The organism is Paenibacillus sp. CFBP13512 (assembly GCF_005233705.1).
GTDB lineage: Bacteria > Bacillota > Bacilli > Paenibacillales > Paenibacillaceae > Saccharibacillus > Saccharibacillus nuruki.
Window position 1 is genome coordinate 1 of the sequence record NZ_QGAD01000008.1, and the last position, 57,671, is coordinate 57,671.

Annotated in this window: 55 protein-coding genes, 2 tRNA genes and 2 other annotated features (1 of these 59 running past the window's edge); of the genes, 5 read left to right on the forward strand and 52 right to left on the reverse strand. The window is 40.0% G+C overall.

Annotated features, from left to right (window positions below; genetic code table 11):
• Positions 1–255 precede the first annotated feature (255 nt).
• The 39 genes from pheA to PaeCFBP13512_RS13010 all read right to left on the reverse strand — a co-directional run bounded on the left by pheA (position 256) and on the right by PaeCFBP13512_RS13010 (position 41,884).
• Positions 256–1,134 carry a prephenate dehydratase gene (pheA, locus tag PaeCFBP13512_RS12820; protein ID WP_137223541.1) on the reverse strand — a complete coding sequence of 293 codons (879 nt, stop codon included), beginning with the start codon at positions 1,132–1,134 and terminating at the stop codon, positions 256–258.
• Positions 1,131–2,126, reverse strand: a complete 996-nt coding sequence (gene thrB / locus PaeCFBP13512_RS12825; RefSeq protein WP_069325498.1) for a homoserine kinase — start codon at positions 2,124–2,126, stop codon at positions 1,131–1,133. Before thrB ends, pheA begins: the two co-directional genes overlap by 4 nt.
• A gap of 42 nt (positions 2,127–2,168) precedes the next feature.
• Entirely contained in the window at positions 2,169–3,458 is a 1,290-nt protein-coding gene (locus PaeCFBP13512_RS12830; RefSeq protein ID WP_137223545.1) for a homoserine dehydrogenase, read from the reverse strand.
• A gap of 111 nt (positions 3,459–3,569) precedes the next feature.
• Complete coding sequence (locus PaeCFBP13512_RS12835) at positions 3,570–4,007, reverse strand: ACT domain-containing protein (RefSeq protein ID WP_069325500.1); 438 nt, start codon at positions 4,005–4,007, stop codon at positions 3,570–3,572.
• A gap of 170 nt (positions 4,008–4,177) precedes the next feature.
• Positions 4,178–5,488: a GTPase ObgE gene (gene obgE, locus PaeCFBP13512_RS12840; protein ID WP_069325501.1), complete on the reverse strand. Its 1,311-nt coding sequence runs from the start codon at positions 5,486–5,488 to the stop codon at positions 4,178–4,180.
• A gap of 10 nt (positions 5,489–5,498) precedes the next feature.
• The gene (locus tag PaeCFBP13512_RS12845; RefSeq protein WP_241669371.1) at positions 5,499–6,350 is read right to left on the reverse strand and encodes a Spo0B domain-containing protein; all 852 of its coding nucleotides are present in this window, start codon (positions 6,348–6,350) and stop codon (positions 5,499–5,501) included.
• A gap of 179 nt (positions 6,351–6,529) precedes the next feature.
• Complete coding sequence (rpmA, locus tag PaeCFBP13512_RS12850; protein ID WP_069325503.1) at positions 6,530–6,841, reverse strand: 50S ribosomal protein L27; 312 nt, start codon at positions 6,839–6,841, stop codon at positions 6,530–6,532.
• A gap of 16 nt (positions 6,842–6,857) precedes the next feature.
• Positions 6,858–7,193: a ribosomal-processing cysteine protease Prp gene (locus PaeCFBP13512_RS12855; RefSeq protein WP_137223546.1), complete on the reverse strand. Its 336-nt coding sequence runs from the start codon at positions 7,191–7,193 to the stop codon at positions 6,858–6,860.
• A gap of 13 nt (positions 7,194–7,206) precedes the next feature.
• Complete coding sequence (gene rplU, locus PaeCFBP13512_RS12860; RefSeq protein ID WP_069325505.1) at positions 7,207–7,518, reverse strand: 50S ribosomal protein L21; 312 nt, start codon at positions 7,516–7,518, stop codon at positions 7,207–7,209.
• Positions 7,519–7,532: 14 nt separating this feature from the next.
• Positions 7,533–7,617, reverse strand: a sequence feature (ribosomal protein L21 leader region).
• 56 nt (positions 7,618–7,673) lie between these two features.
• Positions 7,674–8,921, reverse strand: a complete 1,248-nt coding sequence (locus PaeCFBP13512_RS12865; RefSeq protein WP_137223548.1) for an Rne/Rng family ribonuclease — start codon at positions 8,919–8,921, stop codon at positions 7,674–7,676.
• A 147-nt stretch (positions 8,922–9,068) separates the two neighbouring features.
• The gene (locus tag PaeCFBP13512_RS12870) at positions 9,069–10,214 is read right to left on the reverse strand and encodes an FtsW/RodA/SpoVE family cell cycle protein (RefSeq protein WP_137223550.1); all 1,146 of its coding nucleotides are present in this window, start codon (positions 10,212–10,214) and stop codon (positions 9,069–9,071) included.
• A gap of 6 nt (positions 10,215–10,220) precedes the next feature.
• A complete protein-coding gene (minD, locus tag PaeCFBP13512_RS12875; protein ID WP_069325508.1) occupies positions 10,221–11,015 on the reverse strand; it encodes a septum site-determining protein MinD in 795 nt (264 codons plus the stop codon).
• Positions 11,016–11,018: 3 nt separating this feature from the next.
• Positions 11,019–11,693 (reverse strand): septum site-determining protein MinC, encoded by a 675-nt coding sequence (minC, locus tag PaeCFBP13512_RS12880; RefSeq protein WP_069325509.1) that lies wholly within the window; start codon positions 11,691–11,693, stop codon positions 11,019–11,021.
• Positions 11,694–11,804: 111 nt separating this feature from the next.
• The gene (gene mreD / locus PaeCFBP13512_RS12885) at positions 11,805–12,335 is read right to left on the reverse strand and encodes a rod shape-determining protein MreD (RefSeq protein WP_069325510.1); all 531 of its coding nucleotides are present in this window, start codon (positions 12,333–12,335) and stop codon (positions 11,805–11,807) included.
• Positions 12,335–13,207 (reverse strand): rod shape-determining protein MreC, encoded by an 873-nt coding sequence (gene mreC, locus PaeCFBP13512_RS12890; protein WP_175425091.1) that lies wholly within the window; start codon positions 13,205–13,207, stop codon positions 12,335–12,337. Before mreC ends, mreD begins: the two co-directional genes overlap by 1 nt.
• Positions 13,208–13,267: 60 nt before the next feature.
• Positions 13,268–14,302 carry a rod shape-determining protein gene (locus PaeCFBP13512_RS12895; RefSeq protein ID WP_069325512.1) on the reverse strand — a complete coding sequence of 345 codons (1,035 nt, stop codon included), beginning with the start codon at positions 14,300–14,302 and terminating at the stop codon, positions 13,268–13,270.
• A 40-nt stretch (positions 14,303–14,342) separates the two neighbouring features.
• Positions 14,343–15,032, reverse strand: coding sequence for a RadC family protein (radC, locus tag PaeCFBP13512_RS12900; RefSeq protein ID WP_137223552.1), 690 nt, complete (start codon positions 15,030–15,032; stop codon positions 14,343–14,345).
• A 28-nt stretch (positions 15,033–15,060) separates the two neighbouring features.
• Positions 15,061–15,663, reverse strand: a complete 603-nt coding sequence (locus tag PaeCFBP13512_RS12905; RefSeq protein ID WP_137223554.1) for a Maf family protein — start codon at positions 15,661–15,663, stop codon at positions 15,061–15,063.
• 40 nt (positions 15,664–15,703) lie between these two features.
• On the reverse strand, positions 15,704–15,946 hold the full coding sequence (locus tag PaeCFBP13512_RS12910; protein ID WP_069325515.1) for a DUF4321 domain-containing protein: 243 nt from the start codon (positions 15,944–15,946) through the stop codon (positions 15,704–15,706).
• A 171-nt stretch (positions 15,947–16,117) separates the two neighbouring features.
• Positions 16,118–17,503, reverse strand: a complete 1,386-nt coding sequence (murC, locus tag PaeCFBP13512_RS12915) for a UDP-N-acetylmuramate--L-alanine ligase (protein ID WP_137223556.1) — start codon at positions 17,501–17,503, stop codon at positions 16,118–16,120.
• 5 nt (positions 17,504–17,508) lie between these two features.
• Positions 17,509–18,885: a bifunctional folylpolyglutamate synthase/dihydrofolate synthase gene (locus PaeCFBP13512_RS12920; protein ID WP_137223558.1), complete on the reverse strand. Its 1,377-nt coding sequence runs from the start codon at positions 18,883–18,885 to the stop codon at positions 17,509–17,511.
• Positions 18,886–18,895: 10 nt separating this feature from the next.
• Positions 18,896–21,565, reverse strand: a complete 2,670-nt coding sequence (locus tag PaeCFBP13512_RS12925; RefSeq protein WP_137223560.1) for a valine--tRNA ligase — start codon at positions 21,563–21,565, stop codon at positions 18,896–18,898.
• A gap of 62 nt (positions 21,566–21,627) precedes the next feature.
• Positions 21,628–21,888, reverse strand: a binding site (T-box leader).
• Between the two features lie 82 nt (positions 21,889–21,970).
• On the reverse strand, positions 21,971–22,927 hold the full coding sequence (locus tag PaeCFBP13512_RS12930; protein WP_137223562.1) for an RluA family pseudouridine synthase: 957 nt from the start codon (positions 22,925–22,927) through the stop codon (positions 21,971–21,973).
• Positions 22,924–24,231 carry a glutamate-1-semialdehyde 2,1-aminomutase gene (gene hemL, locus PaeCFBP13512_RS12935; protein WP_137223564.1) on the reverse strand — a complete coding sequence of 436 codons (1,308 nt, stop codon included), beginning with the start codon at positions 24,229–24,231 and terminating at the stop codon, positions 22,924–22,926. Before hemL ends, PaeCFBP13512_RS12930 begins: the two co-directional genes overlap by 4 nt.
• A gap of 39 nt (positions 24,232–24,270) precedes the next feature.
• Positions 24,271–25,275, reverse strand: coding sequence for a porphobilinogen synthase (hemB, locus tag PaeCFBP13512_RS12940; protein ID WP_069325520.1), 1,005 nt, complete (start codon positions 25,273–25,275; stop codon positions 24,271–24,273).
• A 126-nt stretch (positions 25,276–25,401) separates the two neighbouring features.
• The gene (cobA, locus tag PaeCFBP13512_RS12945; protein WP_137223566.1) at positions 25,402–26,952 is read right to left on the reverse strand and encodes a uroporphyrinogen-III C-methyltransferase; all 1,551 of its coding nucleotides are present in this window, start codon (positions 26,950–26,952) and stop codon (positions 25,402–25,404) included.
• Positions 26,953–26,956: 4 nt separating this feature from the next.
• Positions 26,957–27,907 (reverse strand): hydroxymethylbilane synthase, encoded by a 951-nt coding sequence (gene hemC / locus PaeCFBP13512_RS12950; protein WP_069325522.1) that lies wholly within the window; start codon positions 27,905–27,907, stop codon positions 26,957–26,959.
• Positions 27,908–27,944: 37 nt separating this feature from the next.
• Entirely contained in the window at positions 27,945–28,643 is a 699-nt protein-coding gene (locus PaeCFBP13512_RS12955; protein ID WP_161594266.1) for a precorrin-2 dehydrogenase/sirohydrochlorin ferrochelatase family protein, read from the reverse strand.
• On the reverse strand, positions 28,640–29,332 hold the full coding sequence (gene ccsA, locus PaeCFBP13512_RS12960; RefSeq protein WP_308642435.1) for a cytochrome c biogenesis protein CcsA: 693 nt from the start codon (positions 29,330–29,332) through the stop codon (positions 28,640–28,642). Before ccsA ends, PaeCFBP13512_RS12955 begins: the two co-directional genes overlap by 4 nt.
• Before the next feature lie 149 nt (positions 29,333–29,481).
• Positions 29,482–30,867: a glutamyl-tRNA reductase gene (gene hemA / locus PaeCFBP13512_RS12965; RefSeq protein ID WP_069325525.1), complete on the reverse strand. Its 1,386-nt coding sequence runs from the start codon at positions 30,865–30,867 to the stop codon at positions 29,482–29,484.
• Between the two features lie 279 nt (positions 30,868–31,146).
• A complete protein-coding gene (gene speD, locus PaeCFBP13512_RS12970) occupies positions 31,147–31,551 on the reverse strand; it encodes an adenosylmethionine decarboxylase (protein ID WP_069325526.1) in 405 nt (134 codons plus the stop codon).
• Between the two features lie 316 nt (positions 31,552–31,867).
• A complete protein-coding gene (locus PaeCFBP13512_RS12975; protein WP_137223570.1) occupies positions 31,868–32,449 on the reverse strand; it encodes a non-ribosomal peptide synthetase module in 582 nt (193 codons plus the stop codon).
• A gap of 197 nt (positions 32,450–32,646) precedes the next feature.
• Positions 32,647–33,336, reverse strand: a complete 690-nt coding sequence (gene yihA, locus PaeCFBP13512_RS12980; protein WP_069325528.1) for a ribosome biogenesis GTP-binding protein YihA/YsxC — start codon at positions 33,334–33,336, stop codon at positions 32,647–32,649.
• A gap of 320 nt (positions 33,337–33,656) precedes the next feature.
• On the reverse strand, positions 33,657–36,014 hold the full coding sequence (gene lon, locus PaeCFBP13512_RS12985) for an endopeptidase La (protein ID WP_137223572.1): 2,358 nt from the start codon (positions 36,012–36,014) through the stop codon (positions 33,657–33,659).
• A gap of 192 nt (positions 36,015–36,206) precedes the next feature.
• Complete coding sequence (ispG, locus tag PaeCFBP13512_RS12990; RefSeq protein ID WP_069325530.1) at positions 36,207–37,325, reverse strand: flavodoxin-dependent (E)-4-hydroxy-3-methylbut-2-enyl-diphosphate synthase; 1,119 nt, start codon at positions 37,323–37,325, stop codon at positions 36,207–36,209.
• A 124-nt stretch (positions 37,326–37,449) separates the two neighbouring features.
• Positions 37,450–38,706, reverse strand: a complete 1,257-nt coding sequence (clpX, locus tag PaeCFBP13512_RS12995; protein ID WP_069325531.1) for an ATP-dependent protease ATP-binding subunit ClpX — start codon at positions 38,704–38,706, stop codon at positions 37,450–37,452.
• A 14-nt stretch (positions 38,707–38,720) separates the two neighbouring features.
• Positions 38,721–39,311 (reverse strand): ATP-dependent Clp endopeptidase proteolytic subunit ClpP, encoded by a 591-nt coding sequence (gene clpP, locus PaeCFBP13512_RS13000; protein WP_069325532.1) that lies wholly within the window; start codon positions 39,309–39,311, stop codon positions 38,721–38,723.
• A 226-nt stretch (positions 39,312–39,537) separates the two neighbouring features.
• Entirely contained in the window at positions 39,538–40,854 is a 1,317-nt protein-coding gene (tig, locus tag PaeCFBP13512_RS13005) for a trigger factor (RefSeq protein WP_069325533.1), read from the reverse strand.
• A 139-nt stretch (positions 40,855–40,993) separates the two neighbouring features.
• Entirely contained in the window at positions 40,994–41,884 is an 891-nt protein-coding gene (locus PaeCFBP13512_RS13010) for a hypothetical protein (protein ID WP_371748156.1), read from the reverse strand.
• A 274-nt stretch (positions 41,885–42,158) separates the two neighbouring features.
• On the opposite strand from PaeCFBP13512_RS13010, the gene PaeCFBP13512_RS13015 reads away from it, so the two are divergent.
• Positions 42,159–42,232, forward strand: a tRNA-Arg gene (locus PaeCFBP13512_RS13015).
• A 110-nt stretch (positions 42,233–42,342) separates the two neighbouring features.
• Here PaeCFBP13512_RS13015 and PaeCFBP13512_RS13020 read toward each other — a convergent pair.
• On the reverse strand, positions 42,343–43,578 hold the full coding sequence (locus tag PaeCFBP13512_RS13020; protein ID WP_137223576.1) for a DUF438 domain-containing protein: 1,236 nt from the start codon (positions 43,576–43,578) through the stop codon (positions 42,343–42,345).
• A 189-nt stretch (positions 43,579–43,767) separates the two neighbouring features.
• Entirely contained in the window at positions 43,768–45,060 is a 1,293-nt protein-coding gene (locus PaeCFBP13512_RS13025; protein WP_137223578.1) for a Gfo/Idh/MocA family protein, read from the reverse strand.
• Positions 45,061–45,255: 195 nt separating this feature from the next.
• Here PaeCFBP13512_RS13025 and PaeCFBP13512_RS13030 point away from each other — a divergent pair, with 195 nt between their 5' ends.
• Positions 45,256–46,143, forward strand: coding sequence for an AraC family transcriptional regulator (locus PaeCFBP13512_RS13030; protein WP_137223580.1), 888 nt, complete (start codon positions 45,256–45,258; stop codon positions 46,141–46,143).
• Between the two features lies 1 nt (position 46,144).
• Here PaeCFBP13512_RS13030 and PaeCFBP13512_RS13035 read toward each other — a convergent pair whose 3' ends face one another.
• On the reverse strand, positions 46,145–46,690 hold the full coding sequence (locus tag PaeCFBP13512_RS13035; protein ID WP_137223582.1) for a GNAT family N-acetyltransferase: 546 nt from the start codon (positions 46,688–46,690) through the stop codon (positions 46,145–46,147).
• 87 nt (positions 46,691–46,777) lie between these two features.
• On the opposite strand from PaeCFBP13512_RS13035, the gene PaeCFBP13512_RS13040 reads away from it, so the two are divergent.
• Positions 46,778–47,287, forward strand: a complete 510-nt coding sequence (locus PaeCFBP13512_RS13040) for a MepB family protein (RefSeq protein ID WP_137223584.1) — start codon at positions 46,778–46,780, stop codon at positions 47,285–47,287.
• Positions 47,288–47,374: 87 nt separating this feature from the next.
• Here PaeCFBP13512_RS13040 and PaeCFBP13512_RS13045 read toward each other — a convergent pair whose 3' ends face one another.
• Both PaeCFBP13512_RS13045 and psiE read right to left on the reverse strand, forming a co-directional pair.
• Positions 47,375–47,815, reverse strand: a complete 441-nt coding sequence (locus PaeCFBP13512_RS13045) for a hypothetical protein (protein ID WP_137223586.1) — start codon at positions 47,813–47,815, stop codon at positions 47,375–47,377.
• A gap of 39 nt (positions 47,816–47,854) precedes the next feature.
• Complete coding sequence (gene psiE, locus PaeCFBP13512_RS13050; protein WP_137223589.1) at positions 47,855–48,274, reverse strand: phosphate-starvation-inducible protein PsiE; 420 nt, start codon at positions 48,272–48,274, stop codon at positions 47,855–47,857.
• 274 nt (positions 48,275–48,548) lie between these two features.
• On the opposite strand from psiE, the gene PaeCFBP13512_RS13055 reads away from it, so the two are divergent.
• Positions 48,549–48,896: an aegerolysin family protein gene (locus tag PaeCFBP13512_RS13055; protein WP_069325540.1), complete on the forward strand. Its 348-nt coding sequence runs from the start codon at positions 48,549–48,551 to the stop codon at positions 48,894–48,896.
• 104 nt (positions 48,897–49,000) lie between these two features.
• Here PaeCFBP13512_RS13055 and PaeCFBP13512_RS13060 read toward each other — a convergent pair.
• Positions 49,001–49,074, reverse strand: a tRNA-Arg gene (locus PaeCFBP13512_RS13060).
• A gap of 295 nt (positions 49,075–49,369) precedes the next feature.
• On the opposite strand from PaeCFBP13512_RS13060, the gene PaeCFBP13512_RS13065 reads away from it, so the two are divergent.
• Positions 49,370–51,247 (forward strand): FapA family protein, encoded by a 1,878-nt coding sequence (locus tag PaeCFBP13512_RS13065; protein ID WP_137223591.1) that lies wholly within the window; start codon positions 49,370–49,372, stop codon positions 51,245–51,247.
• Positions 51,248–51,316: 69 nt separating this feature from the next.
• On the opposite strand, the gene PaeCFBP13512_RS13070 is transcribed toward PaeCFBP13512_RS13065, so the two are convergent.
• The 7 genes from PaeCFBP13512_RS13070 to rph all read right to left on the reverse strand — a co-directional run.
• The gene (locus PaeCFBP13512_RS13070; protein WP_137223827.1) at positions 51,317–52,201 is read right to left on the reverse strand and encodes an STM4011 family radical SAM protein; all 885 of its coding nucleotides are present in this window, start codon (positions 52,199–52,201) and stop codon (positions 51,317–51,319) included.
• Between the two features lie 2 nt (positions 52,202–52,203).
• Positions 52,204–53,514 (reverse strand): STM4012 family radical SAM protein, encoded by a 1,311-nt coding sequence (locus tag PaeCFBP13512_RS13075; protein ID WP_241669379.1) that lies wholly within the window; start codon positions 53,512–53,514, stop codon positions 52,204–52,206.
• 138 nt (positions 53,515–53,652) lie between these two features.
• Positions 53,653–54,441 carry an STM4013/SEN3800 family hydrolase gene (locus PaeCFBP13512_RS13080; RefSeq protein ID WP_137223595.1) on the reverse strand — a complete coding sequence of 263 codons (789 nt, stop codon included), beginning with the start codon at positions 54,439–54,441 and terminating at the stop codon, positions 53,653–53,655.
• Positions 54,442–54,454: 13 nt separating this feature from the next.
• Positions 54,455–55,771: an STM4014 family protein gene (locus PaeCFBP13512_RS13085; RefSeq protein WP_137223597.1), complete on the reverse strand. Its 1,317-nt coding sequence runs from the start codon at positions 55,769–55,771 to the stop codon at positions 54,455–54,457.
• Between the two features lie 10 nt (positions 55,772–55,781).
• Entirely contained in the window at positions 55,782–56,633 is an 852-nt protein-coding gene (locus PaeCFBP13512_RS13090) for an STM4015 family protein (protein WP_137223599.1), read from the reverse strand.
• 130 nt (positions 56,634–56,763) lie between these two features.
• The gene (locus PaeCFBP13512_RS13095; protein ID WP_137223829.1) at positions 56,764–57,390 is read right to left on the reverse strand and encodes an XTP/dITP diphosphatase; all 627 of its coding nucleotides are present in this window, start codon (positions 57,388–57,390) and stop codon (positions 56,764–56,766) included.
• 2 nt (positions 57,391–57,392) lie between these two features.
• Positions 57,393–57,671, reverse strand: partial view of a ribonuclease PH gene (gene rph, locus PaeCFBP13512_RS13100; protein WP_069325547.1) — the 3' portion only. Its footprint extends 480 nt past the window's final position; 279 of the gene's 759 nt are visible here — the last part of the coding sequence; the start codon falls outside the window, past its right edge — the gene reads right to left on this strand; it ends in the stop codon at positions 57,393–57,395.

A 57,671-nucleotide genomic window follows, 5' to 3' on the forward strand; every position in this document is an offset into this window, starting at 1 on the left:
TCTCGGTGACAACTTTTATATCATATCATGTTTCCAACCACTTGGCAAGCACTTTTTTTGAAGTGTTTTTTTAAGTTGTTTTCATATGATATTTTGTGGATGTTGTCGTTCGTTCGTGACAACTTTTATAATATATCATGGCTGAATTTATTTAGCAAGCATTATTTTAGATTTATTTTCAAAAAGTTAAAATAGCATACCTTAAAGGTTAAATCGATACCTTAAGGTATGCTACTGCTTTATGATTACTTCATGCTATTTGGATACTACATTGTATTCAAAGCAAGGATAAGAACCTAGTATTCTTACCTGACAACCCAAAGCTGTGATCTCTTCCAGTGCCGCGGTTAGCAGAATCGAATCTTGAGGCGCCAATACATCTAAATAGAAGTAATAGCTCCCTAGCTTCTTTTTGGTTGGACGAGATTCGATACGAGATAGATTGAGCTTTCTCCAGGAGAACGTTGCTAATACTTGATGCAGTGCGCCGGCAAAGTCTTCAGATAAAGTAACTAAGATACTGGTTTTGGTATGATCTTCTGTTCGAGCGATCTGAATAGGTTGAGGACCAATCAACACAAATCGCGTGTAGTTGTTATCATGATCAGTTACTCGATCTGCTAGTATATCAAGATTATATCGAAGTGCTCCCAAAGAAGTACCAATTGCAGTCCAACCTTTACCTGCATTTTTGCTAACCATCTCTACTGCTTCTGCTGTACTACCTACATGTTCTAATTCTGCATTAGGCATTTCTTTTCGGATAAAATGAAGACATTGTGCCATTGCTACAGGGTGTGATAAGACTTTCTGTACTCCACTGTAATCAAGCTCGTTCTTTTCATTGCCAAATTCCAAGCGATTACCAATCAAATTTTGAATAGATGGATACACCCATTCTGCTTGCATTGGAATATCCACTTCATGAACAAGCCAATCCATATGCAGACTTACAGAACCTTCAATTGTATTTTCAATAGGGATCACACTATAATCTGTTTTGCCTTCAGCTGTTGAAAGAAATACATCGGCTATTAGCTTATGATGTGTGATCTCAATTTCTTGATCGCCTAATAGATGAAGAAGTGCTTCATGTGAAACAGACCCAGATGGTAAAGCAGCTATACGAATCATAAACGTACTTCTCCTTTGATTACATCCATGAATGAATGAGATTCGGTATCATCGTAGTATATGACACCTTCTTTGACAGGCTTAAGCCACATTGCCTGTGCAGTAATGTCTTGAGCTTTCATTGTATCTACAAGATAATGTTCCAATTGTTCTTTTTGTTGTGAATGACGGTCTACAAAAGCAATCATAGTTGGCCCTGCTCCACTCAGTGCTATCCCTAATGCACCTTGCTCTGTGGCTTGCTCTAAAATCTGTTGCATGCCGGGTACAAGAGAAGCACGGTAAGGTTGATGAAGTCGATCCTGCATCCCTGTTTTGATCATTTCTAATTGTCCTAGTGATAAAGCAGCTACTAATAATGAACTACGACTGATGTTAAAAATAGCATCAGCTACAGATAATTGGCTAGGCAAAACTTCACGAGCTTTGGAAGTCGAAAGTTGAAAGTCCGGGATGACTACTAAAGTTTCTAAATCCTCTGGTGGAGTGATCTGAATACAATTAGCTTCTTGTCCATCCCATGTTGCTACGACTATCCCTCCATATAAGGAAGCAGCCACATTATCAGGATGTTTCTCAATAGCAGTCGATATATTTAAAATATCTTTATCTGTTAAAGGGAAACCGATTAATGCATTCGCTGCACATAACCCGCCTACAAAAGCAGACGCACTACTGCCTAATCCACGGGTAAGTGGAATATCAGAATACATTGTAATTTCTAAATCTGGAATAGTGACTTGTGCTTTTTGAAAAACCAATTGTGCCATTTTGTAGATCAAATTGGTTTTGTCTGTAGGAATACCGTAAAGTTCATCACCTAATAGTGTGATCTTGGTTTCTGTAGCTACTTTCATTTCGATCCAAGAGTACAGATTAACTGCCATTCCTAAAGTATCAAATCCAGGGCCCAAATTAGCAGTGCTGGCGGGTACAGCTATACGAACGGTATGGTTGTGCCATTGTTCTTGTTGATCTTGCTCTATCATCATAAATGACTCCTTACTCAAATGTATTCAACGATCGGTAGTCAATTAAATATCTTCTACGCGATATACACTTTTGATTCGTTGAATAACATCCAACTGTTCAAAATGTTTAAGTACTTTATCCATATTCGCTTTGCTTGCTTTATGAGTGATAATAATGATCTCTGCATCCGGGTTATGCTCATTCGGTTGTTGAACTACAGAAGCTAGACTCACATCGTACTCTGCAAAAATCTGTGTGATTCGAGCCAATACCCCTGCTTTGTCATCGACATGAAGTAAGATAAAGTTTTTGTAAAAGATTTGCTCATCGCTTTGTATCTTCTTCGTCTTATAAGGAACAATCGCTTTAAGCCCGTTTACACCTAGTTTAAGATTTTTGATCACAGCGATCAGATCAGCTACAATCGAGGTTGCTGTTGGTAATTCTCCTGCACCTGCACCATAGAACATTGTTTCCCCTACAGATTCACCATGTACCACTACAGCATTAAAGACACCATTTACAGAAGCGATTGGATGAGACTGCTTGATCATAGTTGGCTGTACACTGATTGTAATATGCTCATCTTGACGCTCTGCAATACCAATTAGCTTCATTTCATAACCTAGATTTTTAGCATAGCTAATATCGTCTTTGGTGACAGAAGAAATCCCTTTAACACTTACATCGCTTAAATCAACATTTGTACGGAATCCCAGGGTACTGAGAATTGCCATTTTGCGAGCAGCATCCAAACCTTCGACATCGCCTGTTGGATCCGATTCTGCATATCCTAATTCTTGAGCTTCTTTGAGAACATCTTCATAAGAAGCACCTTCTTGACTCATTTTTGTTAAAATATAATTGGTTGTTCCGTTCACAATACCCATGATCTTAAGGATCCGATCTGAAGAGAATCCTTCGATCAATGTACGAATAATCGGAATGCCCCCTGCTACACTTGCTTCATAGAAAACATCGCACTCTTTTTCCTGTGCTTTAGCTAAAATCTCTGAGCCATGTAGCGCCATTAAATCTTTATTAGCAGTAACAATATGTTTACCTAGATTGAGTGCTTCTAATATATATTCTTTGGTCTGTTCAATACCACCCATGACTTCTACAATCACATCAATCTCAGGATCACGAATAACTTCCCACGGATCTTCAGTAAGCTTGGACGAATCGATTTCAATATTACGTAGCTTATCTATATTTTTCACAGCTACTTTACTGATCATAATAGGAGATCCAACCTGACTGCTCAAATCTTCTTGATTTCCTTCTACGATACGTACTACTCCTGTACCTACTGTACCGAGCCCAAGCAATCCTACTTTTACTGATTTCATATGTTGTTTCCCTCCTGGAACTATTCATTAGCAAGCTTTGAGTATAGGATATTTATTTTATTGTAGCTTATCCTATATTGCTTTTAGATTAAAGTGTATTCACTAATAAGATTATCCTTGACCGGTAATACGAATTTGTTTGACACCTGATACATTTTCCATTGCTTCAACCATCGTCTCTAAATCTTCAGTTAAACGAGATATCTCTACAGACAATACTACATTCGCTCGACCTTGAAGAGGAATACTTTGATGAATCGTCAAAACATTTCCACCATACTCAGCCATCAGACCAAGCACATGTGATAAAATACCTGAACGATGTTCTAAATCAAATGAGATCGTAATAATCTGATCTTTTTCCAAACGGTTAAGCGGATGAATTCCATCTTTGTATTTATAAAAAGCACTCCGGCTTAAACCTACTTTTTCAACAGCTTCATTAATTGTCCGTGTTTCTCCAGCAGCAAGTAACTCTTTCACACGCATCGTTTTGATCACTGCTTCAGGTAAAATATCTTCCCGTACTAAATAATAGCGTTCTTTCACAACGTCCTCTCCTCAAAGACTCATGTATTCGTATAGTGGACATTATAAAGTAACCTTTGGTGTTAGGCAACTATATTGCTAAAAAAGAAGATTTTGACTATATTCTGAACAGCAAAAAGACCGAACATCATGATCTATGTTCGGTCTTTTTATTTTGATATAGAATGTGCTTAGAAGTAGCTACTACCTTCAACAAATTCAAATTCAAGTTCGCCAATACGTACAAGCGTACCATCTTTAGCTCCACGTTTACGTAGTTCACTATCGACACCCATATGACGAAGTGTGCGTCCTAATTTGAGAATAGAATCATGAGAGTTCAACTGCATCCGTTTCATCATGTTCTCAATCTTAGTACTTTCCACAACAAAAGTATCGTTCTCGCGACGAATAATAAAGCCATCGTCTTCTTTCTTTTCTAAAGTATACACTTTACGTTCAGCAATCTGTTCTACTTCTTCTACAGCCACCGCATCTGGCAATTTATCCAACATATCGACTGTTTTGTAAAGCATCTCTTGAATGCCATCACGAGTCAGTGCAGAAATAGGAAGAATTTCAATATCTGAACGAACTTCACGTACTTTTTTAGAAAACTCTTCTAAGTTTTCTTGAGCTTGTGGATCGTCCATTTTATTTGCAGCAATAATTTGTAAACGATGTTCTAGCTCTGCATTGTATAGTTTTAGTTCTTCATTAATTTTCTGCCAGTCGTCAAAAGGATCGCGTCCTTCTGAACCGGACATATCCACCACATGAATAATCACGCGGGTACGTTCAACATGACGCAAGAACTCATGTCCTAGCCCTATGCCTTCATGTGCCCCTTCGATCAATCCAGGTAAATCAGCCATAACAAAACTACGTCCATCTCCTACATCAACTACACCCAAGTTAGGCGTAATTGTTGTAAAATGGTATGCACCGATCTTGGGTTGAGCAGCAGATACTACCGATAGAAGAGTCGATTTACCTACACTCGGGAATCCTACTAGCCCAACATCAGCCATCACTTTCAGTTCAAGGACGATATAACGTTCTTGTCCTTCTTCCCCATTTTCAGCAATCTGAGGAGCTGTATTTGCAGCCGTGGCAAAACGCACATTACCACGTCCACCACGTCCACCTTTAGCAATAACGATCTCTTGACCATGACGAGTCAAATCAGCGATCACTTCGCCATTATCATCATTCACAATCACTGTGCCTGGAGGGATACGAACAACGGTATGTTCTGCATTCGCACCATGCTGACTTTTGTTACGACCTTTAACGCCACGTTCACCTTTAAAGTGACGTTGGTACCGGAAATCCATTAATGTCCGTAAACCTTCGTCTACACGGAAAATAACATCTCCGCCACGTCCACCGTCGCCACCCGCAGGTCCGCCGTTAGGCACATATTTTTCACGACGGAAAGAGATAATACCATCTCCACCGTCACCGCCTTTTACATAAATCTTCGCTTTATCTACAAACATGATTACACCTCTAATTTTTAGAATCCACTAACACTTGCAGGGAAATGGAGGCCGGATCTTCTTCCGTTCGAGTTGCTGTAATTCCTGTATCTTGAATGATCAAGTTCACAGCTTCCCATGCTCCATCGGGATTAGGATACTCTTCTTCCGGTTCAAATATAAAATGAACTGCTCCTTCATATTCGCTAACCATCAGAAATAGTGTGGGGCACTCACCCCAGGACGATCCACCAAATTGCTCATACGCAGAGACCGTCTCTTTGATGACTCGGGTCAATTCCTCACTCTGTTCCGTTCCCAATCGATCTGCAAGCGTGATTCCGTCACTTAATTCGACTTCTAATTGAATCGAACGGTTCACTGCTTTAAAAGATTGTAAATAAAAAACAAGGGAATGGATACCCAGTTTGGAAACGCGACTCTCTGCTAGCATTTGCTCTTTAATTCGTTCTACACATTCTACTTGCTTATCACGCTTGCCTAATTGAACATAACCATACAATAATTGAAGTTCGTTCATCCAATCATGCCGATGATGACTTAGAGCATCAACTGCTACTGCATAGACTTCATCCAATTGTGTATACGCTTGATCAATTTCTGCACGCTGTTTTTGATGTTCTGCTTGATACTGTTTCTTTTTTACAGCCATTTTAGATTGTCCATTATGGTATTCTCCGAGTTGCACTTGCTCACGCTTCTCATAAAAATGACGTGTATACTGTACACCTTTGGCATACACAGCAACAATCCATACGCCGAGCACGATATAAGCAATCCAAGATTGCGTCCAATAAGCAATAATTAATGGGATGATAATAGAAATAAGTAACAACGTGGGTACTTGATTGGATTGCTTCATGGTCTCTCTCCATTCTTTCAATGGCTTTTTAACCAAGAACAAGTATAACATATTGCGCAGAATTTTATGACATTATTATACTAAAAATTACGTTAACGTCCAACTTATATGCAAATATAATAAGCCCCCGGCACATCAAGTACCGGAGGCTTATCTAATCTAACCTATCAGGTTTATGATTAATTTTCGATTGCTGCTGCTACTGGTGCAACGTCAACCGGGTAGACGCTCACTTTTTTACGGTCGCGGCCCCAACGTTCGAATTTAACAACGCCGTCCACTTTTGCAAATAGTGTATCGTCTTTACCGATGCCTACATTTGTTCCTGGGTGAATTTTTGTACCGCGTTGACGGAACAAAATATTACCACCAGTTACGAATTGTCCATCAGCACGTTTTGCTCCCAAACGTTTGGAGTGAGAATCACGTCCGTTTTTTGTGGAACCTACACCTTTTTTCGATGCGAATAACTGCAAATTAATTTTTAACATGTGGTCTACCTCCTTCTTACGAGATTGTGACTTGCTTTATTTTTATATACTTATCATATTCATCTTCAATTCCAATAAGAATAACCTGCATAGATTCGAGTAACAGTTGAATCTTTTCGACATTTGCATTTTCCGAAAGCTTCGGTAAACGCGCACTTAGAAATCCGTCTTTCATTCTTGATTTCATGATTACTCCTGTTAAAGCTTCAACTGAGTTCACTGTTCCGATTGTAATGGCGGAAACAGCAGCACAGACAATATCTTCACCAGGATCGGCATAGCCGGCATGTCCTCGGGATGAAAAACCATCAATTGTACCATCTGGTCTACGTTCGATACGTACGATAATCAATTACCGCACCTTCTTATGCCTGGATTTTTCCGATAGTTACTTTTGTATATGGTTGACGATGACCTTGTTTCACGTGATAGTTCTTCTTAGGTTTGTATTTGTAAACTACAACCTTAGCTCCTCTGCCGTGTTTCTCGACAGTCGCTGTTACAGAAGCACCTTCTACCAACGGTAAACCAGTTACCAAACCATCTTCTTTAGATACTGCTAGAACACGGTCGAAAGTTACGCTGTCGCCATCATTAGCGTCCAACTTCTCAATGAACAATACGTCGCCCTCTTGAACTTTGTATTGTTTACCACCTGTTTCGATAATTGCGTACATTTGAATTGCACCTCCTCATGTCTCAGACTCGCCTAATGTAGGTGTCATACGTTATACAACATATGAACTTGTACCCCATCGGAGCGGTTACAGCATGTGAAAAACTTATTACCCAGACACATACTTGATTATTCTATCACAGCCATTTTAAGAAATCAATCTTTTATCCAAGATGCTATTTTACCGGTTCCTTGACATACTGTACACGTCTCATAGGAAAAGCCACCTGTTTCTTCACGAACCTTTTTACGAGTCAATTCTAGAAGACCTAATCGTGTCCATCCTACAATATGTGTTTTGGTTCGATCTCTTTGTAAAATGATTTCCAGCGCCTCCACTACGGATCGACGATTCGTTTCTTTATCCATATCTATAAAATCAATAATAATGATTCCACCTGTATCCCGCAAACGAAGCAATCGGGCAATTTCAGAAGCGGCTTGAAGATTCGTCTGAGTCACAGTATCTTCAAGGGTGACACCACCAGTAAATTTGCCTGTATTGACATCAATCACAGTAAAAGCTTCTGTCTGATCCCATACAATGTAGCCACCACTTTGCAGCCATACTTTACGTTGAAAATCTCGATGCAATTGCTCATGTATATTCATCGCATGAAATATCGGTTCTTTTTCCGTATGAATAGATACAGGTGGATCAACATTCGCAGGCAGTAACGTTTGAAGAAAGGTAATAGCCGATGTCGCCCGTTCTTGGTTATCAATGATTAACTGATCTTGCAATGGATTAAATACATCACGAATTAATCGTTCTACCATACCTAAATCACGGTGCAACTCTGCCGGAGCTGACTTCTGTGCAAAAGATTCACGAATACGTTGCCAGTGCTGTCTTAACATATTAAGGTCATTGGTAATTGCTTCATCATTTTCTTCTTCAGCAACTGTGCGTAAAATAAGCCCTTCTTCGCCTTGCTTTAAATGAGAACCCAATTGACGTAATCTTGCTCGCTCTCCATCTGTGCTAATCTTTTTGGATACAGCGATATAGTCAGCTTCAGGCATATATACAATCCATCGTCCTGGTAAAGAATAATGCGTTGTAATACGTGCCCCTTTATTAGCATAAGGTTCTTTGGTCACTTGCACTAAGATTTCTTGACCGGGCTTTAATAAATCAGCAATGCTCGGCTTCACTTTGGGTTGTTTATCTAAATGCGCATGCAGAACATCATCAATATATAGAAAAGCATTCTTTTTCTGACCAATATCTACGAATGCAGCTTGCATACCCGGTAGAACATTCATTACTTTCCCTTTATAAAAACTTCCAGCTATTCCGCTACCGGATGATTGTTCTGAAGCAAATTCTACTAATTTATTATTATCAAGCAGTACCATGCGTGTATCTTTGACACCACAGTTTACGATCATTTGCTTCATTCTATGTTCCACCTCTATCTCTCCATCAAGGCTACTCATTATTCTAACGAACCTTATAGATTCCCTTGATTTCTAGACGCAATCTGTAAGTAAAATGTTTCATGATTACTATTGTATTCGCAAAAAACCGGTACCTTCCGGCACCGGCTATTCCAATTCGTATTTTTCTTGATAAATCTTAATACTCAGTACAAGTCCTATACTGAACATATTCAGCAGTAGTGACGTACCACCATAACTAATAAATGGCAACGTGATTCCTGTAATTGGCATCAGACCAATCATCATACCCACATTTTCAAAAATCTGAAATACGAACATGCTGACAATTCCGATAATAATATACGAACCTCGCCGATCGTAACACTGCAAAGCGATTAAAATCATCCTATAAATCAGTAAAAAGTATAGAAGTAGTAATACAGACGCTCCGATAAATCCAAACTCTTCTCCAATAACGACAAAGATAGAATCTGAATACGGATATGGCACAAATTTATTGTTTTTCAATTGTCCGTTCATATATCCATCGCCTAGCAATCCACCCGATCCTACAGCGATCAATGCATAACTTGATTGATGCTTATCATCGTCAGAAGCTTGAGCAGGATCTATAAACGTATTGATACGCTGGTACCAATGTAATTTACTATGACTTTCTAAATAATCATGAATCTGAGTATTAAATGTAGTAAACATCACGACAACCAATATCAATCCACCTACAATTGTCGTTAAACCAATCAATACATGTGTATACTTGGTATTTCCGATCCACAACATACCTACCAGAATAATCAGATAGATAATAGCATTTCCTAAATCTGGTTGAACCAATACAATCAGAAAAGGTACCAATGCAATAAAAGCCGTTGGTATTAGATCAGAACGAAAACGAAGAGGATCTCCATCTCTTTTACTCAGCATATGAGCCATAGTCAAAATCAGAACAATTTTTACCATTTCAGCAGGTTGGAATTGTAAACCTCCTGGAAAAGCATACCAACTTTTGGCACCATTAATCTCAGATCCAAAAGGATATAATAACAATAAGGAAAGTAAGCCTAATCCATATAAATACCAGTGTTTGCGTAATAAAATTCGATAATCAAATATACTGACTGCAAATAAAACTACGAACCCGATGACATAGAAAATGATCGTCCGCGTATCATAGCCCTGAAATTTGGGATCAGGGGCAATTGCACTGCGCACGATCAACGTGCTAAACACCATAAAAATTACGAGTAAAGTAATAATACCCAAGTCTAGCTTTTTTAGCTTGTTAAGCAAAATCGATCAACCCATTCCAAAAAACTTCTTAAAGCGAGTAAATGCACTTTTCTTTTGATCCAGTGGCATCAAAGGAACTGTGTCTCCTAGAATACGACGAGCAATATTACGATAAGCAATCGCTGCTTTGGAATCAGGATTCATCACAGTAGGTTCACCTGAATTGGCAGCTTTAATCACCATTTCATCATCAGGTACTACCCCTAGAAGATCGATATTGAGCACTTGCAATACTTCATCAATATCCAGCATATCTCCTGATTTCACCATACTCTGACGAATACGATTGACAACTAATTTTGGAGCTGTAATATGTGAATTTTCAAGTAATCCAATGACTCGATCTGCATCTCGAACAGAAGCATTTTCAGGTGTGGTCATAACGATCGCTTGATCTGCACCTGCAATCGCATTTTTGAATCCTTGCTCTATACCTGCCGGGCAATCAATCAATACATAGTCAAAGTCTTTTTTGAGTTCCAAAATAATTTCTTTGACTTGTTCAGGTGATACCGAATTTTTATCTTTTGTCTGCGCTGCTGGAAGCATATACAACTCATCAAAACGTTTATCTTTAACTAATGCTTGATTCAGACGACAACGACCATCTGCTACATCACATAGATCATAAATAATACGGTTTTCAAGTCCCATTACAACATCCAAATTACGTAGACCAATATCTGTATCCACCAGACAGACTTTTTTACCAAGAAGCGCGAGCGCGGTACCTATATTAGCAGTAGTGGTTGTCTTTCCAACTCCGCCTTTGCCTGAAGTGACGACAATAGCCTCTCCCATGTACTACACCCCTTTGAACACATTGAAATCCCGACCAAGCCGGGCAATATTAGCCATTTTATCAATCTTCATAATTCCGTCCTGTAAGTAAGCAAATTCCATATGAGATTCTCGGCTTTCACCTTCATCCGGTGGACGACTAATCATATCTGCGATCCGAATCTGGGTAGGTGAGAAAAAAGAAGCAGCAATGACTGCTTGCTCATTGCCATCTATTCCAGCATGAGCCATTCCACGAAGTGCTCCCAAAATATAGATATCACCTGTACTGATAATCGTACCGCCTGCATTCACATCACCTAGAAACAAAACAGTGCCTTCATGATGAAGTACCTGACCCGAACGGATCATACCACTGATCGTTTTGACCATATGCTTTTCTGGTAAAGGTGCTTCTACAGGTTCTTCATACGGAGAATCAAATGAACGAACAATCAGATTTCCTTTTTGACTAAGTATATCTAGCAATGTATCTTTTTCTTCATCTGTAATTTCGCGGTTCCCTAATTTCATATCAATATGAACTAGCGGGCCTGTTAAAATATTTTGATGACTATGTTCCAGCTTATACGTCAGCTCTGTGACAAGGTCATTAAATTCACATTGATCATCAAATTGAAAAACCAATCCATCTTTGATCCCTTTGATGGTTACATATCTTGATGATTTTACAGCCATTCATCTGTCACCCCCACCTTACTATCAGTTCGTGCTAGTCGCGGGATTTTCCTGCTCCATCCGCAAATTAAGCAGGAACTGAATGTCTCTGCATGTGGGAATATTATACTTTTACTCATCTTCGGCATTCCGTTTACGCAACTTGGCTACTTTCTCTAGTTGGCGACGAACAGGAACAAACACCAGTAAAGCAAATATAAAATGAAGCAGCAAATTAGGGAACATATAATGTCCTAATGCCCAACTGTAAGGTTCTCTCGTCAAACCAAAGACCAAATAAAGTCCATACAACATATTATCCAGTAACAAGCTACCGATTAATACCACTGTCATCATTAAAGGATAAGGTGCTCGAGGAGATTGGAACAACAGTCCTAATACATACGCAGACAGTCCCATAGAGAACGAATACGCACCAATCATATCGCCATAAAATACAACATCATGCAATAATCCAAACACCAATCCAAGCACAAGTGCTGTATGACGATGATAATAAACAGCAACAAATAATATCAAAATATACGCTAAATGCGGAATCAATCTAGTATGCAATACATCTGGAATCAGCCATGGCACGATGGTTGATTCACAGATAAATACTAGAAATAACAACAGCAACAATACGATACGACGTACCATTATTCCTGAGTCTCCTTGGTGTACACTACAAATACTTCTTTCCAGTCTTTAAAATCTGCCGCTGGTTGAATTGTAGCTGTATTGGTCAATCCAAAATCACCAACTTGACGACTAACGACTTTACCAATGATCATGCCACTTGGAAATAATCCACCACTACCCGACGAAACAATCTCATCGCCTTTTTTGAGCGGATCATTTTCTTTAATTTGTGTCATTGTAAGCATACCTGTTGCTTTATCATAGCTTTCTATCATGCCGAAAGATTCATTTTCTTTACCTACTACAGTGGCAGCAATTGCTTTGGAGTTCGAATCGAGTGGATCAAGTGTCGTTAACAACTTCACTGTTGAATGGAACGGACTTGTCTCACTAATGATTCCAACCATACCTTCTGTGGAAATAACCGGCATATCTTTACGTACGCCATCATTTTGCCCCAGATCAATCACAATTGTTCCTGTATCTGCATCTGTATCCACACTGGTTACATTTGCAATACGAAGATCGAATTGGTTTTGAGCAAGTTGCTGTTGTGTAAATTTAAGATCTTCTTTATACCGCTTATTGGCCTGTACTAATTTGTTGTAATTAGCTTGTTGCAGTAAGTACTGCGCAGCCGTCAGCTTCAACTCTTGGTTTTCTTCATACAAATTGTTCAAGTTGCCGATATCTTCAAACAAGCCCGCCATGTAAGAAGCGGGCTTGTAAAACACACCTTGAACAAAACCAACAGTATCACGGACGAATTTCTCAGGCCAGGACAAAGATGTACGATTCGTCAACGTAAATCCCATTAAAGCGATAAATAAAATGAGTCCTACAAGCAGGATAAACAGTTTCTTGTTACCCAGCAGCTTAAACAGTTTCAACACCCTCTTAATTAACGGTTTTTCTTTCCCTAGTAGGGGTTGACCATACCTGGCCGAAAATTAGCGTTTTGAACGAAGCGATGAACTGCTGCGTGATTTGAACAGGTGGATATTTTCCAATGCTTTTCCTGTACCAATTGCTACGCAATCCAAAGGATTCTCAGCAACAATAACAGGCATACCTGTTTCACCCGCAAGCAATTTATCCAGATTACGAAGTAATGCTCCGCCACCTGTTAACACAATACCGCGATCCATAATATCTGCTGCAAGTTCTGGAGGACATTTCTCCAACGTTACTTTTACAGCTTCTACAATAGCAGCTACCGTATCAGACAAGGCTTCAGCAATTTCATCTGAAGTGATTGTTAATGTTTTTGGTAGACCACTCACAAGGTCACGACCACGAATTTCCATCGTTTCTACTTTTTCAAATGGAGTTGCAGAACCCACTTCCATTTTCAATTGTTCTGATGTGCGCTCACCAATCATCAAGTTGTACTGACGTTTGATGTACTGAATAATTGACTCATCCATCTCATCACCAGCAACACGCACGGAACGACTTGTTACAATACCACCAAGAGAAATAACAGCGACTTCTGTTGTACCGCCACCGATATCAACAACCATACTACCTGTAGGTTCCCATACTGGAAGATCAGCACCAATTGCAGCTGCAAAAGGCTCTTCGATTGTATAAGCTTCACGCGCACCAGCTTGCTTGGTAGCATCTTCGACTGCACGTTGTTCAACAGCTGTAATACCTGAGGGTACACATACCATAACGTTTGGATGTTGTGGGAACATCGAACGTTGTTTTTGCGCTTGACGAATAAAATATTTAATCATCGTAGCTGTTGTATCAAAATCAGCAATAACGCCATCTTTCATCGGACGAATCGCACGGATATTTCCCGGTGTACGACCGATCATTTTTTTTGCTGATTCTCCTACTGCTTCGATTGTATTCGTATCTGTACGAATCGCAACAACAGACGGTTCTCTAACGACAATACCTTTACCTCTTACATATACCAACGTGTTTGCTGTACCTAAATCGATCCCTAAATCTTTTGAAAAGCCACCCAACATAACTATTAACTCCCTTTCTTCCTAAATCTCGACTATTATATTACATTAAGCCCTGTTCCTTCAAACTTACGAATTTCATATCACCAATCACAAGGTGATCCAGCACTTCAATTCCGATAATTTTGCCTGCTTCTACAAGCCTTTTGGTTAATGCTACATCTTCCGGGCTTGGTGTAGGATCACCACTTGGATGATTGTGTGCAAAAATAACAGATGCACTACTACATTTGATCGCCGCTCGAAAAACTTCGCGCGGATGTACAATAGACGCATTTAAACTACCCATCGACAGTGTTTCTTGGGAGATAATATGATTTTTCGTGTTCAGAAACAGACATACAAAATGTTCTTTTTGAAGATAACGTAATTGTTCAATCAGTAAATCAGCTGCATCACGAGGGCTACGAATAGCTTTGACTTCTTCTTTGCCTGTACGAGTGATACGTCTGCCTAGTTCAATGCCTGCTTTGATCTGAATCGCTTTGGCTGTGCCGATTCCTTTGATCTCTGTTAATTCTTCGATGCTTAGATCAACCAGTTGCCTTATGCTGCCTACTTGACGCATAATGCGATTTGCCAAATGAACTACCGATTCATCTTTGGTGCCAGTGCGTAGTAGAATCGCTAGTAATTCTGCATGACTAAGCGCCTCTGCACCGTAATTCATCATCCGTTCCCGGGGTCTTTCTTCCTGCGGAACATCACGTAAAAGGTACTGTGGCGCCTCCATTAATATGTTCCTCTTCTCCACGACAGATTCAAATAATCTGCACACCAAATTGTTCCAACATATCGCTCAAAAGTGATACAGGCAATCCGACGACTGTAAAGTAACAGCCTTCTATTTTATCGATCAACACAGAACCTAGACCTTGAATAGCATAAGCCCCCGCTTTGTCAGCAGGTTCACCGCTAAGTACGTATGATTGAATTTTGGAAGGGGTGAGTGGCTTCATATGTACAAGAGTTCGCCGGTATTCCACACGAATTACACCTGTAAACGTATCGATACAAGCCACACCTGTGTATACATAATGACTTCTTCCTTGTAGAGCATCTAACATCTCTACAGCTTCATTATCATCACGTGGCTTACCAAATACACGTTCATCCAAAACAACGATTGTATCGCTTCCTATAATGACAGCATTAGTTACTTGGGCTGTATGATTATGTTGGACAGCAACTGCTTTGCGCAGTGCGAGCTCTTTGACCATTTGTTCTGGTGACCAGTGTTCAGGTACCGATTCATCTGTATCACTGGGTAACACTTCAAATTCCAGTTGTAAAGAGGTCATTAATTCCTTTCTCCTTGGAGAAGCGGACGCCAAAATCAGGCGACGTGTAGATTCTCTGTTCATCGAAAGGTCCTCTCCTTTTTTTAAAAGTCAGATTTAATCTTTATAGTTTGCGATATGCCCAAATACTAGCAACAATACCGATCAAACTAAGTAAACTCACTTTAAAATGAATATCGAGATGATAACGAATCATGTCTAAATTAGCGCTCGGCTCCCAATCGATCGTTGTCGATCGAGTTAGAAAAGATACCATCGCTACAGGTTCAAGTAAAGTGGCCACCCATGTGCCAATAAACCAGCCTAGCAATAAAAATAAAATAAGCATACCTGCATTCTTTTTCATTCTTATTTCTCCTGCCTTTAATTTGACACTTCATCATTATACGTGTATTCCTACATCAATACAAACAAAAATGAAAGTAACAATTTTTTGTAACTTATCGCCTTCATTTCGCAAACTTTTTGTTATGATTCCAGTTAAAAAGACTGTCCGGAGACAGCCTTTTTGATCAAATTACTCTATTTTCTCCGTAGCTTGTAAATCAGTAGCCAGTGCTTCTGCGACTTTCCATATATCGCCTGCACCCATTGTGATCACAAGATCGCCGGGTTGAATACGAGTAGATAAGTCTGCAATAATATCTTCTTTTTGCGCAATATAGCGTGCTCCAGCATTACTGTTTTGCTTAATTAATTCTACAAGACGCGCAGAGTTAATTCCTTCAATCTGCTTTTCCCCTGCTGGTGAATAAATATCAGCAATAATCACTTCATCGGCTCCTGTAAATGCACGACTAAATGCATCCAGTAAAAAGAAGGTACGTGAATAACGTTGAGGTTGAAAAACAGCAATAACACGTTTGCCTGTAGCTTGAGCCGCTACAATTGTTGCTTCGATCTCTGTAGGATGATGTGCATAATCATCTACGATTAGAATATCATTCGCATCACCAACGACTTGGAAACGACGTTTGGCACCATGGAAATGAACGATTGCTGCTGCAATCGCTGTAAATGAAATTCCCGCTTCTAAACAGGCGATTACAGTTCCCATCGCATTATATACATTATGCAGTCCCGGAACAGACAATTCAATCTTACCTAGATCTGATCCTTGATATTGCATCGTAAACGAGATTTTGCGATCACCCGGCTGAATATCGGTCGCTGTGTAATCGTTGTTCGCTTCTACACCATACGTAATTGTTGTGCCTTGAATATTAGGTATAATCTCACGAATATTCTCATCATCGCCACAGACGATAGCTTTACCACCCGGTTGCAATTGACTCAAAAATTGCACATAAGCCGCTTTAAGGTTCGCAAAGTCTCCATCATAATTTTCAAGGTGATCAGCTTCAATATTCGTTACTACCGCAATTGCAGGATGATATTGCAAAAACGTTCCATCGCTTTCGTCGGCTTCAGCAACGACATAATCACCTTTACCTGCTTTGGCATTCGTACCTAAATTAACAATTTCACCACCGATAATATACGTTGGATCTGTACCACATTCTTCCATCACCAGAGCAATCATCGAAGAAGTAGTTGTTTTACCATGAGCACCAGCTACAGCTACCCCTTTACGTTCATTCAGCAATCTTGCTAACATTTCAGAACGATGGATAACTGGAATATTTAGACGCTTCGCCTCTACCCATTCAGCATTATCATCAGATAGAGCTGTAGAATAAACAACTAGCTCTGCACCATGAACTTGCTCTGTTGCATGACCTATATGAATCATTGCTCCTTTTTGTTGCAATTTTGCTGCTAGCGCGCTCATTGCCATATCGGAGCCTGTTACTTTATATCCCATTTCTAGCATAACACGGGCGATGGCACTCATACCGTACCCACCAATCCCGATAAAATGTACATGTTCTGTCTTATTCATCTGACTCACCAGCCCTTTTCAGAATCGGTTTGATGCAAAAGAGTCGCTCTTACATCCGAAATTAAATACAGTGTTCCGGTTACGACCCCTAGATCTTCCCGTTCTGTTCGTGATTGAAGCAACTGAATACCTTGCCGCCAGTCACGCTCCACTATAACATTGACTTCTGTTCTGTTCATTTCTTGTTGTAATTTCGCCACTAATGTTGCTAATTGATCTGCATCCATTTTGCGTCGAAAATCAGGTTCTGTCAAAATAATTGTATCTGCAATAGATAACAGATGTCTAAATACAGGCTCATGGTGCTTGTTTTCTAACATTCCTACAAGCATATGAAGCTTCTTGTAATGATACGTCTGCGGTACACTTTTGACAAGCATAGCAGCCCCTTCAGGATTATGCGCTCCATCTAAAACAATCGTTGGCTCACCCGGCATTTTCTCTAACCGTCCTGCCCAGAACGTATGCTTAAATCCCTCGAGCAATCGCTCATCATCTAATACAAAAGCAGAATATTGACGCAGTATTTCCAGCGCCATCATCGCTACACCTGCATTAGCACATTGATGCTCTCCTTGCATCGAAATCGTAATATCTAACTCACGGAAAAGACCTTTATAACGGAAAACTTGCTCTTCTTCATCACCAGATATACGCTCTGCTGTGTATTGATCACCAACGAGGTAAAGCGTAGATTTACAAGCTCCCGCTTTAGCACGTAGCACTTCAATGACTTCTGGCTGATCGACACTGCTGACTACGGGAACACCTGGTTTAATAATGCCTGCTTTTTCACTAGCAATCTGCTCTAAGGTATCTCCTAGAATATCTGTATGGTCATAGCCTACGTTCGTAATGACTGACAGTATAGGATGTACGATATTGGTAACATCTAATCGCCCGCCAAGACCTGTCTCCCAGATAACAACATCGGGATAACACTCTTCTGCATAATATAAAATCGCAAGCGCAGTTGAGACTTCAAACATCGTTGGTGATCCTAGATCTGTTGTCGCCATTTGCTCCACTAAAGGATACAAACGATTAGCTAGACGGCATAACGTCTCTTCCGGAATATCTACACCGTTATATTGAAAACGATTTGTGAATTTGGTGATATAAGGTGATGTAAATGTACCTACATCATAACCGCACTCCAATAAAACACTTGTCAAAAAGGCACAAGTGCTTCCTTTACCATTCGTTCCTGCAACATGTACAAATTTAAGCTTACGATGAGGATTATTCAATAATTCCATAAGTCCTTCAATACGAGATAATCCCGGACGAATACCAAAAGGAATTAGACCATTAATCCATTCCACCGCTTGTTCATAGGTGTGAAAAGGGGCTTGTTGCCCCTCCGATGTTCCATGTTCCATCTTCTTCACCTTACCCTTTCAACTCTTCAATACGGGCAAGAACTTTTTCACGTTTTTCCGAATAATCTGCTTGTTTAGCACGTTCTTCTTCGATCACTTTAGCAGGTGCTTTGGCTACAAATCCTTGATTAGCTAGCTTTTTGTCAACACGTTCTACTTCAGAAGTCAGTGTAGCCACTTCTTTTTCCAAACGAGCGATTTCTTGACCAATATCTAGCAATCCTGCAAGTGGTAAATACAATTCTGCTCCTGTAATGATCGCTGTCATCGCTTTGTCTGGTGCAGCGAGATCAAGACCCGACTGGTACTCAGAAGTATTGCTGAAACGACGAATATATCCTTCGTTAGACTGGATAATATCGAGTGTTTTTTGATCTTTGGCTTTAACCATCAATTCTATTTTTTTGCTCATCGGTACATTTACTTCTGCACGGATATTACGAACAGCACGGATCAGATCCATCAACAGGTTCATTTCTTCTTGTGCGGTTGCATTTTCCAAAGCAGGATCAAATTCAGGCCAAGCCGCAAGTGTAATTGTGTTGCCTTCATGCGGCAAATGTTGCCAGATATCTTCTGAAATAAATGGCATAAATGGATGAATCATACGCAATGTACGATCCAATACATAAGCCAATACCGATTGCGTTGTTTTCTTCGCTACTGCATCTTCACCATACAAGGACAACTTAGCAATCTCGATATACCAGTCACATAGATCATCCCAGATAAAGTTGTATAATAAGCGACCGGTTTCACCAAATTCATAAGAATCGATTAGACGTGTAATATCACGTGCAGTCTCGTTCATACGATGTAAAATCCAGCGATCTGCTGTACTCAGTTCGCCACTCAAGTCAATATCTTCATAACGGAAACCTTCCATATTCATCAATACAAAACGGGAAGCATTCCAGATTTTATTTGCAAAGTTACGTGCTTGTTCTACACGTTCGAGACGGAAACGTAAATCTTGTCCCGGTGTACTGCTTGTTGAAAGCATATACCGCATCGCGTCTGTACCGTACTGTTCAATCACTTCAAGTGGATCAATACCATTACCCAATGACTTGGACATTTTCTGTCCATCAGCTGCACGTACTAGACCATGCATCAATACATCTTTGAATGGAATTTGATCTGTAAATTCAAGTGCTGTAAAGATCATACGTGATACCCAGAAGTAAATGATATCGTATCCAGTTACCAATAAATCTGTCGGATAATAACGTTTCAAATCTTCGGTTTCATCCGGCCATCCCAATGTAGAGAAAGGCCATAAAGCAGAGCTAAACCAAGTATCCAATACATCTTCGTCTTGACGTAATGTTTTACCTGCATGTTCAGGCAAATGGCTTGGGTCTTCTGTAGCTACGATAATCTCGCCTGTTTCATCACAATGCCATGCTGGAATACGATGTCCCCACCATAATTGACGGGAGATACACCAGTCACGTACATTTTCGATCCAGTTCAAATATGTTTTTTCAAAACGATCCGGTACAAAGTTGACCCCTTCACCTTGTTTTTGCGCTTGAATCGCAACATCAGCAAGTGGTTTCATTTTAACGAACCATTGAGTAGACAAATACGGTTCTACAACAGCACCTGTACGCTCACTATGTCCTACTTGGTGTACATGATCTTCAATCTTAATCAATACGCCTGCTGCTTCCAAATCTTTAACGATTTGTTTGCGGCAATCGCTACGATCTAAGCCTTCATATTGAGCTGCATTTTCATTCATGGTGCCTGTCTCATCCATTACTACGATCTGAGGCAAATCATGACGATGTCCCATTTCGAAGTCATTCGGATCATGGGCAGGTGTAATTTTTACAGCACCACTACCAAATTCACGGTCAACATAATCATCAGCAATAATCGGAATTTCACGTCCGGTAATTGGCAAGACTATCATTTTGCCAATCATATCTTTGTAACGTTCGTCTTTGGGATGAACTGCTACAGCTGTATCACCAAGCATTGTCTCTGGACGAGTCGTTGCTACAACAATATGTCCACTACCATCTTGAAGTGGATATTGTAAATGATAAAGGTGTCCGTTCACTTCTTTGTATTCTACTTCGATATCGGATAGAGCTGTACGTGCTTCAGGGTCCCAGTTAATAATGTATTTTCCACGATAAATGAGACCTTTATTGTACAACTTTACAAATACTTCACGAACGGCTTTGGACAAACCTTCATCCAATGTAAAACGTTCACGTGAATAATCGAGAGAAAAGCCCATTTTCGCCCATTGCTCATGAATGTTAGCTGCGTATTTATCTTTCCATTCCCATACTTTTTCTACAAATTTCTCACGACCTAAATCATGACGAGTGATACCTTCTGCACGTAGATTCTGCTCCACTTTGGTCTGTGTCGCTATCCCTGCATGGTCTGCTCCAGGAAGCCAGAGTGCATCGAAGCCCTGCATACGTTTGGTACGTGTCATAATATCTTGTAATGTAAAATCCAGAGCATGTCCAATATGAAGCATACCTGTTACGTTAGGAGGTGGAATAACAATGGTGTACGGCTTAGCATCAGGACGTTGCCCTGCTTTGAAAAAGTCATTTTCCATCCAATAATCATACCATTTACGTTCTGCCGATTTAGGATCATACGTGGTCGGCATTGAAGTTGTTGCTTGATTCTCATTCGTATCTGCCATAGTAAATACCCCCATATTTGTAGTCATTTTGCTAAAATTCTCAATAAAAAAAGCCCTTCGTCTCAAAGGACGAAAGGACTTAGCTCTCGCGGTACCACCTTTGTTTCGCCCATGTATAAAAAAGCCCATGAACGACACTCCGAGGCAGATAACGGCTGCTACCGGTCTATTCTATATATAGTGTTAGAATAATCCTCCACTTTATATTCAAATAAACAACTCCCAGGCGACTTCGATATACCGTATCCTATAGAACCTTTCAGCGCAGCAGTTCTACTCTCTTGAGGACGATATTGTCTACTATTCCCGTTCAAGGTTATTGAGATCATGAATAAATCAATATTTACTCCAAATCATACCTGTTGCTACTGTCAAAGTCAATAAAAAACCTGTCATAGAGCTGACTTAAGGACGAGGTATACCTAATTGATCGACTAATTCGGTCATATCTTCAGGTAATGGATCATTTACAGTCATCGTTTGCTCTGTAAATGGGTGTTCAAAGGTCAACTGTTCTCCATGAAGCGCCTGTCGGTAAAATTCCTGACTGCCTCCATAAAGGACATCACCTATCAACGTATGTCCAGCATCACTCATATGCACACGAATCTGATGGGTTCGTCCTGTTTCTAAGGTTAAACGAACAAGACTAGCTCGAGCTGAACCATATATTTTCTCAACATGAGTGATCGCTTCTTGCCCTGTAGGAGAAACACGGCGGCGCTGTTTGTGATGGCGATCTTTACCGATTGGTTGATCAATCACCGTTAATCCATCACTTACTTTGCCTTGCACAATCGCGATATATTTACGATCAATCGTTTTAGATCGCATCTGCTCATCTAACTTCGATAAAGCAAATTCATTTTTAGCATATAATACAGGTCCTGTTGTATCTTCATCTAAACGATGGACATGACGAACAGCACACTTCTGATCCGTTTGTTGATAATGATCTGCGACGGCATGTGCTAAAGTAATCGTTGGGTCAGAAGCTTCAGACGGATGAACATTCATGCCAGCTGGCTTATGCATCACCAGAACATAATCATCTTCATACAGTACTTTGACACGATCATGCGGCCGAGGATCAAATCCATAATCCATCGGTTGAAATAGGCGAAGCCGGATATGGGCTCCGTCTATTTTCACTTCACCTTTGGAATGAAGTCTGCCGATTAATTTAACTGGAACCGACACTTCTTCTAACCACTGCATAACTGCTTTATGTCTGGCATTGCCTTCTGCTTGTAGAAGATCATTATGCGGTGTGATTTCTAACCATTCTCCATCTCTTATCGAACATTCAGCAAGAATAGAAGGTGACTTGTGATCAGATACAGCATTAGATGCATTGATCATGATTGCAAAGACTTCATCACTTCATAATGAGCTGCTATCGTCTGTTCAATATCTTCGTCACTGTGAACACCCGATACAAACATACCTTCAAATGGAGATGGAGCTACACTGATTCCACGATCTAACATGGCTCCAAAGTAACGCTTGAACATATCCATATCACTTGCTTTGGCAGACTCATAATCAGTAACCGGTCCTGCTGTAAAGAATGGACAAACCATCGAACCTACACGATTAACAGTCAACGGAATACCAAACTCAGCCGCATTCTTTTCAAAACCTGCTTGCAAACGAGCAGAGATATTTTCTAAACGCTCATAGACTGCTGGTGTTAACAGACTCAATGTTGTATACCCTGCTGCCATCGCTAATGGATTACCGCTTAATGTTCCTGCTTGATAAATAGGTCCTGTTGGGGCAACTTGCTCCATAATCTCACGTTTACCACCGTACGCACCTACAGGTAAGCCACCACCAATGACTTTACCTAGACATGTTAAGTCTGGGGTTACACCATAACGTCCTTGTGCACAATTCAGATCGACACGGAAACCAGTCATCACTTCATCGAAAATAAGCAGACTGCCATATTGAGTTGTAATATCACGTAATCCTTGTAAAAATCCAGGTTGTGGTGGAACAACACCCATATTACCAGCAACAGGTTCTACAATAATACAAGCAATCTCTTCACCAAAGCGTTCAAAAGCCAAACGCAACGATTCAAGGTCATTATAAGGAACGGTAATTGTATTGGTAGCTACTGATTCAGGGACACCCGGACTATCTGGCAAACCTAATGTCGCTACACCAGAACCTGCTTTGATCAATAGACTATCAGAATGACCATGATATGAACCTTCAAATTTCAAAATCTTGTTACGCTTGGTATAGCCACGAGCGAGACGAATCACACTCATCGTCGCTTCTGTTCCCGAGTTAACCATACGAACAATATCCATAGAAGGAACACGTTCTACAACAAGCTTCGCCATTTTCGTTTCTAATTCAGTCGGTGCACCAAAGCTTGTTCCTTTGATCGCTGTTTCTTGTAGAGCACGTACCACATCAGGATGCGCATGCCCCATAATGAGGGGTCCCCAAGAACCGATATAATCAATAAAGACATTACCATCAATATCATATAGGCGTGAACCTTCACCACGTTCTGCATAAATTGGAGTCAATCCTACTGTTTTGAATGCACGAACAGGACTATTTACGCCTCCCGGAATATATTGTTTTGCTTCTTCAAAAGCTTCTCGTGAACGTTCATCACGACGAACAGAATGAGTAGATTCCATGAGCAAATACCTCCATCAATTTATTTATTTTTAGCTGAATTATTGTTCTTCACGTAACCAGCGCACAACGTCTTTGGAGAAATAAGTAATAATCATATCTGCTCCTGCACGTTTGAAGCCAAGCATCATTTCAGTTACGATCCCGCGTTCATTAATCCATCCGTTTTGTGCAGCGGCTTTGACCATTGCATATTCACCACTTACATTATAAGCAACCAAAGGAAGATCAAAGTTCTCACGCACTGCACGCAATACGTCCATATAAGCAAGAGATGGTTTGACCATCAACATATCTGCGCCTTCAGCAACATCACTTTCTGCTTCACGCAGTGCTTCACGCACATTAGCAGGGTCCATTTGATATGATTTGCGATCACCAAATTGTGGTGCCGATTGAGCAGCTTCACGGAATGGACCGTAGAATGCTGACGCATATTTAACTGCATACGACATGATCGGAATATCTTTATATCCTGCTGCATCTAAGCCTTCACGAATCGCATACACAAATCCATCCATCATATTGGAAGGAGCAATAATATCTGCGCCTGCTTCCGCTTGGGATACTGCTGTTTTTACTAACAATGCTAATGATTCATCGTTATCCACTTCTGCTTCAATATGACCATCACATTCATGTGCATGCACAACACCGCAATGTCCATGATCTGTAAATTCACATAAACACGTGTCTGCAATCACTAATAGGTTCGGGTAATTTGCTTTGATCCAACGAGTCGCTTGTTGTACCAGACCATCTTGAGCATAAGCACCTGTACCTACACTATCTTTTACTTCAGGGACTGCAAATATTAATACTGCTGGAATACCCAAATCCACTATTTCTTGAATTTCAGCTTGCATCGTATCTAATGAAAAATTATATACGCCAGGCATGGACGAAATTTCTTCTTTTACATTCGTACCATACGTAACAAAAACAGGTTGAATAAAATCACTTTTATGCAATATGGTTTCTCTTACCATGCTACGAATAGCAGGCGTTTTGCGAAGACGACGGTGACGTGAAAAAGGTTGGCTCATAATAACGATATTCCTCCTTGAATGTATATATCTTATTTGTACTTATCATTCTTGCTAGACTAGATAAATAAAACCGACCAGCACTTGCAAGGTCGGCATATCTGATGTCGATCATCAATTTACATATTACACATCTATTAATACATCAGCATTCCAACGACAAAGAACATCTAACAATCCTTCAATCGTTGCTTCTTCAGCTAATAATCCTACTTTGAGACCTGCTTGTTCAGCAGTCAAAGCGGTCTGTGGACCAATACAAGCAATCATCGAGTGCTCTAGTGCTTGTACAGGATCTTCAATGCCCATACTTTTCAAAGCAGCCAGTAAATTAGTGACTGTTGAAGAACTGGTAAATGTCACTGCATGAATGGCTTCTTCTTCCAGCAACTTACGCAATTCGATATCGTCTTCTCCAACCATAACGGTCTCATACGTATCAATCTCTGTTACTTCCATATTCATTGTACGCAGTGTATCGGGTAACCATGAGCGTGCTAGGTCGCCACGTGGTAATAGAATATGCTGTCCAGCTTGTAATTGACCTTCTAAGCTGTCCAGCAAGCCTTCTGCTTGGAACTTCTCTGGTAAAGGCATAGCTGTAATCCCATGCAATCGTAAAGCCTCTAATGTAGCAGGACCGACAGCTACAATCTTCGCACGATATAATGCACGAATATCTTGAGCATGTTGTCTCAAATGTTCAAAGAAGTACTCTACTCCATTAACACTTGTGAAGAATACCCAATCATATTTTTGCAAATTCGATAAGGCTGTACCGATATTTCGTATACTTTCTTCAGCAACAGGTAACCTTGTCTCGATCACTGGATACTCGTAAGGTTCTCCACCCAGTTCATCGATTCGGTTCACCAGTTCACTCGCTTGACTACGTGCACGAGTCACTAGAATTCGCTTCCCGAATAGAGGCAACTCTTCGACCCATTTTAAATGTTCACGCTGGTTCACCACTTCCCCTACCACAATCACAGCAGGGGGCTTGAATCGTGCAGCTTCAACTTTAGCTGCTATATCTTCAAGTGTACCTACCAACGTCTCCTGCTCCGCCCGTGTTCCCCAGCGGATCAAAGCGACAGGTGTAGAATTCGGTCGTCCGTGCTTCATCAATTGCTCGCTAATATAGCCGATCTTGGCAACGCCCATCATAAAGACAAGTGTACCTGTAGCGTTAGTCACCTTATCCCAGTGAATACTTTGATCTAATTTATCTGGACTTTCATGCCCTGTAATAATCGATAAAGAAGAAGCAAAGTCACGATGAGTTACAGGAATACCAGCATAAGCAGGCACAGCAATCGAAGAACTGATACCCGGTACAATTTCGTAGGGAATCTGATGTTGACGCAGTAATTCAGCTTCTTCTGCTACTCTACCAAAGATCGTCGGATCTCCACCTTTAAGGCGCACGACCACTTTGCCCTGTAGAGCTAAATCAACCAATAACTGATTAATCTCTTCTTGCTTCATTGTATGACGATCAGGCAATTTGCCGACATAAATTTTCTCGGCTCCTGGCTTGGCTTGCTTGAGCAACCGTGGACTTGCTAGACGATCATATACAACGGCATCTGCAAGACCTATGCATTCCCAGCCCCGAAGCGTTATTAACTTCAATGCTCCTGGACCTGCCCCTACCAAATACACTTTACCGGTCATACACTCATCCCCTTACTTCTGCCAGTATCCGATCTGCTCCCTGACTTTTCAGTTGTGCTGCTACAGCAATACCCAGTGCTACAGGGTCTGTACCCTGCATCGTTTCTTTCAACATAATACTACCATCCGGTGTAGCAACCATTCCTGTTAATTGTATAATATTTTGCTCTTCAGTCCCATCCGAACTTTGTAGACGTACAGCATAAGCACCAATAGGAACCTGACAGCCCCCATTTAATTCAGACAAAAAAGTACGTTCAGCTGTTACAGTTACCGCAGTGAGATCATCATTATACAAAGACAGCAATTGCAACATTTCAATATCATCTGCACGACATTCGATTCCGAGTGCCCCTTGTCCTACAGCTGGCAGACAGATTTCTGTCGGTAAAAAGGAAGTGATTCGATCAGACCAGCCCATACGTTCTAAGCCTGCCGCAGCTAACATAATAGCGTCAAAACCTTCAGTTTCAAGCTTACGCAAACGTGAATCAATATTTCCTCTAATCGATTCAATTTGTAGATCAGGACGATATAACTTGAGCTGACTTGCACGTCTCAAGCTACTGGTACCCAGTCTAGCTCCTTGAGGAAGTTCTTCTAAGGAACAACCTGTACGTGTAATTAAGCAATCTCTAGGATCGACTCTTGGAGGAATCGCTCCATTGATAAGCCCTTCTTGTAATTCAGAAGGCATATCTTTCATACTATGCACAGCCATATCAATCTCACCATCAAGTAACGCTTGCTCGATCTCTTTGACAAATAGACCTTTTCCGCCGACTTTAGATAAAGTCACATCCAGAATACGGTCTCCTTTGGTAATAATCTTTTTAATTTCAAAATGAACATCTAATCCCTGCTCTTCACTAATCGCTGTTAACGCATCAATCACATGACCAGTCTGCGTCAAAGCTAGAGCACTTTGTCTACTCCCTACTACAATCGTACGCATATATTCATCTCCTGAGCTCATTGTATTCAATAGTCTATTATTCTATTGATTGGTTGATCCAGTGTTCTATTTGTTGTTCATCCCAGGGTTCAAAGATCCCCTGACGAATCTCTTCTAAAATAGAAAGTGACATCGCTTGATGTAGCAATGATTTACGTAAAGATTCATCGCTTACTTTTTGAGCAATGGTTTCTCGTAAATGATACAGAAAATCAATATAAATCTCATATTCGTTACCGAAATGTTGATTGATCTCTTTTGCAATATATCGACCTGCTAAAGGTCCTGCACCTGAGGTGGCTACAGCTATCGTCAATCGTCCACGACGAATCACATTCGGATTGATAAATGTACTTTGTTCACGCTGATGAGCTACGTTTACAGGAATACAATAAGTTTTAGCTTCGGTAGCAACCTGATTGTTGATCTCTGGCACCGAAGTCACTGCATGTACTAGAAAATAAGGTCTGTAACCAAATTCACTAAGTTTCTCATCTGAAGTACAGTGATAAGCTATATCTCCTGTCTGATACTCACGAGCATGCCAGATCAGCTGTTGCTGATTGACTAACTGTTGTAACTTAGGAGTCAGTGTAGGGCTGATAATCGTAAGTATCGCTCCTGCTTGAAGTAGAGATATACTTTTACGTTCAGCCACTTGACCACCGCCTACAATCAGACAAGCTTGATCTCTACAGTCCAACATAACAGGTAGATAATGAATAGAATCGCTCATACACCCACCCATTGATGAAAAGCAGACCAAGAATTAGAAACAAAATTTAAAATAAACAAGATATATCCTAAGATTGCCCAGATCGCCATCGTATTGGCTGAGTAATTGCGCATTTTCTTCGTTGCAAAGAAAGCTACATATACGCATAACGCTAACAAAGTGAACACCACTTTGGAATCGAGCAAAAGAATATATCGACCTTCTGCCACAATCGACATCAATGCCACAATCAAAGATACAATCAGTACCGGCGTACCGATTAACATCGCTGTATACGTATACTTTTCCATACTTTCTAAGCTAGGTAGACGGCGAACCGTATTATCCCATTTTTTCTGTTTTAATTTACGATGTAAAAATAGATACATTGAACCAAAAACAGCAGCTACTGTATAAGCGGCAAAACTAATATTAGCGAATATCACATGTAAAATTAATAGTCCATGAACCGTATCCCAACCTGTAGGGAGTACACCTTCACCCGGTGAATGAAGACGATTTTGCACCATAGCACAAAAGCCGATTACATTTAACAGCAATACGGCATAATCAGTCTTCAATACCTTTTCGATAAAAAAGGAAATCAATATTAAAATAAAAGTCAGTACAAAGAAAAAGTCATACGTTGAAAATAAAGGTAACGTTCTCTCCTCTATCGTTCGAATCGTAATACTGACAATTTGGATCACAAATACCAAAATAAGAAACCCTGTGCCTAACCGCTTCGCCCTCGGATTGCGACGAATGCAATCCGAGAAATAAAACAGAAGGCTCAGGGCGTATAAATAAATAATAATATCGTATAACAGGTTAAAAAGCGTCAAAGCGAATCACCTGCCTATAGGGTTGCGGGAGCGAAAGACCCAAAACTACCTTCTAATCCCAATTTATTAGCTTGCACAGGCGACTGTGCTTTAGAAACTTCGCTTTGATTGACTTGATCTGCTGCATCTTCAAGCTGATCTTCTAAAGCAAATATTCGAGTGAACAAATCAAGTGCTTCAGCCCCATCTTTCTCGGCAGCCATTTCTTTAATACGATGAATAGGTTCGTGATTCATCTGATTCACGATACTCTTGGTTAAACGACTGATCACTTTACGTTGTCTTTCATCTAACTCTGGTAATTTATTAAATAAACTTTCTAGTGTCTCTGCATGAATATCGGCTCCACGTTCTTGTAAAGCACGAATCGCTGGACGTACGCCCAATGTTTTGAGCCATTGATTAAAAGATTCTACTTCTTCACGGATCATACGCTCAATCTTAATCGATTCTGCGCGGCGCATTTCCATATTGCTTTCTACAATGCCTTCTAAATCATCAATATCATACAAAAATACATTACTAATATCGCCAATTGCTGGATCAATATCGCGCGGAACCGCTATATCAATCATAAACAAAGGACGAGACTTACGCAATTTCATACTTTGAGCAAGCGTATCTGCACTCAGTACATAACCTTGTGCTCCTGTAGAACTGATCAGAATATCCACTTGATGCAAACGATCCATCGCTTGTTCGATTGTACACGGGGTACCGTTGAACTTATGCGCAAGCTCTTGCGCACGTCCAAGTGTACGGTTCGCTACAATCACTTCAGCTGCTCCATTTGCATAGAGATGCTTCACCGTAAGCTCACTCATTTTACCAGCGCCTAGAATCATAATCACTTTATTATGAAAAGCACCGAAAATGCGCTTGCCTAATTCTACTGCTGCGTAACTGATCGAAACTGCACTTTCACCGATCATTGTTTCTGAATGTGCACGTTTGCCCAGTGTGACAGCTTGCTTAAACAACATATTAAACCACGTACCTGTAGCTTTATTTTCTTGCGCCCATTGGAATGAACGCTTTACTTGACCCAAAATCTGAGTCTCACCGAGCACCATCGAATCCAATCCACAAGCTACACGAAAAAGATGACTAATTGCTTGTTCATCTTCATATATATATAAATGCTGTGTAAATTCCTGACGGGGAATACCGAACCACTGCTCCATAAAGGTACGAATAAAATGTCCACACATATGCAGACGATCCAGTACCACGTAAATCTCCGTACGGTTGCAAGTCGCTACAATAGTCCCTTCCAACACACTCTTAGTTTCTCTGAGCTGCCGGAGCGCCTGCGGTAAATCTTCGTCCGCAATAGCAAACCGTTCTCTCACTTCAACGGGTGCTGTGCGGTAATTCAATCCGACAACAACGATGTGCATTGCAAGTTCACCTGCCTAATCTAAAAGTCATTTCTCTATACGTTCATTAACAATACGTTAATTATATCACAGCTAAATTACGAATTTCGCCGTTTTTATGAAATGTTTATGAAATCATCATCGGAAAATAGACACAATTTCTTTATGATTGACAATAATCAAAATATTTCATATCATCCAATCCCATCTTTCAAAAGAAATAGCCATAGGTAAACCCCTATGGCTATTGTGTAAAACCTATTTCATTTTAATCTTTTGCTTGTACAAGCAAAGTTTATATTATTGATTGATAAGTTCAATGGATTTGATCTCAGGTGTTTCCACTTGAAGTTCTCCCAAACCACGAACTAATTTTTTGGCATACGTTTTCTCAGGTTTCAGAACGGATACCAGGTAGTCAATAGCTAACTGTGGATCTACGGTTTCTCCGCAGGTATAGCAGTCAATAGCCGCGAATCCTCTCTCAGGATATGTGTGAATCGAGAGGTGACTCTCCGACAACAAAACAAGTACTGTAGCACCTTGTGGTTCGAATTGTTTGGCTTGAACAGACATTACTGTTGCTCCGCATGCTTCAGCTGCATCAACCATATGAGCTTGCAAAACCTCAGCATTATTCAGCATATCAAAATCTACACCCCAAGTATCAACAGCAACGTGTCTTCCGAAAGTTGAGTATTCCATCTTCCGGTTCCCCCTTCCTAGGAATAAAATGTTTGAAAAATTTCATCCGCTAGGACCTACGTCATTCACTTCCCGAGGGTTTTAGCTCTCGCAACATTACTATGTCCTGAGTGAATCCTGGTTCCTAATATTATTTTCAACGAGATTAAAAATAACATCTATCTCCATGAAATGCAAGCCTTTTTGCAATATTCATTAAATATTTAAAGATTCATTATTACAGCAGATTGCTCATTCATTTTTATGTATAAATATAATACGGTTAAAATAAAAAAACCTGTTCTCCTTCAAAGGAAAACAGGCGTTAGATCTGATGTTAAGCTTCCATACGGAACAATCGACTTGACTGAACCTTTAATTCTTGATCAATCTGATCGTACGGTCCTTCTGAAGCTAACCGTTGATCTAATAATCGATCCACTATACTCCGTACTAATTCAATATCAGTCTCAACAGATACGGATTGCCATTCGCTCTTCATATCTATTGCTGTGTTTTTGTGTTGGTAAATCATTTTTTCATGTTCGCCTGTACATTCTACAATCTGGCGAACAGAACCCTGTTCGTAATGATATCTCATCGTAAATCCATGATAAATGCGATTTACAACACCATTACCTTTAAAAGCAACAAATAATTTGCGTACTATATTTGTTAACTGCGGATTTACCAAGCGGAAAGACAACTCACAGACATAGCTTCCTTCTCTGAGGTCAAAAGGTAAATGCACTTCTTCTCCGTTTTTCACTCCGAGAACAATTTCCTGATTTCCGTTATCAAGTATTTTCACTCGATGATGGATCTGAGGGTCTTCGGCATAATGGACAAACTGGGACATTTGAGCTTTCGACAACTGTAAACTGGCTTTAATATATTCTGTGGCTAACCGCTGAGCCATAAAAATCTCCTCAATTCTTTTAACATTCCAATATATTCATTATACATCATCTGCGAAACGCTATGCTTGTGATCAAGATGAATGATTTTCACCATATTCCAGAAAAAAACGGAACAATCCCCGTAAAGTTCTAAAGAACGGCCTGAATACTCACTTTTCTATACAAACTTCTTCGTTTTGCTGACCTGTTCGTGACTTTATTGATTGCTATGAGGGGGTTCGGACTCTTCTGTTTTTGGTTGGTGCTCTTCGTTATCATTCTCTACTTGTGCATACTCTTCTTCCTCTTCTGACTCTGGAAGTGCAAAAGCATAACGTTCGATGACGGACCATAATTCATCTTTACCCAATCCTGTTTCAGATGAAAACAGCACAAAATCATCTTCAGGTACAAAGCTCAAACCGTGCTTAACGATTTTGACATGCTTGTCCCATTTACTACGTGGAATCTTATCGGCTTTGGTCGCTACAATACATACATCACGTTCGTAGTATTTGAGCCATTCATACATAATCACATCATCTTTGGAAGGCGGATGACGAAGGTCGATTACCAGTACTACCATACGTAATGTTTCACGCTCAAGTAGATACTTTTCAATCATTTTACCCCAAGCTTCACGCTGGCTTTTGGAGACTTTGGCATAACCATATCCAGGAAAATCGACGAAATACATCGATTCGTTGATCATATAGTAGTTAAGATGTTGAGTTTTACCTGGTGTTGCACTGGTACGTGCCAGGTTTTTACGGCTAATCAAGCGGTTAGTCATTGAAGATTTACCTACATTAGATCGTCCTGCTAGAGCAATCTCTGGCAACCCATCTTCCGGGTATTGGTTCGGACGCACCGCGCTAATAATAAATTCCGCGCTATTTACTTTCATAATTACAAGTTCCCCTTTAGTTAGAAGTTGAAGGTAAATCGCTGAACAGTTAGCTTCAATCGCTCCATAAATAGATTATTCTTTCGATCGCTGTTAAGATCAAATATCTTGAAATACTGCTGATCGCAGTAGATATTTGATCTTAAAGGCGAGCGCTTCGCTTCTATCGAATAATTCTATTTACTTCGCTACGGCTAAAAAAGTTCTGCTATCCCTTACAACGGATTAGTAATAGTATAGCACATCAAATAAACGGAATCGCTCTATTTTACTGCTTATAGAACGATTCCGTTGGTTGGTTGTTATGAAGTTGAGCTGTTTTAGATTAAAGGTTGGATCGTTTCAGGTATTTCTTTTGGAGCGATAAGTGCTTCTTCTAGTACCTGATCCATATGAGATACTGGAACAAAGGTAAGATCATTTCTTACGCTTTCTGGGATGTCACGTAAGTCGCGTTCGTTATCCATAGGAAGTAAGATTTTTTTGTATCCTGCACGGTGAGCAGCTAGCGTTTTTTCTTTTAAGCCACCAATCGGCAATACACGTCCACGTAGTGTGATCTCACCTGTCATAGCGACTTCTTTGGATACAGGGCGACCGGTCAATGCGGAAATAAGAGCTGTTGCGATCGTGATCCCTGCGGAAGGGCCGTCTTTGGGAATAGCACCTTCTGGAATATGAATATGAATATCATTTTTTTCATGGAAATCGTCTGCGATATGCAGGGCTTTGGCTTTGGAGCGTGTGTAACTGAATGCAGCTTGTGCTGATTCTTTCATGACATCGCCTAGTTTACCTGTTAGCATTAATTTACCACTACCCGGTACAACTGTCACTTCGATCGTTAGCGTTTCTCCGCCAACTTCTGTCCATGCTAGTCCGGTTACACTACCGATTTGATCTTCTTTTTCAATCAAACCATAACGGAATTTAGGTACGCCTAAATAATCTTTGATTTGATCAGGTTCAATCGATACTTTTTCTAAATTATCTGAGACAATCGCTTTCGCTGCTTTACGACACAATGCAGCGACTTGCTGTTCTAAGTTACGTACACCGGATTCACGTGTATACTCACGAATCATGCGTAACAAAGCATCTTCACCAATTTCTAATTGCTCAGGCGTTAGACCATGTTCTTCGGTCTGTTTAGGCAATAAATACTGCTTAGCAATCTGCATTTTCTCAAGTTCGGTATATCCCGGAATAGAAAGCATCTCCATCCGATCCAATAATGGACGAGGAATACTTTGTACACTATTGGCTGTCGTTACAAACATAACGTTCGACAGGTCAAACGGCACTTCGATAAAATGGTCACTAAACGTATTGTTTTGCTCGGGATCAAGCACTTCCAACAATGCCGCCGAAGGATCGCCACGGAAATCAGAAGCCATTTTATCAATTTCATCCATTAGAAATACTGGATTGGTTGAACCTGCTGTTTTCATTCCTTGAATAATACGTCCAGGCATAGCACCTACATACGTACGACGATGCCCGCGAATCTCAGCTTCATCACGTACACCACCTAATGAAATACGCACAAATTCACGTCCTAAAGACTTAGCAATCGAACGAGCGAGTGACGTTTTACCCACACCCGGAGGTCCAACTAGGCAAAGAATAGGGCCTTTTAGCTTTTTCACCAATTTCTGTACCGCTAGATACTCAAGTACACGTTCTTTGGGCTTGTCGAGTCCATAATGATCTTCATTCAAAATCGCTTCTGCATGATGTAGATCCAGATCATCGTCTGTCGATTTCGACCACGGCAAGCTGATTAACCAGTCTACATAGTTGCGAATAACACTACCTTCCGCAGAACTAGCAGGCATTTTCTCTAAGCGATCGATTTCTTTTTCAATCTTCTCTTGCACTTTCTCAGGTACTGTAAGTTCAGATAGTTGCTGGCGCAATTCTTCCACTTCACCCGCTCTACCTTCTTTTTCACCTAGCTCTTTTTGGATCGCTTTCATTTGTTCACGCAAATAATATTCACGTTGTGTTTTTTCCATTTGTTTTTTAACACGTTGGTTGATTTTGCGCTCTAATTCTAGTACTTCACGTTCATTATTTAAAATATCTAACAAACGTTCCAAACGAGCACGAATATCTACAGTTTCCAAAATATCTTGTTTGTCTTTGATCTTGATCAACAGATGACTGGTAATTACATCTGCTAATCGACCCGGTTCTTCAATATCAGATACCGCTGCTAATGTCTCTGGCGTTACCTTTTTGGACAAATTAATATAATGTTCAAATTGAGTCAATACCGTCCGCATCAATGCGCTAACTTCCGGATCATTGGTTTCTTCTTCCGGTAGCTCTCTCGCTTGAACTTCATAATATTCTTCATTATCAATATATTGAATAATTTCTGCACGTTCCAGACCTTCAACAAGTACACGAATCGTTCCATTAGGCAGCTTCAACATTTGTCTGACTTTAGCTACCGTACCGATTCTAAAAATCTCGTCCTCGCTCGGCTCTTCGATGCTGACTTCCGATTGCGAACAAAGAAGAATTAAATTATCGTCAACCATCGCTTTTTCTAATGCCTTTACAGATTTATCTCGTCCTACATCCAGATGCAATACCATACTTGGATAGACAAGTAGTCCTCTCAAAGGCAGTAAAGGAAAACGACGCCCCTTATTTTTATTTGGTCCCATCGCTTTCAACCTCCTATGCTTGTGCGTATCATACTGCCTATATCATTCCTAGTTTACCAAATATCACATTGAAAAACCAATGATCCTCCAACCGATCAAATTTAGCTTAAATTCATGTAAAAAAAGATACTGATTGAGGCAACTTCCTCTACCAGTATCTTTAAGTTTACGTTATATCATTAATCAAAATATTTACTTAGCTGCAGGTGCATGACGTTCTTCGCGACCTGGAATTTTACCTGTTGCTTCAAAAGCGACAACAATCGCATCGATTTCTTTTTTCAATTCGACAACCATGTCTGCTTCTGGCACTTTACGAATCATTTTACCGTAGCGGAAAAGTAATCCTTCTCCACGAGCACCAGCGATACCGATATCAGCTTCTTTCGCTTCACCCGGTCCATTTACTGCGCAACCCAATACAGATACTTTAATCGGCACTTTCAATTTGGAAATATACTCTTCAACCTCATTCGCAATCGAGAATAGGTCGATATCCAAACGTCCACAAGTTGGGCAAGATACCAATGTTGCTGCATTTGTAATCAATCCGAATGTTTTGAGAAGTTCACGAGCTACTTTCACTTCTTCTACAGGATCAGCACTCAAGGAAATACGTACAGTTGAACCGATTCCTAAGGCTAATAGGGCACCGATACCTGCTGAACTCTTGATTGTTCCTGCATTCAATGTTCCTGCTTCTGTAATTCCTAAATGAAGTGGATAAGGAATCACTTTAGCCGCTTGGCTATAAGCTTCGATCGCCATTGGCACATCAGATGCTTTAAGCGAAACGATAATATCGTGGAAATCCAGTTCTTCCAAAATACCGATATGGAATAATGCACTTTCTACCATTGCTTCTGGTGTTGGGTAACCGTATTTCTCAAGCAAATGATTTTCAAGTGATCCTGCATTTACACCGATACGAATCGGAATATTTTTTTCTTTACAAGCACGTACAACAGCTTCGACTTTATCACGTCTACCGATATTACCCGGGTTGATACGTACTTTGTCGATTCCATTTTCGATCGCAAGTAAAGCTAACTTATGGTTAAAATGTATATCCGCTACTAGAGGGATATGAATACGTTTTTTGATTTCTTTAATTGCTTCTGCTGCTTCTTCGTTATTAACAGTTACACGAACAAGCTGGCAACCTGCTTCTTCTAAACGAAGGATTTCAGCTACAGTTGCTTCTACATCTGCTGTTTTGGTTGTACACATACTTTGAATCAAGACTTCATTACTGCCACCAATTGTCAAATCTCCGACTTTCACCGGTCTTGTGTTTTCTCTCAAAAACATTTATTTTGCTCCCTTACATGTGGGCTTAATCGCAAACCAGCCTTTATTCCACAAAGGAAAAAGGCCGGCGCGTTATCTATGAACATCATAGAAGAAACGCATACTCAACCTTTACGTCAAGTTATTATGCACTTTCTTCTTGCTTTTTATCTTTGCCTGTCTGCAATTCTGGAACCACTTTGTCCTCAACGACTTGTTGAGTAATAACACATTTGGTTACATCGTCACGAGACGGTACTTCATACATCACATCAAGCATAATGCTTTCGATGATCGCACGAAGTCCACGAGCACCTGTGTTGCGTTTGATCGCTTCACGGGAAATCGCTTCAAGTGCACCTTGTTCGAATACTAATTCTACATTGTCCATTTCCAACATTTTGGAATATTGTTTTACCAATGCATTTTTAGGTTCGGACAAAATACGTACCAATGTCTCTTCATCTAGTGGTTCTAGAGCAGAGATAACTGGCAAACGTCCTACAAATTCAGGAATCAATCCGAATTTAAGCAAATCTTCTGGCAATACCATACTTAAGTATTCGCCTGCTTTCAATTCTTTTTGACCTTCATTGTTAGAGTTAAAACCGATTACTTTTTTACCGATCCGGCGTTTGATATATTGTTCCAGACCGTCAAAAGCACCACCTACGATAAACAAGATGTTAGTGGTATCGATTTGAATAAATTCTTGATGAGGATGCTTACGTCCGCCTTGTGGTGGAACAGAAGCAACAGTACCTTCTAGGATTTTCAGCAATGCTTGCTGAACACCTTCACCGGATACGTCACGAGTGATTGAAGGATTTTCAGATTTACGAGCTACTTTATCGATTTCATCGATATAGATAATGCCGCGTTCTGCTTTTTCTACATCATAATCAGCAGCTTGGATTAATTTAAGCAAGATGTTTTCAACATCTTCCCCTACATAACCTGCTTCTGTTAGTGAAGTAGCATCAGCAATAGCGAAAGGCACATTTAAGATACGAGCCATTGTTTGCGCAAGCAACGTTTTACCAGAACCTGTTGGTCCTACAAGCATAATGTTACTTTTTTGCAATTCAACGTCTTCGATTTTACTTTGTGAATTTACACGTTTGTAGTGATTATATACAGCTACAGACAATGATTTTTTGGCTTGATCTTGTCCGATAACGTATTGATCCAAAATCGCACGGATTTCTTGTGGTTTTGGGATATCTTTAAGATCTAACTCTTCTTCATGTCCCAATTCCTCTTCAACGATCTCTGTGCAAAGTTCGATACATTCATCACATATATAGACACCAGGACCTGCTACAAGCTTACGGACCTGATCTTGAGATTTTCCGCAAAAAGAACATTTAAGTTGTCCTTTTTCATCATTAAATTTAAACATGCAAACACCCCTCTTTAGCTTGTGATCGGACGAGTGAGAATTTGATCTATAATTCCGTAAGCTTTCGCTTCCTCAGCTTCTAAGAAATAATCGCGATCAGTATCTTTTTCAATCTTGTCTAAAGATTGACCCGTACGTTCTACATAAATTTGGTTCAATTTTTGACGTGTTTTGATAATCCATTCAGCATGGATCTTCATATCTGAAGCTTGTCCGCTAATACCACCAAGCGGTTGATGAATCATAACTTCGCTGTTCGGAAGTGCATAACGCTTGCCTGGAGCACCTGCTGTTAACAACAGTGAACCCATGCTTGCAGCCATACCGATACAGATCGTCGATACATCCGGCTTAATGAATTGCATTGTATCGTATATACCCATCCCTGCTGTGACAGAACCACCAGGAGAGTTGATGTATAGGTGAATGTCTTTCTCTGGATCTTCCGCAGCTAAAAACAATAGTTGTGCAATAATGAGATTGGCTACATCATCATCAATCGCCGTGCTCAGAAACACGATACGGTCTTTGAGCAATCTTGAATAAATATCGTAAGATCGTTCACCTCTACTGGTTTGTTCGACAACCATAGGTACTAGACTCATAAGACCAACCTCTTTTCTTTGTCATGACTTGTGCCATGAAAATTAGGACGTATAAAAAAGCATAGAAATAATGACACAGAACTATTTTAACATGTACTGTGTCTCATGTCATTTTTTCAGTGCTAATCATTTTATATATAAATAGGTAAAAATAAGGCACGCAAATGTATACGTGCCTTATCTAAAAAGGTTGCAAATATTTGCAACGTCCATATAAAGTTAAAAATTACTCAGCTTGCTCAGCAGCTACAGGCTCAACTTCTTTGCTGTTATCTACCAAGACTTCGATTGTTTTACGCAATTTGATTTCGTCAGAAAGACTTGCAAGAGAACCATTCGCAGCAAGAATGTTACGAACTTCTTCAGCATCACGTTGGAATTGTCCAGCCATTTTTTCCAATTCCGCAGTTACTTCTTCTTCAGAAACTTCGATGTTTTCTTCTTTAGCGATTTGTTCCAACACTAGGTTGTTACGAACGCGTTTGGAAGCTTCTTCTTTCATTTGCTCTTTAAGATCATCTGTTGTTTGACCAGAGAATCCTGTGTACATTTCAAGGTTCATACCTTGTTGACGAAGACGGTTGTCAAAGTCACGAACCATGTTTTCTGTTTCAGAGCTGATCATTGCTTCAGGAATTTCTACTTCAGCGTTTTCAGCTGCTTTTTCAACTGCTGCTGTTTCTTTTGCTGCTTTTACTTCGTTTTCTTTACGAGTAGCGATTTGAGATTTCAAATCTGCTTTGAACTCATCAAGAGTATCGAATTCACTTACGTCTTTAGCAAACTCATCATCCAATTCAGGAAGATTTTTGCGTTTGATTTCGTGAAGTTTTACTTTGAATACTGCATCTTTACCAGCAAGTTCTACCGCATGGTAGCTGTCTGGGAAAGTTACACTTACGTCTTTGAAGTCACCAGTAGACATACCTACTACTTGCTCTTCAAATCCAGGGATAAAGGAGTTAGAACCCAATTCAAGAGAATAACGCTCTGCTTGTCCACCTTCGAATTGAACGCCATCTACAGAACCGTCGAAGTCAATAACAACTACGTCTCCGTTTTCAGCAGCGCCTTCTTCAAGTACAGACAATTCAGCATGACGTTGTTGCAAACGTGTCAATTCTTCGTTCACGTCTTCTTCGCTAACTTCAGCTTTAGCAACAGGTACTTCTAGTCCTTTGTATTCGCCCAATTTAACTTCAGGTTTTACAGTAACTTTAGCTTTGAATTTGAAAGTTTCGCCTTTTGCGAATTGCTCGATTTCGATTTCAGGACGATCAACCGGGAAAATATCTGCTTCGTCAACAGCTTCAGAGTAAGCTTCTGGAAGCAAGATATCGATTGCATCGTTGTAAAGACTTTCTACCCCAAAGCGTGCTTCGAAAATAGACCGTGGCACTTTACCTTTGCGGAAACCAGGGATGCTGGTTTTTTTAACTACTGTATTGAATGCTTTATCAAGTGCCGCGCTTACACGCTCTGCACCTACTTCTACCTCAAGAACCCCAAGGTTCTTTTCTGTTTTTTCCCATTTTGCTGTCATTTCAAGTATTCCCCTCCAAAAAATATTTCACATTGTATAAATGTTAATTTCACGTACAGAATAACCATTATAGTATATACAACTATCGATGGTTTTTCAAGCGTGATTCCTTTGATGGTCTGGACTCTCTGTTCTTGGATCAAGAACGTGGCAATTGTCCTGACACAAATTGATGCATAGCGCGATAAGCTTGCTCATAGCGGAAGCGAATATTATCGGTTACGCCGTAGAGGAGACGGATACTTTCTTCCTCCTTGGTGCCTTCTAGCGTCTCAGAAACGGTCTGGTGAAGCGCAGCTGCCCAAATATCCAATTCGGCATCATCACCTCTGACAATGTACTGATAATTCGAAGTACCGTAAGCAGCCATCATAAATTGTGACCATAGTTCCTGAGCAAAATAAAACAGATTAGGCGCATCGCTTTCTGTTTTATCAGCCACTCGCTCCAAAATCTGAATAACCGGTAAAGGAAACTCAGCTGGCTCTAAAGGAACATTTTCAATCTCAACTTCTATCCATTCATGATCACGTTCAAAGCTTACATTACCCAAATGTCCACGCCTGCGCAACGTTTGCAAAATACGGAACTGAATTAACGGATGTTGCTTACCTGTTTTTAACCAATCAATCAATTCATCATCGATCTTCGGTTGATCGAGATAAGATAATTGTTCAAGTGCCAACAACGTACGTTCGGTTACCGGCTGTTCCATCGCTGTTTCTAATAATTTAGATTCATAAGAATGGTCTGCTGATTGCTTCCCTTTAATACGATCTCGCATGATTGTATCACTATTTGTATGATTTTCTTCATCTTCTTGTTGATCCAAAGCACTACTTTCGATAGCGGCTTCTGGAAAACTCATACGTAGCCAGCCCAAAAGAGATTCCCACTCTTCCATCTGTTGCTCGCTTTGTCCCTGACAATGCAGTAAAAAATCCAGTAAAGCCATGGCTTCACCGTATCGTTCGGTCTCTAACATATTGGTTAATTCAATCTGATAAAAGTCTAGCGTTTTGGGAAACAAAATAACATTCCCTGATGATTCTGTATGTGAATTCGTTGAGTCCGTTATAATAGCACCTCCTACATTTCAATGCTAACTGTATAATGAATAGGATAAAAATATTCATGAATATTAAGATTTTATGATTATAACATAGCTTGTCTCTGCTTCAAAAAGTATGTAACAGTTCTTGAATGACTACATCACCATATTTTACAATCTAAAAAAAGTGTTGTCTTACTTATTAATGCTGTGCTATACTATTTTTGTTGCGCTTCAAACGCACATTCTATTTGTCTCAGTAGCTCAGCTGGATAGAGCAACGCCCTTCTAAGGCGTCGGTCGGGGGTTCGAATCCCTCCTGGGACGTAACGAAAAGAAGTATTCTATATTTTATAGAATACTTCTTTTTTTTGTTTATTGATGTGTCTTTGCCGATAAAAACAGTTCTTTTTTATTATATAATTCATGCTACTGGTTTAGGATAAAATACGTTTTTGTCCTTCTAGTGCTTGGATCGGTTTGATATTTTGTGTAAATTCTAATGTTCCCATGTATTTACCTTCTTGATCTCGAATCGCAAAATAACGAATATAGATAAATTGATCTTTTAACGGAATCCAGAAATCTTCTATATCTTTCACGCCTGCTTTGAAATCTCGAAGCAATTCTTCAACGACATGAACACTTTGTGGAGGATGACAATTTTGTACAGTTCGACCGATCACAGCTTTGGTGCGAGCAAAGATTCGTTCTTTGCCATGGGAGAAATAACGAACCACATCATTTTCATCAATAAATGTAAGATCAACAGGTAAATGATTCATCATCAGCTCTAACTGCTGTACAGAAAGTATGCCTGTTTCGAGATGAATATAACCTGAACGTTCTTCAGTAGACTGTACAGGTAATGGCTGGCGGTCAGGCTTCCATTCGTGTTCAGGATCAATTAAGCAAAATCCGATCTGGTCACTTTCCCGAGCAATGGATACCCATTCATCTTCTGTTAATTTATCCAGCGCCATAGGTATTAAAATATGTTCCTCTTTGAAAATCATCTCACTGACTTCACGACTGACTTGTTCGATACAAGCAATCACTTGTTCTGCATTGCCATTGTAATCGATCAGGTATTGTTTGGCTTCTTTGATCGCTCCACGAATCGCATCATCGACACCCCACATCACTTTGGTTGGTCCAAAAATGCCGTACTTTTCTAAAAACGGAAAAATCAAATTTTCTTTACGACTGTAATGTTTGTCCACATCATATAATAAACTTAAATCTTCCAGTAATTTAAGACGGTTATGCTCGTCATCTGATTTACGAAATTGATCTAGATGCAGACTGATTGAGAAATGCAATAAACGATCCAATTCTGCATTTTCTTTTTTTAATGTATATACAGGGTGTCCTGGTTGTTCTTCTGGTTGATAAGAACGATGAATATCTTGGATAGAGCCTTTGAAAATCGCTGCATGGACACTACATAATCGTTGTACCTCTTCAACAGGAATCCCTTCGTCTTCCATCAAGGATTGTTCTAAAATCGAAATTTCCTCTACCGTAATATCACCTACGGCTTCTGTAAATCTGGCTTTGACTTCTTCCGTACTTTTGCCTTGATGAAGTTCTTTGATAATTTCTTTAAGTAGTTGTTGGCGGTTGTTGTCTAACGAACTACGGTGTTCCCGGTTGTTAATTAATTCGCTCATGATATCCATTCCTTCCGTATCGACCCTGCTTGATAATCCTATTGTTAACTGAGAACTATTCTCAAACAGATCGTAACATGCGCTTAATACCAACGTAGTGATTGCAATCACTATCGATACGATTGACTGAAATAAGAAAAAGCCTTTCTTTTATCATCAAGAAAGGCAGGTGCATATCATGAATAGCTTCTATTGATTAAAATGAACCAAGCCATCGATTTTGACAGGTAAGCCGGTACGGATCGATTGATTAGCCGCTATGCCTGTTAAAATAGAGCGTGCTCCATCGACATGATCGGCTGCGCGGTGGAAGGGATCTTCAACAGGATCGCCGAATAAATCGTTCAGAAGAACAGGATCACCGCCGCCATGACCGCCTTCTTTTTCTTCCACTTCTACTTCGTAGGCTTCCGCGAACATAGGGAATACTTTGATCGTTTTGCGCTTGAGAGCACCTTCGTCTGCTTTTTCTCCGCCTGCATTTACATAAGATTTCTCGACCACTTCCATTTCGATACGTCCTTTGGTTCCGTTAAAAGCAATACGGTATCCTTCCCACGGCATATAAGCATTTAGAGAGTACGTGAGCATAGCTTTATTTTTGTACCGAACCACAACGCTCATTGTGTCCTCTATATTAATTCCATCTCCAAACACACTCTGATCTCGAATATAACCGTCTTCATGTTCAGCATCCAGATACATCGCTTTTAGATTCGGATTGGTATCTAGTGGTAACGCAAACGGATCATTTTTAGCGACTTCGCTGCCTGTAGAACGTGCATAAAAATGAGTTTCTCCTCGTTCTTCTGCATTTTCACGTCCATAAAATAATAAGTCGCCCATAGCAAATACCGTATCCGGTTGTGAACCGATCCAGAAGTTCACCAGATCGAAATGATGAGTTGATTTGTGTACTAATAATCCACCGCTATTGCGCTTGTCTCGATGCCAGCGACGGAAATAATCTGCTCCATGTTCGGTATTCAGCAACCATTCAAAATGAACAGAAGTCACATCGCCAATCGTGCCATCTGCAATCAATTCTCGTGCTTTGGTATGATGAGGAGCATAACGATAATTAAATGTCACACGTACTTTCTGACCGGTACGCTCTACTGCATCGATAATTTCCTGACATTTATGTTCGTCTACTGTCATCGGTTTTTCTGTGATCACATCGCATCCTAATTCCAGTGCTTTGATAATATAACGATGATGGGTACGATCGACACTGGTGACAATCACAACATCTGGCTGTTTGTCATGAATCATTTGCTCGAATTGATCTGCGGTATATAGATCTACAGCATGGTAATTATATTTATCTTGTAATAATTGATTAGCATGACGTGCGCGAGTGCTATTGATATCACATAGTCCTACTAATTCTGAAGTCTCTCGGTATGTATTTGCTATAGCTCCATAGAAAAATTCAGCCCGTCCACCTGTACCTACCAATACATATTTTTTTAAAGTCATGCTGTTTTCCCCTCTCATCACTGTATAATTGGTTATCCAAAGAGTAGCAAATAAAGCATGATATTTCTCCGCAAATCTTGTTTTATTTCATATATACCGCTTATTTTGTTGTGATATACTTATTTTAAGAGAACGCTTACAGATATAAATATACATATTGTACATATAAGCTTATCCATCAGGAGGACGTGGAATATGAATCATGCAGATAAGACACGATCAAGCTTGACCGATACTCAGACTCCCCATTCACTCACGGTAGAATATGCAGGACGGAGCGATTATTTTGCGATGACCCATGAGCATTTTCATCCTCATTATGAAGTGTATATTTTGCTATCAGGGGAACGGCATTATTTTATACGAGATCAGATCTATCGTGTGCAACAAGGAGATATTGTTTTTATCGCCAAAAATGAATTGCATCGTACACTTCCTGCTGAACTCCCTGAGCATGAACGTATTGTGATGTACTTTAATGATCATTTTGCTGAAAATCATTTTGCCGTACACAGTGCCTGGATATTGTCTTTATTTCAGTCCAAGCAACCTGTTTTTCATTTATCTGCACGAGAGCAATCTCATCTGAATCCTCTTATACAAAAACTATTGCGTGAGTTAACTGTACAAGCGCCGGGCTATGAATTATGTATGCAGTGTATTGTGACTGAATTATTAATTACCTGTGCTCGTCTCCATCGTGAGCAAGCTCAGCTCCCTGCCACAATCGGAACTGAAGCTCATCAGCATATGTCTGAAGTGGCTCGCTACATTAAGTCTCATTATCAACAAGAGATTTCGTTGCCTTTGCTTGCAGAACAATTTCATTTAAGCCCGTCATACCTCAGTCGAATTTTCAAAAAAACAACAGGATTCAGTATCACCGAATATTTGAACACCATACGTATTCAAGAAGCACAGCGATTATTACGAGAATCTGAGCTTAAAATTATTGATATCGCAAATATCGTAGGCTTCGGTAACTTTTCGCATTTCGGTAAAATGTTTAAGCATCTATCTCAGGTAAGCCCTCGTGAATATCGGGACTCAGCCAAGCATCTGGGTATACAGATATCCAAATAGATTAGTGTATCGCTTGATGCTGTAGCCATTCTTTTTTGAGCAATGCATATTGAAATGTATTTTCGTATTTAGGAGTGCCATCTTCATAAGTGGTCATCGATACAAATTCAACAAAACAACCTTCTTGGCGCATATGGAATCGTTCACATAGTTTTTGTGATCTGTGATTATCATCTTCAACGTATGCATATAGTCTTCTTGCATCCATTTGTGTAAATAGATATGCTAGAAGCGCTTTTACACTTTCACTGGCATAGCCTTTACCTTCACATCGAGCATTAAAATTCCAACCTATACAATAGGTATCCGGTTCTTCTTTTAACGCAAATAATTCTCCTATCAGTTCATTGCTTTCTTTCAAGCAGACTGCTATATAAGAATCATCTTTACTTCTTTTTTCAATTTTCAAATGTGCTTCTTTTAATGTACTGATCTTGTCATCCAGAAAACAATTCACTCTCGGATGTCCTAGATATTCTAATAGACCTTCGGCATCTGCTTCAATAAAATTTCTCAATCGTAATCGCTCTGTTTCAATATTGTGCATGATTGTTCTCCTATTGTTTTTTTGATTAGAAACTATGTATACCATATCGCAATGCAATGCTACATTCAATTAAAGGAGCCTAAAGCAGTGAATGACTTTTATCATGCGCTAGCCTATGTCAATCAAATGATCTATACACCTAATCAATTCATAATCAAAGCTGTCCAAGAAGAAGCACAAAATGCAGATTATGGTGCAGGAATTTTTCAGTTAAATTCTAAATCTATTCGATTTAGAGTCGCAAAAATAACACCTACTAAGATCGGACAATTTGTTGCTTTTTGGGAAAAAGATGAGCATGATAAAAACCAACCTTTTTCATATGCAAAGGCTACAGATCTATTGGTGATCAATACGTTTACTAGCGATAATCATTGGGGGCAATTTGTATTCCCCAAAGAAGTACTTTTCAAACAAAATATTCTTAAAACAGCTACGACAAAAGGAAAAATGGCTATTAGAGTGTATCCTAAATGGGAAAAGCCTACTAGTAAACAAGCGATCGACACACAGAAATGGCAATTAGACTATTTTGTGGAGCTTAATGATTCGGATTGCTTAGCTATACCCCAGTTATTGAATCTATACACTACTTGAAATGGAGTGCCTAAAAAAGACTTCTATCTCCACCGATGGATATCATCGAAGTGTGAGAATAGAAGTCTTTTTTATTTCATACGGTTATTAAGCAGGTAACAAACCTCGTAAAGCCAGTGAAACCGTACCTTCACCCTGTTCAAGCACGACCCAGTTTACAGCCAGTGCATTTTTTAATTGTTCGATCTGATCAAGACTAAGCTTGATATCATCTAAGCGACCTTCGCCTTCGGTATAATCATCATCTTCCTCAAGCAAAAATCGGTAATCCAACCACATTTTAAGACCCTGAACCGTATTAAATGTAATTCGATATCCCTCTTTGACCGCTTGTACTAAAGGTTCTCCATGCTCTGCCGCATAGGTGAACCATTCTTGAAAATCAGTCTGTGAAGAAGTGATCTGTTCCAATGGAGCTACGTCTTGACGCTCCAAAGCATCGATCAGTTGGTCTTGCGTTATTCCATCACGACGTAAGCGTTCTAGAATCAATGCAGTACGTTGTGACACTTTAACTTGTACACTCATGATGATTCCTCCAAGATTAGTGGTCAGATTGATGGTTCGTTAATGTTCGTCTCTTCGCATAACTTTCATATTGGCGAGTACCAGTGCACCTAGCAATACAGCAATCGAAATCGACCATAATAATGTATTCGATGCATTGGTGTAATCAATAATAATTAACCGAATAATCGCTGTAATACCAATATAGATAAAATAACGTAACGGGAAATGGAATCCACTTTTGAAATACTGAATAATTAATGCAATAAATTCAAAATACAAAAAGAAGACCAAAAGCTGTTCTGTAAATTCATAATCGGTTTTACCTACATCTGAATCAATAAACATAAAACTAAAAATATACCATGTTTCTTTCAATAGAAAAAAGGTCAATGTGAAACCTACCAATACAAGGGTTACATTTAATATCCCTTGTAAAATAGCAGGCACTTTATAAACATAATTCATCCACGGTTTCAAGGTCATCCTCCTTATAGCTTGCTCATTTCAGCTTATTACTTGTTGACGATTGGATTATAAATAAAGACAAAGATGTTGAATATTCATGCTGTATCTCTAGATTATACAGGCGGAATTGAGATGCCGCAATGAAACGATACAACGGTTTACATTCATATTTACATTTTACTTTTTATACCATTTATTCCTAAAAATTTATTTATTGATTAATTCATACAATTAACTTATTATAGATTCTGCAAGCCCATCTTATACTAAGAGGAGTGATTTGTTTATGGCTCAACGCGAAGTACACATTTCTGTGATTAATGTAACGGATAGTGAATTGGTTTTGGAAAGTAAAACAAATTTGGCTCATGGTGAATGGGTTGTCTCCCCAACTAATGTCCCTAACAATGCAAAACCAGCTACTTTTGAAGCAGATTCAGATGGATTCGCTACGGGTGTAGAAGGTACGCTGTATTACAAGCTACCTCAAGGAGAGATCACTCTATATTTTGATGATCCGTATGTAGGTTCGGATGGATTTTCGGCACAAAGTAGTTCACCTGCTTACAATATACAGGTGATTGGTGGTAGTGGAAATGTATGTAATGTGACTTATCTAATTAGTAACACGTAAATAAAAAGATTTTTGAAGTGTATGCTCACTTATCTTTTTTATTTTTGTTATTAAACATAGAAAGAAGTCTCCCCATTTGAACAATGAGAAGACTTCTTTTTTTACGTCCCAGGAGGGATTCGAACCCCCGACCGACGCCTTAGAAGGGCGTTGCTCTATCCAGCTGAGCTACTGAGACAAATCAGATATGTATGCAACACAACATTATTGATTATACTCTATTATGTATTTAATTTCAAAAAAAATTATTATATACTTATAATTACCTGTTTTTTGTGTGCTATATGTGGTACTTTATATTCAATTATAAGTTTCAATTGGAAAAAAGTGGATTAATATACCTATATCGAATCTCCCACGCATACATACCTTTGTTACTTGCAAACGCTCCCACATCTTTTTCAATAATACCCTTGTCGGTTTCCTTTTCCTATAGCATTTGCCTACAATTGAACTGAAATGGAGGTATTCATATGGCTACACCCATCTCCGAAAAGGAACTGGGCTTACTTATTCATCGGATGAACTTAGACTCATCTTCTGATGCTGACGATCGTAAGTCTGGTCAATCATCTTATTCATCGAACGGTAATGGATGGATTCAGGTAGAGAATCATCAGATTATGGTGACTTCACCGGATGAAGGTAAAAAACCAGCTACGATCTGTGCAGTCTCTCCGTTAACCTTATTGATTAATGGTATTCCTTTAAATGGTGCGACTGAAGTCACTGAAGACGATATTATTACTTGGGATATAAAGTACCCGCCATTATTTGAAATCAAAGTCTCCCGCGACCGGATGGAAGCTGTATTGATTCTGTATTCGCGTGAAAAATATACATGGGAACTACAAGATGTACCTGCATCTGATCGTGCTTTTATTAAAGGCGCTCCCAATAAAGAACTTGTGATTGATGTAGTGAAATTTAACCATATTATTAACACGCTCGAAAAGCTAGGAATTCGCAAACATTTGGATACCGCAGCGATCATGGCAGAATTGGAACACCCTACGCATCAACCGGTAGTCGTTGCGCGTGGCAAAGCATCCACCCCGGGCATAGATGCAAGGCTAGAGTTATTTTTCCCTGAACAAGTAGAGACGATCTTCCATGAAATTGGTGGTGTGATCGATTATCGTAGCCATCGCCGCATCCCTTCTGTACATGAAGGAGACGTGATCGCGGTAAAACATGCGCTGGTTGATGGAATTCCTGGCTATGATGTGTATGGAGATATGCTTCCGCCTACACCTGCTCAAGATATTATTGTTGTGGCCAAAGACTCCACTGAAATGAACGATAAAGGTGAGATTATTGCGCTTGCTCCCGGCAGACCCCGTTTAACAGGTAAAAAAGTGCATCAATTCGATATTTCTAATGCTTTTATCGTAGAAGGTAATGTCGATCTAAGCACAGGTAATATTGTGTTTTCAGGAGATGTGATTATTCATGGTCATGTAACAGATCATATGATTATTGAATCACTAGGTAATGTCTATGTTCATGGAAATGTATACAACTCTACAATTACAGCGACAGGTAGTATTCTGGTGAAAGGCAATGTGATCAGCGGTCAATTGTACTCAGGCTACTTCGGTGTGATGTTCAATCGAATGTATATGGTCTCCAAGCAGCTCAAGCAAGAAATGGAGCGCTTAGAAATTGCAGCTCAATTACTGAATAACGAAATTCGGGCTCGCAAGCAAACGGTGCGTTACGGACAAGTCATTATGCTATTGCTCGAAAGTAAATTTAAAATCATTCCTGAACTGGCTCGTGAACTGTTACAAGTATTTGCTAGTATTCAGCAAGTACAGACTGAACAAAACGAACAGTTATTGCTCTTGCTTCAGCAAATTATTCAATCTGCTCAAGTAGCCGATGTCTTTTGTGAACAGACATTAGCACGTATGCGATTACTACTAGAACAATTACATTCGAATGTCGCCAGTATGCAAGAAACACAAGTGAGTATTGAAATGGCTCAGTGTCAGGGAGCTATTATCAAATCCAATGGTGATATTGTTGTTACCAAAGCAGGCGTGATTCAAAGTGAGCTGTATTCTGCTGGAAGTATTGCTTTTCTAGATGAACATTCAGTATGTCGTGGTTCTCAGCTAGAAGCGATGGATCGGATAGTAGCTCAAAATGTAGGTAGCGGTAGCAATGCACATTGCATTCTCAAAGCACGCACTCATATCTATGTGAACCAGATGCATAACGGCTGTATTATGATCGATAGCTATAAGTTGAATATTTGGGAAAAAGTCGAAAAACAGTTGTTCACAATGGAATATATGTTAGCTCAACAAAAGATTCCCCAACAATCTACGTTGACTTCACCTTAAATACAATCTACCGATACAATAAAATTTCAAAACAAAAACCGGTAATGGATCATCTCCATTCCGGTTTTTTTAGATGTGTACAGGCTTGACTAGATTACGATACGATTGAGGCACGCGTTCTAAAAGACGTTCTCCATAAAGCGAGGCAAACGGTTGATCTTTCATATGAATATATCCAATATAACAACCGCATGTTTTCATCTGACACGGACGTTCTTGAGACAACTGCTCTAATGAATGTCGATACAAATGTCCAATCACTCGCTTATCCTGATAACAACGCTTCACAATCCCTGAACCCTGCACATAAAAAACATGCTCGCCTGCACGACAAGCTTGTCCAAGACTATCATAATCTTGCAAATTATCTCTAAAATAAGGATCGATTCCGCTTAATTCTTCAATCTCTGCTTCGCTGTAATACCGTGGACGATCTTTGAATGCATTCACCCACACATATACATCTTCAGGTAACTTGGCTCGTAATTGGTGAATCGCTGGAAAAGCTTCACGTAGACCGACTGTACCTGCACTAAACACAATCCCTTGGTTATACAAAGTCATCCCTTGTGCAATAAATCGGTCTTCACGTACTTGTCCCGGATGGTATGTTGCCCAGAACGAAGCTTTGGCTGGATTCAATTGAGCCGTCCAATCTAATTTGACTGATAGATTCGTCTGGATAGCCACTTTAGTAATATGAGACATATGAGATAACTCAATCATCGCTTCACGATACCAAGCATGTACCAGCGCTTCTCCATACGGATTGAAAAAGATAGACAGTTGATGACCTGCATACTCTTGTTGACGTACCCACTCCATAAATTGTTCTAATTGCTGGCGATCTTGCATCAGTGTTTCTTTGCTATCGACAGTTTTGCTAAATGGACAATAAGGACAACTATAGTTACAGGAGGATAATTTACCACGATAATAAATAGTCGCCTGCATACTCATGAGCCTACATATCCTTCCATCAAAGCATACACATCTTCAGAAATAAACCAATCTCCTATCCCATCGGAGTAAGCTAGCCCTTCGGTCGTCAATTGTAATACCTGTGGTTGATCCTCATTGTCGATCAGTTCTGCCATCCCTGTCCAGATCAAGTTCTGCAATTCTGGAAAATGCTCAAGTGGCGAAGCTCCAAAACGTGCTACATAATCGGCGATCGTCAATCCTTCACGGTGTAAAATAGCTTTGAGAATAAAGCGACGCTGACGTTCTTCTAGATTAAGCACAAATCCATAATTCGCCTGATCATGACGATCTGCGGTGACATAATCTTCGATAATACTGCGTGTTGTAGCGGCACTCACTCCATAATGAGAAGCATAGTGTACATTTTGCGTATACGAACGTGCTCCGCATCCAAGCCCTGCCATCCCTTCTTCCTGACAGCTATACGGCAATAATGACTTAGAGGACGATAATGGCTTAGCAAAACGTCGCATCGAGTACTGGGTGTATCCAGCGGCTTCTAAGCGAGTACGAGCAGCATGATATAACTCCAAGCGGATATCTTCTTCCAGCCCTGTATGTCCCGGCTTTAATATCGTATTTTCACGAATATATAATGGATAAATAAAGATCTCACCGGGATCATATGATAATGCTTGTTCTACCGAATATAACCATGTCTCTATCGTCTGCTCCGGTAATCCATAGATCAGATCTACATTGAGTAACGGAAAATCATAATCGACTAACATACGTAATGCTTCACGTACTAACTCTGGCTTTTGTGGACGGTAAATCGCTTTACTTTCAGATTCGACAAAGCTCTGAATTCCCATACTTACTCGATCTGTTCCACGACGCTTTAGAATCTCTAAGCGTTCAGGTGTTACGGTATCTGGCGAAGTCTCTACAGAAATGGAAGCATGTCTAGGATCAAGCCCCATAATATTTTCAGCAATATCAAATAATCGATTCAATTGATCAGGCTGTAGTAATGTAGGCGTTCCTCCACCGATCGCAAATCGTGAAAAAGGTCGTCTCGCTACTAAAGGTGCCCATTGCTTGGCTTGACGTTCTAGCGCATCCACATACTGTTCATGTACATCTACACGCTTATCAGGCAACGTAAATAAATTGCAAAATCCACAACGAGCACCACAAAATGGAATATGCATATATAGAAAATAACTTTCCAATTGTTCTTGCTCCCATAATGATTGCAAATCATACGGTGGATCAAGTTCACGATAGGCAGTCTTATGTGGATAAGAGTAAAGATATGAACGATAAGGAGCACTCTTCATCTGTTGTTCCCATTCCTGCAACGCTGGTGTCCATTCTGCTGGTGGAAGAGCATGGAGCGGTAACTGCAATGATTCCGAATTCATAAGGCTACACTCCTTTTTGATCAATAACAGATGAATTGTACTAAATTCACCTTTTTATAATATAAATTCACGATAAGGCACGTTCCAGACCACTTCGTGAGCTAAACGATGCCCTTCGTACCCATCTTCTCCATACGCTGTTCCATGATCGGAAAAGACCAGACATAAGGTCGGTCGCTTCCGTTTGCGAAAAGCAGCAAACAAACGTCCTAATTCTCCATCAACATAACGGAGTGCCGCTCGCTGAGTCTCGATTGAATCTTTGCGAATATGATTAGGAATAAAATAATGATTCGGTCCATGAATAGCAGATACATTGAGAAATAAAAATAAACGTTGCTCTAGATCAGCTCCGTCTAACAATTGTAACGCATGATTCACTTGATGTTCTGTAGATCGTGGATTCGTCACTCCGAATGTCATTCGCCAATAACTTTCTTGAAAATAAGCAGGCAACACTTTGGCTAACTTATTTTTTTTGGTAAAAAAGATTACGCCACCGATACAGATCGTTCGATATCCTTCTTGCGCTAATCCCGATACGATATCAGGAGCATCAAACAACCATGTATACGGATGAGTACGAAATCCACTATGCTTTCCGTGAAAAAGTCGAAGATGCGAATCTTTATCCGTATTCGCAGGTGTAGGTAAAAATCCGCCGAAAAAAGCATGATGAGCTGCATACGTAAAACTGCCTGGACTATGACGCTTTTCCCATCCACCACTTGCACATAGATGAGGGCAATTGTCTTCTTCTAGCTTTGCCACATCATAGCGCAGTGTATCCAGTGTGATCATTAAAATATCGTGTGTACCTACAATTTCATTCATATTCATCATAACGCTAATCCTTTCATATACACTCATGCTCCAACCATTGCTGTAATTCCCACGCATAAGTGCCTAACCCTTGATGCTCTACATAATAAAGTAAATCTCCAAATGGATTCATATCAATAATATACGGATGTCCCCCACTACTAGGAACCAACACATCTATACCTGCGCAGAATGAATTTGGAAAACAATGCAAACCTGCCGAAGCAATCTGTTGAATCTGCAATACTTGCTCAGCAGACAGATGAGATTGATCGACCAATAAGCGCTCATTACGCAAATGTAAATTCGTGATTGGCGTGTGACTTAACCGCATCACAGCATGACCTGATTCATAGCGGCAGACCAACTGACGAATATCATAAGCTTTGTTTTGCCAGCTGTCTTTGCTAATCCATCGTTCCACATGCATACCTTCTCGCCCTAACCAATCGATGATCTGCACAATTGTAGCTGAATCTGTATAACGACGTAATCTACCTGAATTATAATAAAAAGGTTCATGGCCACTATGATCAATCCCTATAGTGGTCGTTGCAATCTCTGCACCTGTGCGCGGATTATATTGATAAGCAATAACGCCTGAAGCCGCCGATCCACAGAATAACTTGATAAACACGCGATGAATTCGATGTTGCTTCATCGATAGGCGCAACTGTTCATAATTACTCTGTTGCCCTAACAGATCAGGCACAAGTGGCGGAACCGCTACACCTGCTGCATGTAACCATTGATGACAACGCCTTTTATCGAACATTACTGCAATATCAGCAGGATCATTCATCCACTGAGCTTGCGGTAATAGTATAGAAACTTCACGCTGAAGCCAAGATAATAACCGACAATACCCGCGAAACCACTGAGCAGGATACCAGATACGTCCATGTTGAGGCTGTAAACGGCGAGCTTCTGTTGCTGAAATCAAATGCCCTACCGTATATGCATCTAAAGGGACTAAACGATCATCTATATCCCCTTCTGCATCTGATGCACCTAAAGCAATCAATTCACGTTCCACAGCAAAATGATCACCCGGTGCATCCAGACGCAATAATAACGGCACTTGATGTGAAATAGATGATGCTACCTCAATAGGATGAGACTGATGGGACTGTCTCTGAAATACCGCTTGCAATAGATCATCCAGAGATTCTCCAACACGAATCGTATGCAGTATACGAATATAAGGAACAACCAATGCAGAAGAGAGATGATGATGCGCTCTTGCTTGTTGCCAGCCAGCTGTCCGCTTATTATTTGGATTACCAAATAAAATACAAGCAGACGCAGAAGCTAGCCATTGTTGATAGGAAGATGATGGAGATCTATTCATATATCATTCATTACTCCGTCAATGCAGGATAACGCCATTCGTACTCGCCATCTTCGTCTACTTCTTGTTGGTCACCTATATCCACAGATAAGCCTGTATCTTTCCAACGTTTAATCATCGTATCCGACATATAATGATAATTTAAATTCAAATGTTTAAGCTTTTTGACCGCATCACTATTAATAAGGGCTTCTGCCCCTTTATCAGATAGTGTTCCATTCGATAAGTCGAGCGTATCGAGTTGCTCAAGTACAGGCGCATTTGCGGCTGCGATAGCGATCTCATCTTGAATTTCACTATCGGTTAGACCCAAATATTTTAATTTAGGAAAAGGATTCTGATTCAAAAATGGCAAAATATCTTCGATCGAACCATCAAATCCATAATCTTCTACGCCTAAATATAAAGTAAGTGTTGTTAATTCAGGCAAATGCGCATTATAAATCTCATTCAAAACCGATTTGGGCAAGCCTCCGCAAATAATAGTTAATGTATGTAATTTATCATGATGTAAAGGTTCTAACGATAAGCCTGTACTTCCTTGAATCGTAAACGATTCAATCTGTGGATAAGCAGCAAGTAAAGGACCAAGATTGGTCTGATTGATCCAAGACACTTCACATTCTTCTGATGACATATCGCCAATATATAGACTTTTTAAGTTCGGTAATAGGGGACTCGCTTCAATCAGAGCTGGAATAGCATCATCCATTGTATCTTCATAAGCTGCACCCCAATCCCCAATAATCAGACTGGTAATTCCCCGACAAGGCTCTGGATCACTCACCAGTCCTGTGATCAAATCTTTTAAGCGTACCCCTTTTTCATTCTGATCATAATCAACTGAGAATTTCACTTCCATACATAAACCCTCCTCGAACTAGATTTCTTTTATTTTATAACACAGATAATACTACAATCAAAGTAGGATATATATACATTTAATATAAAAATAGCTTAACCCGTCTCATACAGGTTAAGCTATTTTTGATTTAAGTATTCAGATTCAATTGATCGACTAATTTACGCAAAGCTTCACCACGATGGCTAATCGCTTGCTTTTCTTCGATCGTTATATCTGCCATTGTTTTGTTATGTGTTGGCAAATAAAATAATGGATCATAACCAAAGCCTGCATTTCCAGAAGGTTGAGAAGTAATCCAACCATCCACCGAACCTTCTGTGGTTATAGCTAACCCTGTCGCTGGATCGTACAATACCAGACAACATACAAAACGTGCTGTACTCAGCAAGGTCTGATCGGTATCTTCACCCATCTGCAATCGCTCTAGTGCATCTAGCAACTTGGCATTATTATCTGCATCTGTAGCTGATTCGCCTGCATAACGAGCCGAATAGACACCCGGTGCTCCATCCAAGCGATCCACACATAGACCTGAATCATCAGCAAGTACAGGAATACCTAGAGCATCACCAACTGTTTTGGCTTTTTTCAGTGCATTCTCTGCAAATGTTGCTCCATCTTCGACCACTTCAGGCAGATCAGGATAATCAAACATACTGCGTACTTCTTTACCCAAAGAAGCTAGAGCATGTGTAAACTCTCTAACTTTCCCTTTATTCTGAGTAGCAACAACGACAATAGAGCTACTCATCATATTCATACTTGTGTACCTGCTTGACCCGAATTAATTTTCAAAGCGATCGGTCCTAGAATTTCTTTTTGCATAGCGATCATTTTCTCAATACCTTCACTACCCAGTGCAAGCAATTGATCCAATTCGTCACGTGAAAATGGACGTTCTTCACCTGTACCTTGAACTTCTACAAATTGTCCCCCACCTGTCATGACAACATTCATATCGACTTTGGCTTTGGAATCTTCTTCATAGTTCAGATCCAGTAATGCACGATCTCCTACAACACCTACACTCACAGA

Coding starts and splice junctions, on each gene's coding strand:
- minD (WP_069325508.1), bottom strand. CDS start 11,015: ATGGGAGAGGCTATTGTCGTCACTTCAGGCAAAGGCGGAGTTGGAAAG.
- hemA (WP_069325525.1), bottom strand. CDS start 30,867: ATGCACATCGTTGTTGTCGGATTGAATTACCGCACAGCACCCGTTGAA.
- PaeCFBP13512_RS13070 (WP_137223827.1), bottom strand. CDS start 52,201: ATGCAGGCGACTATTTATTATCGTGGTAAATTATCCTCCTGTAACTAT.
- yihA (WP_069325528.1), bottom strand. CDS start 33,336: ATGAAAGTAAATAGCGCGGAATTTATTATTAGCGCGGTGCGTCCGAAC.
- ispG (WP_069325530.1), bottom strand. CDS start 37,325: ATGTTTTTGAGAGAAAACACAAGACCGGTGAAAGTCGGAGATTTGACA.
- PaeCFBP13512_RS13030 (WP_137223580.1), top strand. CDS start 45,256: ATGAATCATGCAGATAAGACACGATCAAGCTTGACCGATACTCAGACT.
- clpX (WP_069325531.1), bottom strand. CDS start 38,706: ATGTTTAAATTTAATGATGAAAAAGGACAACTTAAATGTTCTTTTTGC.
- rplU (WP_069325505.1), bottom strand. CDS start 7,518: ATGTACGCAATTATCGAAACAGGTGGTAAACAATACAAAGTTCAAGAG.
- cobA (WP_137223566.1), bottom strand. CDS start 26,952: ATGACCGGTAAAGTGTATTTGGTAGGGGCAGGTCCAGGAGCATTGAAG.
- murC (WP_137223556.1), bottom strand. CDS start 17,503: ATGAATAAGACAGAACATGTACATTTTATCGGGATTGGTGGGTACGGT.
- speD (WP_069325526.1), bottom strand. CDS start 31,551: ATGGAATACTCAACTTTCGGAAGACACGTTGCTGTTGATACTTGGGGT.
- PaeCFBP13512_RS13035 (WP_137223582.1), bottom strand. CDS start 46,690: ATGCACAATATTGAAACAGAGCGATTACGATTGAGAAATTTTATTGAA.
- PaeCFBP13512_RS12910 (WP_069325515.1), bottom strand. CDS start 15,946: ATGAAAAAGAATGCAGGTATGCTTATTTTATTTTTATTGCTAGGCTGG.
- PaeCFBP13512_RS13085 (WP_137223597.1), bottom strand. CDS start 55,771: ATGAATAGATCTCCATCATCTTCCTATCAACAATGGCTAGCTTCTGCG.
- PaeCFBP13512_RS12930 (WP_137223562.1), bottom strand. CDS start 22,927: ATGATCAATGCATCTAATGCTGTATCTGATCACAAGTCACCTTCTATT.
- obgE (WP_069325501.1), bottom strand. CDS start 5,488: ATGTTTGTAGATAAAGCGAAGATTTATGTAAAAGGCGGTGACGGTGGA.
- PaeCFBP13512_RS13095 (WP_137223829.1), bottom strand. CDS start 57,390: ATGATGAGTAGCTCTATTGTCGTTGTTGCTACTCAGAATAAAGGGAAA.
- PaeCFBP13512_RS13045 (WP_137223586.1), bottom strand. CDS start 47,815: ATGAGTGTACAAGTTAAAGTGTCACAACGTACTGCATTGATTCTAGAA.
- PaeCFBP13512_RS12830 (WP_137223545.1), bottom strand. CDS start 3,458: ATGAAATCAGTAAAAGTAGGATTGCTTGGGCTCGGTACAGTAGGTACA.
- pheA (WP_137223541.1), bottom strand. CDS start 1,134: ATGATTCGTATAGCTGCTTTACCATCTGGGTCTGTTTCACATGAAGCA.
- PaeCFBP13512_RS12925 (WP_137223560.1), bottom strand. CDS start 21,565: ATGGCAGATACGAATGAGAATCAAGCAACAACTTCAATGCCGACCACG.
- PaeCFBP13512_RS12905 (WP_137223554.1), bottom strand. CDS start 15,663: ATGAACAGAGAATCTACACGTCGCCTGATTTTGGCGTCCGCTTCTCCA.
- hemC (WP_069325522.1), bottom strand. CDS start 27,907: ATGCGTACGATTGTAGTAGGGAGTAGACAAAGTGCTCTAGCTTTGACG.
- mreD (WP_069325510.1), bottom strand. CDS start 12,335: ATGGTACGTCGTATCGTATTGTTGCTGTTGTTATTTCTAGTATTTATC.
- PaeCFBP13512_RS12975 (WP_137223570.1), bottom strand. CDS start 32,449: ATGGCTCAGCGGTTAGCCACAGAATATATTAAAGCCAGTTTACAGTTG.
- PaeCFBP13512_RS13075 (WP_241669379.1), bottom strand. CDS start 53,514: ATGAAGAGTGCTCCTTATCGTTCATATCTTTACTCTTATCCACATAAG.
- PaeCFBP13512_RS13065 (WP_137223591.1), top strand. CDS start 49,370: ATGGCTACACCCATCTCCGAAAAGGAACTGGGCTTACTTATTCATCGG.
- PaeCFBP13512_RS13090 (WP_137223599.1), bottom strand. CDS start 56,633: ATGGAAGTGAAATTCTCAGTTGATTATGATCAGAATGAAAAAGGGGTA.
- thrB (WP_069325498.1), bottom strand. CDS start 2,126: ATGATGATAGAGCAAGATCAACAAGAACAATGGCACAACCATACCGTT.
- PaeCFBP13512_RS13055 (WP_069325540.1), top strand. CDS start 48,549: ATGGCTCAACGCGAAGTACACATTTCTGTGATTAATGTAACGGATAGT.
- radC (WP_137223552.1), bottom strand. CDS start 15,032: ATGGAGGCGCCACAGTACCTTTTACGTGATGTTCCGCAGGAAGAAAGA.
- PaeCFBP13512_RS12895 (WP_069325512.1), bottom strand. CDS start 14,302: ATGTTGGGTGGCTTTTCAAAAGATTTAGGGATCGATTTAGGTACAGCA.
- PaeCFBP13512_RS12865 (WP_137223548.1), bottom strand. CDS start 8,921: ATGAAGCAAATGATCGTAAACTGTGGTGTCAAAGATACACGCATGGTA.
- hemB (WP_069325520.1), bottom strand. CDS start 25,275: ATGAGCCAACCTTTTTCACGTCACCGTCGTCTTCGCAAAACGCCTGCT.
- clpP (WP_069325532.1), bottom strand. CDS start 39,311: ATGAGTCTAGTACCTATGGTTGTCGAACAAACCAGTAGAGGTGAACGA.
- PaeCFBP13512_RS12920 (WP_137223558.1), bottom strand. CDS start 18,885: ATGGAACATGGAACATCGGAGGGGCAACAAGCCCCTTTTCACACCTAT.
- lon (WP_137223572.1), bottom strand. CDS start 36,014: ATGGGACCAAATAAAAATAAGGGGCGTCGTTTTCCTTTACTGCCTTTG.
- PaeCFBP13512_RS12955 (WP_161594266.1), bottom strand. CDS start 28,643: ATGAGCGATTCTATTCATTATCTACCTGTTATGTTGGACTGTAGAGAT.
- PaeCFBP13512_RS12845 (WP_241669371.1), bottom strand. CDS start 6,350: ATGAAGCAATCCAATCAAGTACCCACGTTGTTACTTATTTCTATTATC.
- tig (WP_069325533.1), bottom strand. CDS start 40,854: ATGACAGCAAAATGGGAAAAAACAGAAAAGAACCTTGGGGTTCTTGAG.
- rpmA (WP_069325503.1), bottom strand. CDS start 6,841: ATGTTAAAAATTAATTTGCAGTTATTCGCATCGAAAAAAGGTGTAGGT.
- minC (WP_069325509.1), bottom strand. CDS start 11,693: ATGGCTGTAAAATCATCAAGATATGTAACCATCAAAGGGATCAAAGAT.
- hemL (WP_137223564.1), bottom strand. CDS start 24,231: ATGGAATCTACTCATTCTGTTCGTCGTGATGAACGTTCACGAGAAGCT.
- PaeCFBP13512_RS13020 (WP_137223576.1), bottom strand. CDS start 43,578: ATGAGCGAATTAATTAACAACCGGGAACACCGTAGTTCGTTAGACAAC.
- PaeCFBP13512_RS13080 (WP_137223595.1), bottom strand. CDS start 54,441: ATGATGAATATGAATGAAATTGTAGGTACACACGATATTTTAATGATC.
- PaeCFBP13512_RS13025 (WP_137223578.1), bottom strand. CDS start 45,060: ATGACTTTAAAAAAATATGTATTGGTAGGTACAGGTGGACGGGCTGAA.